Origin of the sequence: Pseudomonas sp. p50(2008), from assembly GCF_015351605.1 — a bacterium.
Taxonomy (GTDB): domain Bacteria; phylum Pseudomonadota; class Gammaproteobacteria; order Pseudomonadales; family Pseudomonadaceae; genus Aquipseudomonas.
The window spans coordinates 1-57671 of record NZ_JACMYF010000015.1; the positions used below are offsets into that span (position 1 = coordinate 1).

The following is a 57671-nucleotide window of genomic DNA, read 5'->3' on the forward strand; positions in this document are numbered from 1 at the left end:
CACCTCTTTTTCAACTCCTTTCGCGCTTCGATGACCTGAAGCAACTCACTGCCGAAAACCGCGTAACTCTTTGTTTACCAAGGAGTTTTCCGTTTCGACTGCGCCGGAAGTGGGGCGAATTATAGACCGTTACAATTCGCCGTCAACCCCTTATTTCACCTTTATTCCGATTTGAGCGTAATGCGCGCAAATGCCTTCTTTCCGGCCTGGCAGACATGAGTCGCGCCCAGCGCGTATATAAAGGTGCGATCGACAACCTCACCATCTATACGCACACCACCAGCATTCAGGAGATCACGCGCCACAGCCGAGTTTTTGACCAAGCCTGCCTTATTAAGGACGGCCGCAATCGGCATATCTTCAGCAGCAGCCAACTCAATCTCCGGCAAGTTCTCCGGCAGCTCGCCATCTTTCATGCGATTACCTGCCGCACGGTGAGCGTTGGCCGCAGCTTCTTCACCATGAAAACGCGCCACGATCTCTTCGGCCAGCTTGATCTTGATGTCACGCGGATTGGCACCCGACTCCACATCCACACGGAATGCATTTATCTCATCCATGGAGCGGAAGCTGAGCAACTCGAAATAGCGCCACATCAGCGCATCCGGAATAGACACCAGCTTGCTGTACATGACACCAGGCGCTTCCTGGATACCGACATAGTTACCCAGCGACTTGGACATCTTCTTCACGCCATCCAGACCTTCCAGCAATGGCATGGTCAGAATGCACTGAGGCTCTTGACCATAACCACGCTGCAGCTCACGCCCCATCAAGAGGTTGAACTTCTGATCCGTGCCGCCCAGCTCGACATCCGCGCGCAACGCAACAGAGTCATACCCCTGCACCAACGGATAGAGGAACTCATGAATAGCGATTGGCTGATTAGTCGTATAGCGCTTGTCGAAATCATCACGCTCGAGCATGCGTGCGACGGTGTACTGCGAAGTCAGCCGAATAAAGTCAGCCGGCCCCATCTGATCCATCCAGGTGGAGTTAAATGCCACTTCGGTCTTGGCCGGATCAAGAATCTTGAAAACCTGAGTTTTGTAGGTTTCAGCATTTTCGAGCACCTGCTCGCGAGTCAGCGGAGGACGCGTTGCGCTTTTCCCGCTCGGATCGCCGATCATTCCGGTGAAATCCCCTATAAGGAAGATCACCTGATGCCCAAGCTCCTGGAACTGGCGCAGCTTATTAATAAGCACGGTGTGACCCAGGTGCAAATCCGGCGCAGTCGGATCGAAGCCCGCTTTAATACGCAGCGGCTGGCCGCGCTTTAGCTTCTCAACAAGCTCTGACTCGACCAACAGTTCTTCCGCACCACGTTTGATCAGCGCTAGCTGCTCTTCAACCGACTTCATAACAGACCCGCAAGGCTCGAATTCAAAGGGTACCAACCATACAAGATCACGCCTCAAATACAAAGTTTGGCCGGCGCAATGACGCCAATCCGCTGGCAGAGTAACCACGGACTTGCTTCAGAGATGATTTGGTTATATTTTATACAGTTATTTCATCTTCATCATGTCATTCATCTATTCCAATTCATCTTCTTCAAAGTCAAAAATTACCTATGACCAAAGAATCGTCTAAAGCGCCGCCGCTTTACCCGAAGACCCACCTGCTCGCAGCAAGCGGTATTGCCGCCCTTCTGAGCCTGGCGCTTCTGGTATTCCCTTCCAGTGATGTTGAAGCCAAAAAGACAACCCTGAGTCTTGAACTGGAAAGCCCTGCTGAACAACTGACACAAGATCAAGACGCTGCTGAAGCCGTTCAAGCCACAAATGAGTCCGCAACCTCCCCTTTCGCGCAGATTGAAAACAGCGTTGAAGAAACCAAGGAAACCGCTCAGGCAGAACCTGCACCAGCGCCGGCTGTTGAAGAAAAGAAGGCCCCAAATCATCGGGAAGTGATCGTTTCCAAAGGCGACACGCTCTCAACCTTGTTCGAGAAAGTCGGCCTGCCGGCAGCGTCGGTACATGAAGTGCTGTCCAGCGATAAGCAAGCCAAGCAATTCAGCCAACTCAAGCATGGTCAGAAACTTGAATTCGAACTGAATCCGGAAGGTCAGCTGACCAACCTGCACAGTAAGGTCAGCGACCTTGAAAGCATTACCCTGACCAAGAACGACAAGGGTTATACGTTCAATCGCATTACCGCCAAGCCCACCGTACGCTCCGCCTACGTCCACGGCGTGATTAACAGCTCGCTGTCGCAATCCGCCGCCCGTGCAGGCCTGTCCCACAGCCTGACCATGGACATGGCCAGTGTGTTCGGCTATGACGTCGATTTTGCTCAGGACATCCGCCAGGGTGACGAGTTTGACGTGATCTACGAGCAGAAAGTCGTCAATGGCAAGGCCGTCGGTAACGGTCCGATCCTGTCGGCACGCTTCACTAATCGGGGCAAGACCTACACCGCAGTGCGCTACACCAACAAACAAGGCAATAGCAGCTACTACACCGCTGACGGCAACAGCATGCGCAAGGCGTTCATTCGTACTCCGGTAGATTTCGCCCGCATCAGCTCCAAGTTCTCCATGGGCCGCAAACACCCGATTTTGAACAAGATTCGCGCTCACAAAGGGGTTGATTATGCTGCCCCACGCGGTACGCCGATCAAGGCTGCGGGCGACGGCAAGGTGTTGCTGGCCGGGCGCCGCGGCGGCTACGGCAATACAGTGATCATCCAGCACGGCAATACCTACCGCACGCTGTACGGGCACATGCAAGGTTTCGCCAAGGGCGTAAAGACTGGCGGCTCCGTCAAGCAAGGTCAGGTAATCGGCTACATTGGCACCACCGGCCTGTCCACCGGCCCACACTTGCATTACGAGTTCCAGGTCAACGGCGTACACGTCGACCCGCTGGGCCAGAAGCTGCCAATGGCCGATCCGATCGCCAAAGCCGAGCGCGCACGCTTCCTCGCGCAGAGCCAGCCGCTGATGGCGCGCATGGATCAAGAGAAGGCCACTATGCTCGCTTCGAGCAAGCGCTAAACCATGGCCCTCTATATAGGCGTGATGTCCGGGACCAGCCTTGATGGATTGGACATTGCGCTTATAGAGCTGACCCCGGCGATCAAACTGATCGCCACGCACTACATCCCCATGCCGGACTCATTGCGCGCCGAGTTGCTTGGCTTGTGCGCCAGCGGCCCAGACGAAATCGCCCGTTCCGCCATCGCCCAGCAAAACTGGGTGAAGCTGGCCGCCCAAGGCATCCACGCTCTCCTCGAACAACAAAACCTGAAACCTGAGGACATCCGCGCCATTGGCAGCCACGGCCAGACCATTCGCCACGAACCGGCGCGCGGTTTTACCGTGCAAATTGGCAACCCTGCCCTGCTAACCGAGCTGACGGGCATCACCGTGGTGAGCGACTTCCGTAGCCGCGACGTAGCCGCCGGCGGGCAAGGTGCTCCACTGGTGCCAGCCTTCCACGAATCATTGTTTGAAGAGCAGGCCGGCAACCGCGCAGTGCTGAATGTCGGAGGTTTCAGTAACCTCAGCCTTATTGAACCCGGCAAACCCGTTGCGGGATTCGACTGCGGCCCGGGAAATGTTCTTCTGGACGCCTGGATTCATCAACAACGCGGCGACAACTTTGATCGCGACGGCCTTTGGGCTGCCACCGGCGAAGTCGAACCTGTCTTGTTGAAAGCGCTACTGAGCGATCCGTTTTTCGTCACCAAAGGCCCTAAAAGTACCGGCCGAGAAGTGTTCAACCTACCCTGGCTGACACAGCATCTTTCACTGTTGCCGACGTTCGCCATCGAAGATGTGCAGGCAACACTGCTGGAACTGACCGCCCTGACAATCACTGAGTCGTTGCAAAGCGCTCAATCAGATACGCGTGAGTTGCTGGTCTGCGGCGGCGGCGCGCACAACGCCACGCTAATGCATCGCCTGTCCCGTCTGTTACCCAACGTAAGAGTCTGCAGCACTGCCGCTTACGGCGTCGACCCGGATTGGGTAGAAGCGATGGCCTTCGCCTGGCTGGCCCACTGCTGCCTCGCAGGCATTGCCGCCAATCGCCCCAGCGTCACTGGCGCTCGAGGCTTGCGGGTGCTCGGCGCTATCTATCCCGCCTGACTGCTCCCCAGCAAACTCCAGACAGCAAAACGCCGCAAAACTCTCAGGTTATGCGGCGCTCGGTATTATCTTGAAGCGTATTCAGATCGAGAACGAAGAACCACAGCCACACGTGGTGGAGGCGTTCGGATTCTTGATCACAAAACGCGAACCCTCCAGACCTTCCTGGTAGTCCACTTCGGCACCTGCCAGGTACTGAAAGCTCATCGGATCAACGACAAGACTCACACCCTCGCGTTCGACGATCGTGTCGTCATCGGCCACTTCTTCATCGAAGGTGAAGCCGTACTGAAACCCGGAACAACCACCACCCGTAACAAATACGCGCAGCTTCAAGCGATCATTCCCCTCTTCATCGACCAGGCTCTTCACCTTGTGCGCAGCACCGTGGGTGAATTGCAAAGCCGTGGGGGTGAAGGATTCGACGCTCATGCTAACTATCTCCCGGCGTTACGCCGCCATAATGCGTGATGACGCGCATTATCCGCTTCTCCTAGAAAATCGGTCAACTATTGTTACGGTATATCAATCAAGCAAATCGTCAGACAAGAATGCAAAAAGGCCTGATATCCAGGCCTTTTTGCTGTTGGGGATAAGCCTTACGGCAACATGCCTGCATGGGAAAGACCCAGGCGCTCATCCAGACCGAACATGATATTGAGATTCTGCACCGCCTGGCCCGACGCACCCTTCACCAGATTGTCGATAACCGACAACACCACGACGAGATCCCCATCCTGTGGACGGTGCACGGCAATTCGGCACACGTTCGCGCCACGCACGCTACGGGTTTCCGGATGGCTACCGGCTGGCATCACGTCGACGAACGGCTCGTCGGCATAGCGTTTTTCGAACAGCGCCTGCAGGTCCACCGAGCGATCCACGACTGTCGCGTAGAGTGTCGAGTGAATGCCGCGGATCATCGGTGTCAGGTGCGGTACGAAGGTCAGGCCAACGTCCTTGCCCGAGGCACGGCGCAGACCCTGGCGGATTTCCGGCAAATGACGGTGACCTTTGACGGCGTAAGCCTTCATGCTTTCCGATGTCTCCGAGTACAGAGAACCTACGGCAGCGCCACGACCAGCACCGCTGACGCCGGATTTACAGTCAGCGATCAAACGCGTGGTGTCAGCCAGCCCCGCTTCGAGCAATGGCAGGAATCCCAGTTGGGTAGCAGTCGGGTAGCAACCAGGAACAGCAACCAGACGAGCCTGTTTGATTTGCTCGCGGTTGACTTCCGGCAAGCCATAAACGGCCTCTTCAAGCAATTGCGGAGCACCGTGCGGCTGTCCGTACCACTTCGCCCACTCATCAGCGTCTTGCAAGCGGAAGTCCGCCGACAGGTCGATGACCTTGGTCCCGGCCGCTAGCAGCTCACCCGCCAGGGCATGCGCGACACCGTGAGGCGTGGCGAAGAACACCACATCGCAGGCACCCAGGGTTTTGATGTCTGGAACGCTGAACGCCAGGCCGTCGTAGTGACCGCGCAGGTTTGGATACATATCAGCCACGGCCAGACCGGCCTCGGATCGGGAAGTGATGACCACCACTTCAGCTTGCGGATGCTGTGCCAACAGACGCAGCAGTTCGACACCGGTGTAACCCGTGCCGCCGACGATACCGACCTTGACCATAAACCTGCCCTCAAACGAAACCACTGGAAAGCCGTCGATAATAGGGCCCGCATCGCGCTGCGACAACCGGCAAGGTGACGCGCGGAGCCTCAAGCCTCTACTATCCAGGCTACCGTGAACCTGGGAATACCTAAAAAATGCTTTATCTATGGCTCAAAGCTTTTCATATCGTCAGTCTGGTCTGCTGGTTTGCCGGCCTGTTCTACCTGCCACGCCTGTTTGTCTATCACGCCCAAAGTGAGGACACCGTCAGCAAGGAGCGTTTCAGCATCATGGAGCGCAAGCTGTACCGCGGCATCATGGGACCGGCAATGATCGCCACGCTGATCTTCGGCATCGCACTGATCGCCATGAACCCCAGCATATTCAGCCAGGGTGCCTGGATTCACGCCAAGCTGACGCTCGTAGTGATTCTGATCGGCTACCACCACATGTGCGGCGCGCAGGTAAAACGCTTTGGCCGTGGCGAAAACACCCGCAGCCATGTCTTTTATCGCTGGTTCAATGAAGTGCCGGTTCTGATATTGCTGGCTATCGTAATTCTGGTCGTGGTTCGACCGTTCTAACTTCACTACGCGCTACTTTTCGGGGTACCTACAATGTCGCTGCCCGCTTTGCTTGAACAACGTTTGCGCCTACCGGTTGTGGCGGCGCCGATGTTCCTGATCTCCAATCCACAATTGGTACTCGCCTGCTGCCGTAATGGCGTAGTGGGGAGCTTCCCCGCGCTTAACCAACGCGAGAGCAGCGGCTTCAAGGCCTGGCTGGAAGAGATTGAAGCGGGTTTGGCGACACTGGAAAATCCGGCGCCCTATGCAGTAAACCTGATCGTCCACAACAGCAACCCAAGGCTGCAAGCGGACCTCGCGATCTGTGTCGAACACAAGGTTCCCATTGTGATCACCAGCCTTGGCGCTGTGAAAGAACTGGTGGATGAGGTTCACAGCTACGGTGGGCTGGTGTTTCACGACGTGACGACCCGTCGCCATGCCGAGAAAGCTGCAGAGGCCGGGGTAGACGGCTTGATTGCAGTGGCGGCGGGCGCCGGTGGACATGCGGGCACCTGGAGTCCATTTTCCTTGATTGCCGAGATTCGCCAGTTCTTTGATAAAACGCTGCTGCTGGCCGGCTGTTTGAACCACGGCCACGAGATTCTTGCCGCACAATTGCTCGGCGCGGATCTGGCCTACTTCGGTACGCGATTTATCGGCACCACCGAAAGTCATGCGCCCGATGCCTATAAAGAGATGCTACTGAGTTCCAGAGCAGCCGACATCGTTCATACTCCAGCAGTGTCGGGTGTTCCGGCGAGCTTCATGCGTCAAAGCCTTGAGGCTGCCGGCTTCGACATGGCGGCATTGCAAGGCAAAGGGGAAGTTGACTTCGGCTCCAAACTCAAACCTGTAAGCGATGAAGCAAAAGCCTGGAAGACCGTATGGTCCGCCGGCCAAGGCGTTGGTGAAATCGATGACTTACCAGGCGTTGATGAACTGGTCGCGCGCCTCGACAGCGAATACCGCAAGGCGCTGGAACTGGCCGCAACGCTGCCGAAGCGCTGGCCTCGCTAAATGCAGAAACCGGTCGATTGCGATCGGCGTATGCATCTCTCATTCAAACACTCGCGACAAGGATGCCTCGCAATGAGCGAAAACCGTTTCAAGATCGTATTCGACGGCGCTCTGCTGCCAGGCGTCGATGTCACTACGGCCAAGCTCAATCTCGCCGAGTTGTTCAAAAGCGATGTAACGGCCATCGAACGACTGTTCAGTGGGCGCCCGGTTGCTCTCAAGCGTGACCTGTCGCACGCCGATGCCCAGACGTATTTACAGGCACTGGTGAAAACCGGCATTGATGCGCGAATCGAAAGCGAGCCAACGATCGAGCTGGATTTGGCCGACGTGCACGAACCAGCCCCGTCCTACGCGCCCCCCTCGCCGGATCAGGATTCGCCCTATGCCTCGCCACGCGCCGCGGTCGGAGAAGCATTGCCCGACTTTGCTCCGCTCAAGCCGTTCAGCTTTCAGGGACGTATCGGACGCTTACGCTTTCTTGCCTGGACGATGGTCCTGACGCTCGTGACACTCGGCATCGGGATCGTGCTTGCGCTTTTTGGTCTGGCGCTTCTCAGTTCGGATTCAAACGCCGGGCTGATTCTTGCAGGTCTGCTGGCGTTCATCCTCGTCGTCGCACTGGGTTTTGTCAGTATCCAGTTCAGCGTCCAGCGTCTTCACGATATCGGTTGGTCCGGCTGGTTGTGGCTGCTGAACCTCGTCCCCTTTATCGGTAGCTTCTTTCCGTTCGTGATGATGGTTGTGCCGGGGAACAGCACGGCCAATCGGTACGGTGCACCGCCACCGCCCAACAGCAACGCAGTAAAAGTGCTCTCTGCGTTGTGGCTGGTGTTTATCGCGATCCTGTTCATTGGAGGGTTGGCGGGTGGCCTCACGGCAATTCAGGATGAATACGAAAACGCGACCCAGAGCAGTTACGAAAGTGACTCCGTCACCACCGAAGAGATCGAAGATCAGACCGCAGTGGAAGCAGAGCCAGCGCCAAATTCAGCTGACGAAGCAGCAGAAGAAGCCCAGCCCCCTGTAGACTCTGCGAAAGAATGAACAGCGCTCCCCGCACGTGACACCCGCGTCACTGGCGCGGAGCTGTTGCGATGGAGAACTGAATGACCCGTTACGCTCTGATCACTGGCGCTTCCAGCGGCATCGGCCTGGCGATGGCCGAAGCGCTGGCCCGCCGTGGCCGCAGCCTGCTATTAGTGGCCCGACAGCGTGATCAGCTGGAAAGTATTGCGATAGAACTGACCCAGCGTTTTGGTGTGGAGGTACTGTTCCGAGCCTGCGATCTGGGAGAGCCCCTGCGGCTGTCCGGATTTTTGCTGGAGCTCGAGGAAGGTGACCGGCAGATTGATCTGCTGGTGAACTGCGCCGGTATTGGCACCTGTGGTCCCTTCCTGGCTCAGGACTGGATGACCGAACAGGACCTGATCGAGGTCAACATTCTGGCCCTTACTCGCCTGTGTCACGCCATCGGCAACACGATGGCCTTGCAGGGTGGCGGGCAGATTCTGAACGTTGCCTCCTTGGCGGCGTTCCAGCCTGGCCCATGGATGAGCACCTACTACGCCAGCAAAGCCTATGTGCTGAATTTTTCCGAAGGCTTACGCGTAGAACTCAAGAAATGTGCGATCAAGGTGTCGGTGCTCTGCCCCGGCCCTACCCGCACAGCGTTTTTCAGCACCGCTCAGATGGACACCGCCAAGCTTGAAAACAACAAGCGGATGATGAGTGCCGAAGAGGTTGCTCTTTACACCGTGCGAGCGCTGGAAAAAAATCGCGCCATTATTATTCCAGGTCAGCGCAACCGGTGGTTCGCCTTCCTCCCGCGCCTCGGCTCACGCTGGCTGAACCGGATAATCGCAGGCATGGTCAACAAGGCCTACTGCCCTCGCTGAACGGTCTTACGGCATAACACTGGGATGGTGTAGCTTGCGTGGGTACACTCAGGACTGCCTAAACAACGGAGAAAACAGCTGTGGATACTCTGTTCACCAAGATCATCAACCGGGAAATCCCGGCAAAGATCATTTACGAGGACGACCAGGTTCTGGCCTTCCACGACATCGCCCCGCAGGCACCCGTGCACTTTCTGGTGATTCCGAAGAAACCGGTGCGCACCCTGAATGACCTCACCGAGGACGACAAGGCACTGGCCGGACATATCTTGTTCACAGCCCAGCGTCTCGCTCTGGAACTGGGTTGCGAAAAAGGCTTCCGCGTCGTGATGAACTGCAACGAAGAAGGCGGTCAAACCGTCTATCACATCCATATGCATGTGCTGGGTCAGCGTCAGATGCACTGGCCGCCGGGCTGATTGCACAAATCCCTGCGGGAGAGGGCTTGTTCCAGGAGACGCCCTCTCCCCCAAATGACCCAACGCAAACCTTCACCGGCCGATTCGGTTAAACTGGCCGCCGAGATTCTTCCCGGAGGTCAGCATGACTACCCAACGTCACTACTCGCCGATTGACCGTCTACTGCTGCAAGCCGATGCGGCGATGCGTACCCTGCTACCGTTCAGTGGCCAGCCGTACCGTCCGTCCCCGGCTATCGTGCAGCCTGATGTGCAAATGAGCGACGAAGACACCCGGCACGTTGCCGGCCTGATGCGCATCAACCACACCGGCGAAGTCTGCGCCCAGGCGCTGTACCAAGGCCAAGCCCTGACGGCGAAACTGCCGCAAGTGCGTGCCGCCATGGAACATGCCGCCGAAGAAGAAATCGACCATCTGGTCTGGTGCGAACAACGCATCCATCAATTGGGCAGCCACACCAGCATTCTCAACCCGTTGTTCTACGGCATGTCGTTCGGAATAGGTGCGGTCGCCGGCTTGATCAGCGACAAAGTCAGCCTGGGGTTCGTCGCCGCCACCGAGCATCAGGTGTGCAAACACTTGAACGAGCACCTCGAGCAACTGCCAGCGGAAGATGAAAAATCCAGAGCAATTCTTGAACAGATGCGCACGGATGAAGAGCATCACGCGCAGAGTGCACTGGATGCTGGGGGCTTTCGCTTCCCGGCTCCTGTGAAATTCGGGATGAGCTTGTTGGCCAAGGTCATGACCAAGAGTACTTATCGAATCTGACCTCAGGAGCAAGACTTGTCCCCGATGGCGATACTCAAGACGCAATCGCGGGCGATCCTTGCGCCAATCGAGTTTTGCATCAGCCAGTAAAAAGGCGACTGCCGTGAGGTAGTCGCCTTTTTTGCATCTGGGGGAATGTCGATTTCAGCCGAGCTCAATGATCTCGTAGTCGTGGGTAATTTCCACGCCTGCCGCGCCGAGCATGATCGAAGCCGAGCAATACTTCTCGGCCGACAGCTCAATGGCGCGTTTGACCTGAGCTTCTTTCAGCCCGCGGCCCTTGACCACAAAGTGCATGTGGATCTTGGTAAATACCTTTGGATCTTCGGTGGCGCGCTCGGCTTCAAGGAAAGCTTCGCAGCTCTCTACCGCCTGACGGGACTTCTTGAGGATGCTGACCACATCGAAGTTACTGCATCCGCCAACACCCAACAAGAGCATCTCCATCGGACGGACACCCAGGTTGCGACCGCCGGCATCAGGGGGACCGTCCATGACCACGACATGGCCGCTGCCGGATTCGCCGAGGAACATGGCTTCGCCAGCCCATTGGATGCGTGCCTTCATCGCCAAGACTCCACTACATAAAAAAGGGTCGCCAGCTTAGCACAGGGTCCTTGATTGACAGCGCTCACCTCCGTAGGACATAACCTTCGCCTGCGTAGGCAAAATCTCGAAAGTTGCAGAAAGTGTCTGTTATGCTGGCGCCAATTCACTGGCGCATAGCCAGCTTGAAGCGAATAAGCAGTCCGTCCGTCCGCTCGCGGTCCGGGCCTTCACAAGCGCCTAAAAAAAACCAAACACACCGTGCAGTCTTTTCGGGATACAACCATGGTTGCTATTGCTCCCGCCCCAAAAATCAAAAACCTCGACAAGCTGCTGATGCATTGCCAGCGCCGCCGGTATCAGGCCAAGAGCAACATCATTTGTGCCGGCGATCGCTCGGAAACGCTGTTCTTTATTATCAAAGGTTCGGTCACCATCCTTATAGAAGATGACGATGGCCGTGAAATGATCATCGCGTACCTTAACTCCGGAGACTTTTTCGGAGAGCTCGGCCTGTTTGAACAGGCCGGTCTGGAACAGGAACGCAGTGCCTGGGTACGGGCCAAGATCGAATGCGAAGTCGCGGAGATCAGCTACGCAAAATTCCGTGAACTGTCCCTGCAAGACCCGGACATTCTTTACGTGCTTAGCGGACAAATCGCACAGCGTCTGCGCAATACAACGCGCAAAGTCGGCGATCTGGCGTTTTTCGACGTGACCGGCCGCGTTGCCCGCTGCCTTTTAGAACTGTGCAAGCAACCCGATGCCATGACGCATCCCGACGGCATGCAGATCAAGGTGACGCGCCAGGAAATCGGGCGGATTGTTGGCTGTTCACGAGAGATGGTCGGTCGCGTGCTCAAGGATCTGGAAGAGCGCAACCTGGTGGACGTCAAAGGCAAGACCATGGTGGTCTTCGGTACACGTTGAGTTACGCGTCAAGTTCGAAAACTAAGCCGCAACCACTTCCGCCAGCAACTGACGATAAAGCGTATCGAGCCGCTCCAGCGCATCAGGTGCGGTGAACTTTTCATGTAAGGCGATGTGGCTCTCAGCGCGAACCCGTTGATCCAGACCGCACGCCTCGTTGAACCGATTGACCGCTGCAACCATCGACTCACGCTCGTTATCCAATAACAAAGCTCCGTGCACCAGGCCGACGGGACGCGTACCGCCCTTGCTTTGGCGCCAGCGCTGAGCAGTACCGACCATCTTGCGCCCGTCGAGGTTGACGTTAAAACGACCGTCGCAGAACGCGCCGTCGACTTCACCCAGAGACGACACGCCCCCCAACTCATCCAGAAGCTGACAGATCGGATCGCAAAGACGCCGGTACGCGGTTTCGATGCGATTCAAATCCCCTTCCCGAGCGGGCGGTGCGTAAACCAGGGCAATGTTGATGGTCGATGCCGACTGAGGCACTGGCTCACCGCCAGTTTCACGCAGCAACACAGGCCAGCCTGCAGCCGCCGATGCATCGCAGGCAGCCTCGAAACCAGGCAGGCGACTCAGGCGTCGAGGCATGACCAGCGCTTTATCACTGGGTTGCCAGAACAACAGGCCGAATTCCGATTCACCGGAGCAAACCGAGGCCAGCAGATCCTGTTCGGCGAGCAGTCCAGCTTCTACGATTAGCGAGGTCGGGTGCATTAGAGAGTCCGTTTGACGGGTCATTCCATGGTGCATCTGAAGCCATCTTCGCCAGCAGGTTCACACCCACATCAGCCGCGCTCAATGTGAGCGTGAACCTGCTCGCGAAGAGGTCGAGTCAGTCGAGTGTCGAACCACTGATTGCAGTGCCGCGCTCAGGGAAAAACAGACGCTGCAATTCAGTGCCCGGGCTTTCAGCGCGCATGAACGCCTCCCCGACCAGGAACGCATACACATCGCTGATTTCCATCAGTTCAACGTCGGCGCGATTAAGAATGCCACTTTCAGTGATCACCAAACGATCCCGCGGAATACGCGGCAGCAGATCCAGCGTGGTTTCCAGACTGACATCGAAAGTATGCAGGTTGCGGTTGTTGACGCCCACCAGCGGCGTTTCGAGAGTTTTCAAGGCCCGCTCCAACTCATCGCCATCGTGCACTTCCACCAGCACATCAAGGCCGACGCTTTTTGCAACGGCTGCCAACTCGGCCATCTTCACGTCATCCAGTGCGGAGACGATCAACAGCACGCAGTCCGCGCCCAGCGCCCGGGCTTCGATGATCTGGTACGGATCGATCATGAAATCCTTGCGAATCACCGGCAGTTTGCAGGCATCGCGAGCCTGTTGCAGGTACGCGTCGGCACCCTGGAAGTAATCGATATCGGTGAGTACGGACAGGCAGGTCGCGCCGCCCTTTTCGTAACTTGTGGCGATGTCGGCTGGAATGAAGTTCTCGCGAATCACGCCTTTGCTTGGCGAAGCCTTCTTGATTTCAGCAATCACCGCAGGTTGTTTCAACTTGGCCTGAGCGATCAACGCCTCGGCAAAACCACGGGGTGCATCGGCCGCCTTGGCCAGACGTTCCAGCTCGGCAAGGCTCACACGAGCACTGCGCTCGGCAACTTCTTCGACCTTGCGCGCCAGAATGTTTTCCAGAACCGTCGGTACACTCATCCCTCATTCTCCACTCTGAATACCGCGGTAAATGCACCCAGCTCCTCAAGCTTTTCTCGAGCGAGACCTGTATGCAGCGCATCGTGCGCCAGGGCAACGCCCTCTTTCAAACTGGTGGCATGGTCGGCGGCGTAAAGCGCAGCACCGGCATTGAGCACAATCATTTCCGCCGCTTTCTGACCGTTTTCAGTCTTGCGCTTGCCCAGGGCATCGCGGATCAGTTCCAGCGAAGCCGCCGGGCTTTCAACTGCCAGGCCATGCAAGCTCTGGCTCTTCATGCCCAAATCTTCTGGCTCGACCCAATACTCTGTGATCTGGTCGTTCTTCAACTCCGCTACGAAAGTCGGTGCCGCCAGACTGAACTCGTCCAGGCCGTCCTTCGAGTGCACCACCAACACGTGTTTGCTACCAAGACGTTGCAAGACCTCGGCCAATGGCCGGCACAACGCCTGGCTGAACACGCCGACCACCTGATGTTTAACGCCAGCCGGATTCGTAAGCGGGCCGAGCATGTTGAACATCGTGCGCAGGCCCAGATCGCGTCGTGGGCCGGCGGCGTGCTTCATCGCACTGTGATGAGTCTGGGCAAACATGAAGCCGATGCCGACGTTATCGATGCAGCGCGCCACCTGAATGGGCGTCAGGTTCAGATAGATACCGGCCGCCTCCAGCAGATCAGCGCTGCCACTTTTACCCGATACCGCACGGTTACCGTGCTTGGCCACGGTGCAACCCGCAGCCGCGACCACAAACGAGGACGCGGTCGAAACGTTGAAGATATTGGCACCGTCGCCGCCAGTGCCCACTACGTCAACCACACCGTCCAGCGTCTTGAGTTCTACCTTGTCCGCCAATTCGCGCATGACCGACACCGCACCGACGATCTCGTCAATGCTTTCGCTCTTCATGCGCATGGCCATCATGAACGCGCCGATCTGCGCGTCCGTGCATTGCCCGGTCATGATTTCGCGCATGACATCACGCATCTCATCAGTGCTCAGGTCGAGGTGGCCGACGATACGGCTCAGGGCTGTCTTGATATCCATGGAAAGTCCTTAGCGCGTGCCGCCGGTTTGTTTGAGGAAGTTGGCGAACAGTTCGTGACCTTGTTCGGTGAGGATCGATTCGGGGTGAAATTGCACGCCTTCGATGTTCAGCGTCTTGTGGCGCAGGCCCATGATCTCGTCGACCGAGCCGTCCTCCAGCTGAGTCCATGCCGTCAGTTCGAGGCAATCGGGCAGGGTTTCACGCTTGACGATCAGCGAGTGATAGCGGGTCACCGTCAACGGACGATTCAGACCTGCAAAAACGCCCTTGTCCTCATGGAATACCGGACTAGTCTTACCGTGCATCACTTGACGGGCGCGGACCACGTCACCACCAAAGGCCTGGCCGATGGACTGGTGACCGAGGCAAACACCCAAAATCGGCAGCTTGCCGGCAAAATGCTTGATCGCTTCAATGGAAATGCCTGCTTCGGTCGGGGTGCATGGACCCGGCGACACGACGATGCGCTCCGGGTTGAGCGCTTCGATTTCGGCAATGGTGAGTTCGTCGTTGCGCACGACTTTGACTTGGGAGCCGAGCTCACCAAGGTACTGCACAACGTTATAGGTAAAAGAGTCGTAATTATCGATCATCAGCAACATGGCGCTTGGAACCTCTTGAATTCACTGACTTTGAACATGACCTTCAAACGATTACCCGCGGAGCGCTGCGCTTTGTCAGGTGCTGGAGTGGCGCCAGCAAAGCGGCAATTGAAACGGGTAAAGAAGGTAAATCGGTACAGGACCGGCGAGGCCGGCAAAGGAATTCAGGCGCGCCAACGCCAGCGGGCGTGTGCCTTGATGACTTGATCCAGAAGTTTGCTGATGATCAACACGGGGAAGGTCTCATTCATACGTCTCGGCACAGTAACTTAGCTGGGCGGAGCGTGCAATATGGTGGGGCCGACGGCTGGGGAAACTATCGAAGGGTTCGCGACCGATGGCAAAAGGCCGGAAGATTTTGGTACTGTCGTTTCGTTCACTACAACAATAAATAAACGGACTTGCTCATGATCAAACAGACGCTGTTTGTACCGCTCGCCGGATGCTTGCTCGCAATGGCCTGCGCCCAGGCGATCGCCGCTCCAAATCCTTATTCGAATTTCGTCGTCTTCGGCGACAGCCTCAACGATGCCGGGACCTTTACCGACACGGGCGGTCCTGCCGGTGCGACCCAGCGCTACACCAACCGGACCGGACCGCTCTATCAGGATGGCAGCGGCGAATTCCGCTCGCTCAATTCCACGCAGTTGCTGGGTGGACGGCTCGGTTTCACTCCGGACGAGACGGCTGCTTCGAGCTCAGCCGTACGCGCCAATCAGGGCCTGCCGGATGGCAACAACTGGGCCGTAGGCGGGTATCGCACCGATCAGATCCTTGACTCCATTACCACCCAATCCGCCACGGGCGAACGCACCCGAGCCGGTTACCTGCCATCGAACAACTTCCGCGCCGATCCGAACGCGCTTTACTACCTCTCCGGCGGTGGTAACGACTTCCTGCAAGGGCGCATCCTCAGCCCTGCTCAGGCCAACGCGGCGGCAGATCGACTGGCGGACAGCGTGCAGGTCCTGCAAACCGCCGGTGCGAAGTACGTCATGGTCTGGCTGCTGCCTGACATCGGCCTGACGCCAGCCATCAACGGCACAGGTTTACAAACAGCAGCCACGCAGCTCAGCAACCAGTTCAACCTGCAGCTGGTGCAACGTCTGCAGGGCATCAACGCAGAAATCATTCCGTTGAACATTCCGTTGCTGTTGCAAGAGTCGTTCGCGGATCCGGGCCGGTTCGGCCTCGCCACTGACCAGAACCTCACGGCCACCTGCTTCAGCGGTAACGGCTGCACGGAAAACGCCAGATACGGCATCAACAGCGCCACCCCGGACCCGAGCAAGCTGATTTACAACGACGGGGTTCACCCCACCGAAGCCGGACAAAAGCTGATTTCCGATTACGCCTACTCCTTATTGGCAGCGCCATGGGAACTGACGCTGTTGCCGGAAATGGCCCACGCCACATTACGTGCTCACCAGGACGAATTGCGCAGCCAATGGCAATCGGATTGGGAGAGCTGGCAGGCTGTAGGACAATGGCGGGCAATCGTCGCCGGTGGCGGACAGCATCTTGATATCGACAGCCAATCAAGCGGCGCCAGCGCCGATGGCAGCGGCTACAACCTGAATATCGGTGGCAGCTATCGTCTGAATGACGCCTGGCGCGTCGGCGTAGCGGCAGGCTTTTATCGTCAAACCCTGGAAGCCGGCAGCAACGATTCGGACTACAAACTCAACAGCTACCTCGCCACCGCCTTCGCCCAGTTCCAGCAGAACCGCTGGTGGGCAGATGCCGCGCTGACGGGCGGCAAGCTGGATTACGACAACCTCAAACGCAAGTTCGACCTGGGTGCCAGCGAAGGTGCGGAGAAAGGTGATACTGACGGCCATCTCTGGGCGTTCAGTACTCGCGTGGGTTACGACATCGCGCAACCTGGCAGCCAATGGCACCTGTCGCCGTTCGTGAGCGTTGATTATGCCAAGGTAGAGGTCGACGGATATTCGGAGAACAGCAACCGCGCCACAGCGTTGAACTTCGATGACCAGACCCGTGATTCGAAGCGCCTGGGCCTGGGTCTGCAGGGCAAGTATCAGATCACTTCGCAAACTCGGGTGTTTGGTGAATACGCCTACGAGCGCGAGTACGAAGACGATGTGCAGAAAGTGAACATCGCCCTCAACAGCTTGCCGGCCAACGACTTCAAACTCGTAGGCTATACACCGCAAAGTCATTCGAATCGGGTGAATCTGGGCGTCAGTCACAACCTCACCCAAGACCTGGCGCTGCGGGCCAGCTACCTCATTCGCAAGGATGATGACTTTACCCAGCAAGGCGTCAACGTCGGCGTTGCGCTGGATTTCTGATCCGGCAAACAGCACGCATAAAAAAACGCGACGCCCTCACAGGCGCCGCGTTTTTTTGAATTGAGCAACATCCTGGCGGAAGCGAACTCAGCTTTCTGGAGTCTGCTCAGCCAGCGCCACCGCGCGAAACATCGCACGACGCTTGTTCAAGGTTTCTTCCCATTCCAGCGCCGGCACGGAGTCGGCAACGATGCCGCCACCGGCCTGCACATGCAGCTCGCCGTTCTTGATCACGGCGGTGCGAATCGCAATCGCGGTGTCCATGTTGCCGTTCCATGCAAAGTAGCCCACCGCGCCACCGTAGACGCCACGCTTGACCGGTTCCAGCTCGTCGATGATTTCCATCGCGCGGATTTTCGGCGCGCCGGACAACGTGCCGGCCGGCAGAATTGCCCGCAACGCGTCCATCGCCGTCAACCCGGCTTTCAACTGCCCGGTGACGTTGGAGACGATGTGCATCACGTTGGAATAACGCTCGATCACCATCTTCTCGGTGAGTTTCACCGAGCCGATTTCCGAAACACGGCCGGTGTCGTTGCGACCCAGGTCAATCAGCATCAAATGCTCGGCGATCTCCTTGTCGTCGGACAGCAGGTCTTTCTCCAGCGCCAGATCAGCCTCTTCGTTGGCACCACGTGGGCGGGTGCCGGCAATCGGTCGGACGGTGATCAGATTGTCTTCAACCCGCACCAGCACTTCCGGCGAACTCCCCACGACATGGAAGTCGCCGAAGTTGAAGAAGTACATGTAAGGCGTCGGGTTGAAGCAGCGCAGCGCCCGGTACAGATCAATCGGCGCTGCCTTGAAGTCGATCGACATGCGCTGGGACGGCACGACTTGCATGCAGTCACCGGCGAGGATGTATTCCTTGATGGTGTCGACGGCTTTCTCGTAATCGTTCTGGGTGAAACTGGAACGGAAGATCGGGTCAGCAGACTGCTGTTTGCTGAAATCCAGCCCACGTCGCGGGGTAATCGGTTGGCGGAGTTTTTCCAGCAGTTCCTGCAACCGCGCCTGACCTTGTTCAAACGCATCCTCTTGGGATGGATCGGCCAGAACAATGGCGTGCATCTTGCCGGCGAGGTTGTCGAACACCACCACCGCGTCGGACACCATCAGCAGAATGTCCGGCACGCCCAGCGGATCCGGGTTCGGGCATTTGCCTAGACGCTTTTCCACATAACGCACGCAGTCGTAACCGAAGTAACCCACCAGGCCGCCATTGAAGCGCGGCAGGCCGGCGATGGTCGGCACGTTGTACCGAGCCTTGAATGCTTCGACGAAGGCCAGTGGATCTTCGGCTTCGTGGCTTTCGATCTCGATGCCGTCATGGGTCACGCTGACGTGATGGTCATGGACCCGCAACACGGTGCGGCATGGCAAACCGATGATCGAGTAACGGCCCCACTTTTCTCCGCCCTGAACCGATTCCAGCAGATAGGAATTAGGTTCGTCAGCCAGTTTCAGGTAGATCGACAGCGGCGTGTCGAAGTCGGCAAGAGTTTCGCAGGCAAGCGGGATACGGTTATAGCCGGCAGCGGCCAAACGCAGGAATTCTTCGCGGATCATGGGGTAGCCTCGTGGCTTGAGGGTCTAACAGTCAGGTATGCAAACGCGCCGGATAACCGGCCAGAATCGAGTCAGGCGCGCCAACGCCAGCGGGCCAGGGCCTTGATGACTTTCATCCAGAGTTTGCGAGTGACCACCACGATGGCGTTTCCAGAAGGGGGTTGAACAGCGTCGGGCAACGTTATCCCAGAGGCAGAATCCAGGCAACCGGGAATTAGCTTGCGCAGATCGTCGATGACCAGCGCCGGCAACTCTTCGGCAATCGGCCGGCCATGGTTATAGCCATAGCTCAGCGCTACACACTTGACCCCTGCCGCTTTCGCCGCCAGCACATCGCTGCGCGAATCGCCGACGAACAAGGACTGTGAAGCCGGAATGTTGGCCATCTTCATCACAAAGAACAGTGCTGCCGGATCGGGTTTCTTCTGCGGCAGGGTATCGCCGCCAATGATCCATTTGAAGTAGCGACCGATCTTCATCTGATCCAGCAATGGCGCGACGAAACGCTCCGGCTTGTTGGTGATCAGCGCCATCTCCACACCCTGCTTGTGCAGCCATTTCAGAGTGTCGCGCACGCCGGGGTAAACAACGGTCAGCTCATGGCTCTCGCTGTAAGCCTCCATGAAAATCTCCAGCGCGCCTTCCGCTTCACCGTCATCGACCGTCGAATGGTCAATGCCACCCGCCAGCGCTCGACGAACCAGCACCGGAGCACCGTTACCGACCCATTCGCGGACAGCGTTCAGGCCGGCAGGCTGTCGACCGAGCTTGAACAGCATGTTATCCACAGCCACTGCGAGGTCCGGGACCGAATCGATCAGCGTGCCATCCAGATCGAACATCACCAGCCGCGGCAGAGACCCCGGGAACAGCTGTTCAAAGCCACTCATGGGCGAGCCAGCGCCAGTTCGGAACGCATCTTCTCGATCACTTCCTGGTAGTTCGGCGCATTGAAGATGGCCGAGCCCGCAACGAAGGTATCGGCGCCAGCAGCGGCGATTTCACGGATGTTGTTCACGTTTACGCCGCCGTCGATTTCCAGGCGAATGTCACGTCCGGAAGCGTCGATCAGGGCGCGCGCTTCACGCAGCTTGTCGAGGGTGCCTGGAATGAACTTCTGGCCGCCAAAACCTGGGTTGACGCTCATCAGCAGGATCATGTCGACCTTGTCCATCACGTACTTGAGTACGTCCAGCGGTGTTGCCGGATTGAACACCAGGCCCGACTTGCAGCCGCCTTCACGGATCAGTTGCAAGGAGCGGTCAACGTGCTGAGTGGCTTCCGGGTGGAAGGTAATGTACGTCGCCCCCGCCTCGATGAAGTCACCGACGATGCGGTCTACCGGGCTGACCATCAGGTGCGCATCGATCGGCGCGGTCACGCCGTACTTGCGCAGTGCCGCGCAGACCATCGGGCCGATGGTCAGGTTGGGTACGTAATGGTTGTCCATGACATCGAAGTGCACGAAGTCGGCGCCAGCGGCCAGGACGTTGTCCACTTCTTCACCCAGTCGGGCGAAGTCAGCGGAGAGAATCGACGGAGCAATTACGAAGGGCTGCATGACGCACCTTTTCTGAGCAAAATCACGATGGCGCGCATTGTATACCTCATGCTTTGACGCGCGCACCGTGAGCGCGATGATCAGTAAGCCGCTCGGTAGATCTTCTCGATATCGACGGCACTCAACTTACGTGGATTATTGCGCATCAGGCGTTCGATCCCGGCGGCTTCCACGGCCATGGCCGGGATCGCGTCTTCGGGCACGCCGAAACTGCGCAGTCCCTGAGGGATTTCTACCGCACCGCACAAGTCGGTCATCGCCTCGACCGCTTTATCCGCCGCTTCGTTGGCGCTCAAATGAGCAGTCTTCACCCCCATGGCCTCGGCAATATCCTGCATGCGCTCGACGCAGGCCATCTTGTTCCAGGTCATCACATAGGGCAGCAGCAGTGCATTGCTGACACCGTGGGCAATATTGAATCGCCCGCCCAGGGGATACGCCAGCGCATGCACCGCGCCGACCCCCGCATTACCAAACGCCATGCCGGCCATCAGACTGGCGGTGGCCATGTCCTCGCGGGCCTGCAGGTGGGTCGGGTTGGCGTAGGCCTTGGGCAATGCCTTGGCGATCAGTTTGATCGCACCAATGGCCAGGGCGTCGGTGATCGGCGAGGCATTGACCGACAGATAGGATTCGATGGCATGGACCAGCGCGTCGACACCACTGGCAGCAGTGACACTGCGGGGGCAGGTCAGGGTCATCTGTGGGCTGACCAGCGCCACGTCCGGTAATAGATAGTCGCTGACGATGCCTTTCTTGAGCTGCGCAACCTTGTCGGAGAGGATCGCTACATTGGTCACCTCCGAGCCGGTACCCGCCGTCGTCGGGATGGCGATCAGCGGCGGACCTTTGCGCGGCACCTGATCGATACCGAACAAGTCCTCCAGCGCGCCGTGATAACCCGCATAGGCCGCAACGCTCTTGGCGATGTCGATCGCACTCCCGCCGCCCAATCCGATCAAGCCGTCATGCCCGCCTTCACGGTAAACCCGCATGCAGTCTTCGACGATGGCGATTTCCGGGTCCGGCAGCACCCGGTCGAATATCTCGTAGGTACGACCGCCCAGCTGCGTCAGCGCCAGCTCTACGGTTCCGGATTTGACCAGGGCCGCATCGGTGACGATCAGCGGGTGGTCGACATCCAGGCGTGTCAGTTCGGCGGCCAACTGCTCGATGGCACCTGCGCCGGTGATCAGTTTGTGAGCGATTTTGAAAGAGGAAAGACTCATGTGCGCAGCCTCTTATAGACAGGGGAGCTGGGCACAATAGTAGCTGGGGATTTGGGGTTGTCTGATATTCAGGTCATGAATGACCTGCGATCCGGAGAAACTACATAATCCCCTGTAGGAGCTGGCGAGTGAAACGAGGCTGCGATCTTTTGACTTTGGATTTTAAAAACAAGATCAAAAGATCGCAGCCTCGTTTCACTCGCCAGCTCCTACAGAAATTGGCGTTACACCTGCGCCGTACGCAGTTTCTCGCTGCGTCCGCGCAGCCATTCCAGGGTCAGCAGCAGGATCACCGAGAAAGCAATCAAGAGCGTTGCCGCAGCAGCAATGGTCGGGCTGAGGTTTTCGCGGATGCCGCTGAACATCTGCCGAGGCAAGGTCGCTTGTTCAGGACCGGCAAGAAACAAGGTCACCACCACTTCATCGAACGACGTCGCGAAGGCAAACAGCGCACCGGAAATCACGCCGGGGGCGATCAACGGCAACGTCACTCGACGAAACGCGGTGAGTGGCGAAGCGCCCAGGCTGGCCGCCGCACGCACCAGGTTGTGATTAAACCCCTGCAATGTCGCCGACACCGTAATGATCACAAACGGCACACCCAGTACCGCGTGCACCACGATCAGCGAAAAGAAGCTGTTGCCCAGCCCCAGCGGCGCAAAAAACAGGTAGCTGGCCACACCGATGATCACCACCGGCACCACCATCGGCGAAATCACCAGTGCCATCACCAAGGCTTTGCCCGGGAAATCGCCACGGGTCAGTCCAATCGCCGCCAGCGTGCCGAAGATCATTGCCAATACGGTGGCTGCCGGTGCGACGATGATGCTGTTCTTCAACGCTCGCATCCATTCCGCCGAGGCGAAGAAGTCCTGGTACCAGTGCAGTGAAAAACCTTGCAGCGGATACACCAGGAAACTCCCGGAGTTGAACGACAACGGAATGATCACCAGCACCGGCAGAATCAGGAACAACAGGATCAGTCCGCAGAGGATGCGCAAACTGTAGAACCACACCCGTTCGATGGGCGACATATAAGGATTCAGCATTTCGTTCTCCCTTAGCTCAGGCGCAGGCGACTGGCGCCCACCAGCCAGCTGTAAATCAGATAAAGCACCACAGTCGCCAACAGCAGCAACCCACCGAGTGCGGTGGCCATGCCCCAGTTGATGCTGGTGTTGGTGTAGAAGGCGACGAAGTAACTGACCATCTGATCGTTCGGGCTCCCGAGCAAGGCCGGGGTGATGTAGTAGCCGATGGCAAGGATGAATACCAACAGGCAACCGGCACCGACACCGGCATACGTCTGCGGGAAGTACACCCGCCAGAAACTGGCAAACGGGTGGCAGCCCAGTGAAATCGCGGCGCGCATGTAAGTCGGCGAGATGCCTTTCATGACGCTGTAGATCGGCAGGATCATGAACGGCAGCAGGATGTGCACCATCGAGATGTAGACCCCGGCACGGTTGAACACCAGTTCGAGAGGCTTATCGATAATGCCCATGGCCATCAGGCCGCTGTTGATCAAACCACCCGACTGCAGGAGCACGATCCAGGCCGCAACCCTGACCAGAATCGAGGTCCAGAACGGCAGCAGCACCAAAATCATCAGCAGGTTGCTTTGACGGGACGGCAGGTTGGCCAGCAGGTAGGCCAACGGATACGCCAGCACCAGGCAGATCGCCGTGATGACCAGACCCATCCAGAAAGTCCGGGCGAAGATGTCGAGGTAGATCGCCTGGTCGGGTGTGGCTGGGGCAATTTCGCCGAGGTCGTCGATGCGGTGATCGACAGCCGCCAGCAGGTAGTACGGCGTGATGTTGCTGGTGTTACGGCGCACCGCTTGCCAATAGGCCGGATCACCCCAACGCTCATCGAGACTTTCCAGCGCTTCCTTATAAGAGGCGGGCTCAGTGGCGAACGGCAAGGCTCGGGCGGTTTTGGTCAGCAGGCTGCGGTAGCCGGCCAACTCCATGTTCAAACGCTTGGACAGATCGCCCAAGGTCTGGTTTTTGCGGGCTTCGGCGAGGTCTTCGCTGGCAGCTTTGTAAACCGGTTCAGCGGGCAAGCCGCGGCCGTCCCAACTGGCAATGGCAGCCACGGTGCGCGGCATGCCGCCGACAACTTCCGGGTTACCCACACTTTTGTAGAGCAGCGCCACGATCGGCACCAGGAACACCAGCAACAGAAACAGCACCAGTGGCGCGATCAAGGCCTGGGCCTTCCAGCGGTTGATCCGCTCGGCATGCTTGAGCCGCTGCTTCAAGGTGGGGTCAGTGCCCGCGTTCAGGGGAATGGCGGTAGCCATGGCGTACTCCGGAAATCTTTGATCAGTCGTTGAAGTGGGAGCGAACTGGTGTGGCGAGAAAGCTTGTGTGGCGAGGGGATTTATCCCCGTTGGGTCGCGAAGCGGCCCCAAAACCTGCGACTAAGGAGTTTCAGGTACTCGCACTCACCGAATTCGCGACTGCTACGCAGCCGAACGGGGATAAATCCCCCCGCCACATAAATCTCTTCACCACGCGAATCCTCGCCACAAAAACTCGCCCTCACAGGAGGGCGAGCCCTTTGCTTACTTCGCAGCCCAGGAATTAAAGCGCTGCTCCAGTTGCTCACCGTTGTCAGCCCAGAAGCTGACGTCGATCTGCACCTGGTTGGCGATGTTTTCCGGAGTGGTCGGCATGTCTTTCAGGACATCCTTGGCGAGCAACGGCACCGCTTGCGTGTTGGCCGGGCCGTAAGCGATGTTTTCCGAATAGGTCTTCTGCTGCTGCGGCATGACCGAGAACGCGATGAATTTTTTCGCCGCTTCAGCCCGCGCCTTGTCCAGGCCCTTTGGAATGGCCCATGCGTCGAAGTCGTAGATACCGCCGTTCCAGACGACTTTCAGATTGCTTTCTTTTTGCACGGCAGCAATTCGGCCGTTATAGGCCGAGCTCATGACCACGTCACCGGAGGCGAGATATTGCGGCGGTTGCGCACCGGCTTCCCACCACTGAATGCTTGGCTTGAGCTCATCGAGCTTCTTGAATGCGCGATCCTGACCGTCTTTACCGGCCAGTACTTTGTAGACGTCCTTCGGCGCAACGCCATCGGCCATCAAGGCGAATTCCAGGGTGTACTTGGCGCCTTTACGCAGGCCCCGCTTGCCCGGGAATTTCTTGGTATCCCAGAAATCCACCCAACTGGTCGGTGCGGTTTTCAGCTTGTCGGCGTTGTAGGCCAACACTGTCGACCAGACGAAAAAGCCCACGCCGCAAGGCTGGATAGCGCCTTTGACGTAGTCTTCGGACTTGCCGAACAGCGCAGGGTCGAGCTGCTCGAACATGTCTTCATCGCAACCACGGGACAGTTCCGGCGATTCGACTTCCACCAGGTCCCAGGACACGCTCTTGGTGTCGACCATGGCTTTGACCTTGGCCATCTCACCGTTGTATTCGCCGGCTACGATCTTGCCGTTACCCGCCGCTTCCCACGGCGCGTAGAAGGCTTTGACCTGCGCGGCCTTGTTCGCCCCGCCAAAGGACACCACGGTCAGATCCGGCCCCGCTGCCATCGCGTGTGCCGCACCGATCATGCCCATTACCAGGGCTGTGAATTTCAGGGATTTCAACATTTATATTGTTCTCCACGTGCAGGGTTGGTGTAGCAGGGGGCGATCAATTCGCCTCTAGAAGCGGGTCGAGCGCACGAACGTGTTCGACCTGCCAGCCAAGCGGTACCACGTCGCCGACAGCCAGCGCGGGATCGAGCTCTGCAATCGGTTGTTTCACAAAGAAGTCGGTCTTGCCGCAGACTTCCAGACGAACCCGGACGTGGTCGCCCAGATAGATGAATTCCGCCACCCGCCCCGAGAAACGGTTGACGCAGGACTCGCTCGAACCATTGAGGCTCACGCGTTCCGGTCGAATCGACAGCGTGACGGGCTCACCGGTTTTGCCGACATTGACCGCCAAGGCTTCAACCTTCTCACCACGCGCCAGCTCGACCACGCAGCGATCACCCGTCTGGCTGTGCAGACGCCCATTAAGGCGGTTGTTCTCGCCGATGAAATTGGCAACGAAGGTGTTCTTCGGTTCTTCATAAAGGGAGCGCGGCGGCGCGATCTGCTGGATCTCGCCCTGATGGAACACCGCGACACGGTCAGACATGGTCAGGGCTTCACCCTGGTCGTGGGTCACGTACACCACGGTCACGCCGAGACGCTGGTGCAGATGTTTGATCTCCATCTGCATGTGCTCACGCAGTTGCTTGTCGAGTGCGCCAAGAGGTTCGTCCATCAGCACCAGTTGCGGTTCGAACACCAGTGCGCGGGCCAGTGCCACACGCTGCTGCTGGCCGCCGGACAGTTGTGCGGGATAACGCTGGGCGAAGGCGTCGAGCTGAACCATGCTCAGGACACGTTTGACCCGGTCGCTGACATCGCTTTTGTTCAAACCGCGCACGGTCAGCGGGAACGCGAGGTTCTCGGCCACCGTCATGTGCGGGAACAACGCGTAGTTCTGGAACACCATGCCGATGTCACGTTTGTGTGGCGGCACGTTGTTGATCGAACGACCCGCCAGCAGGATCTCGCCTGCGGTCGGTGTTTCGAAACCGGCGAGCATCATCAGGCTGGTGGTCTTGCCGGAACCGGACGGGCCGAGCAAGGTAAGGAATTCACCTTTGCGAATGTCCAGGTTGAGGTCTTTGACGATCAGGTTCTCGCCGTCGTAGCTCTTTTGCACTCCACGAAAGCTGACCAGAACATCGCTGGCCCCTGCGCTTGAATCGACCTGGCTCATACCCACACCTTTGTTAGTGATGACTGCTGTGGACTAAGCCTAGTGGACGCCGGGAGCCACGCAAATCGGGGGGCAGGAGAGATTGGCCTCAGCCGGATGGAAGGTTGGGGGTAGGGATTGCCCTACAAGGATGGCGGGAATAGATAGAGACAGCTGCAATCTTGAAGCTGCAAGCCGCAAGAACGGGCAAAAGCGGTTTTGCAGGATGTCGTAAATGGGCATGCGACCACAATCCCTGTGGGAGCGAGGCTGCTCGCGATTGCGGTATGACATTCAAAATGATGTCGACTGATAGTCCGCTATCGCGAGCAAGCTCGCTCCCACAGGGGACAGCGGTGTTCTCTAGAGGAGTTTGTGTTCCATCGCGTACTTCACCAGTTCCGCCAGGGAGGTGATGTTGAGCTTCTGCATCAGCCGCGCCTTGTGGGTGCTGATGGTCTTGCTGCTCAAGGCCAATTGCTGGGCGATGTCGTTGACGTTGGCGCCTTGGGCGAGGCGTTCGAACACCGAAAATTCTCGCTCCGACAGCAATGAATGCAAGGGGCGGGAATCGGTCAGACCTACCTCGAACACCATTCGGTCTGCCAGGTCCGGATCGATGTAACGCCCACCGGCCGCGACTTTGCGGATCGCCGTCAGCAGCAGTGCCGGATCGCTGTCCTTGGTCGCGTAGCCCGCTGCGCCGACCTTTAAAGCACGGGCGGCCATTTGCGCCTCATCGTGCATCGACAACACCAGAATCGCGGGCGGATTGTTCAGCGCCCGAATCCGTGGAATGGCTTCCAGGCCGTTGACACCAGGCATGGAGATATCCAACAGCACCACCTCGCAGGGCACATGTCGCAGGATCTCGAGCAACTGCTCGCCATTGCTCGCCTCCCCCACCACCAACAAATCCTTGGCCAGGCCAATCAACTGCTTGATGCCTTCACGAACGATGGTGTGGTCTTCGGCTACCAGTACACGGATCACAGACTTCTCCATTCTTCTTAATGTCAGAGCCAGGAACATTCGTGAGCAGGTGCTCCAACAAATACCTCAGGCCGCCTCCAAAGGAACACGCACGATCAACGTCGTGCCCTCCCCCGGCTCACTGTCGAGCGACAACTGCCCGCCCATGATCAACACCCGTTCACGCATGCCGACCACGCCAAAGGATGTTGGCCGACCGGTCGTGGCGACAAATCCTACGCCATCGTCGCTGACGGTCAGACACAGTTCGTCGCCTTCACGCACCAATGTCAGTTCGACAGTATGCGCTTGGGCATGCCGCATGACATTGGTTAGCGCCTCCTGAAGAATCCTGAACAATCCAATGGCCATCGCATCACTCAGCACGGGCAGATTGTCCGGTACCTGCACCAGACACGGAATCTGCGTACGCGCCTCGAAACGCCGGGCCTGCCATTCAATGGCAGAAGAGATCCCTGCGTCGAGAATCGGCGGACGGAGCGCCGTCGCCACATCGCGCACGAGCTGAAACAACTGGGCGATCAAACGCTTCATGCTATTCAGGCGCTCATTCAGACCAGGGTCCAATTGGGCGTAGGCCAATTCGCACATGGACGTTTCCAGCTTCAATACCGTGAGCATCTGACCCAACTCGTCGTGAACCTCCCGCGCGATACGAGCTTTTTCCTCCTCCCGCACGCTTTCCAGGTGTGCAGACAATTCACGCAGTTGCTCGCGGGAGCCGGCCAGCTCCAGTTCGATGCGTTTGCTCTCGCTGATGTCCCAAACGATCCCGTCCCAGACGTAGGCACCATCCTCGAGCCGTCGGGTAATCGCCTTGATTTCAGCCCAGCGTTGCTCGCCCTGGCGGGTCAGGATTCGACCTTGCCATGACCAGTCACTGTCGGTATCCAGGGCACGGTCCTGAGTCTGGTGATAGCTCGCCTTGTCATCCGGATGCACCAGACTGCGCAGGCCTTTGTCGCGATGGGCCAGGGTCGCTGGCGAATAGCCAACCAGACTCTCGCTGCCTTCACTGATGTAGGCAAAATCAATCTGCCCTGTTACCGGCGCTCGCTCCAGTCGAAAGACCAAGCCCGGTACGTTGGCGGCAATTCCTTGCAGCCGCGCTTCACTTTCCTGCAACGCAGCCAGTGCGCGACGACGCTCGGTGACATCATTGAGGTAGACCACCAGGTATTCGCCGTCGCGAAAACGCAGGAAACTCAGCGACACATCCGTCGGCAGAATGCTGCCATCGGCACGCACGCAGTTGGTTTCAAAGGATTGCGGCCCCTCTTCGCTGGCCCTGGCGCGTTTCCACAGGTTCAACCAGCGATCCATGTGCAAACCTGGCTCGAAGTCGATCAATGGCCGATCAATGATCCCGTCCGCCGTATAGCCGAGCATGGTTTCGGCGGCACGGTTGGCATAGCGCACATGACTGTCCCAATTCACCCACAAGATACCGACCGTACTTTGGTCGATGGAAAACTGGGTGAGTCGCAAGGCCTCTTCGCTGGCCTTGCGCAACGCGATGTCTTCACGTGCGGCCAAAAGGCGCTGCTCCAGACTGTGCTGCTGCCGACGCTGCCAAAACACAATGGCCATGCTGCTCAGCATGATCACGGCCAACAGAAGACAGAGGTTTTGCCAGAACCCCGGAGACTCGGTCAGGCGCGGGTATTTGGGTTGCAGCCATTGGTTGTGCAGTTGCTCCAGGTCCTTGGCAGGGATCGCTCGCAGGGCGCTTTCGACGATCCCCGCCAGTTCAGGCCAGTCACGACGCGTGGCCACCCGCAGCAACTGCGGTAAGCCGATGTCGCCGACGACCACCAGCCCCGCGAACTCGGGCTCGGCGGACAGCCGCCCCAACTGCGCTTCGTCGACCACGGCGTAGCTGGCTTGTTGACTCAACAGGAGTTGCAACGCCTGGCGCTCGATGGGCACGCCCTGCAGATTCAAATGCGGAAAATTGCTACGCAGGTAATCAGCCGTGGCACCCGGCATGCGCACTGCCACCCGGGTCTGGCTGTCGAGTTTTTCCAGCTCCACTGCACCGTTGCTTTTCTGGTCGCTGACGACCAATTGCGGCACCCGCATGTAGGGGTCTGAAAACTGCCATAGACGCAGACCACCGGGGGTTTGAGTCAATCCCGGCGCGAGGTCGATCTCCCCTTCGCGGGCAGCCGTTTCCAATTGAGCGAGGTCGGGATAGTTTCGCCAGCTCAGCTCGATCTTAAGCGCTTTGGCCAACCACTTCATCAGCTCGACGTTGACACCCGACAGGCGCTGCAAGCGACGATCGTATTGGGCATAGGGCGCCTGCAAAACCAATCCGACCCGCAACTCACGGTGGTCTTCCAACCATTGCTGTTGCCCCGATGACAACTGGGCAACGTGGGCCGGTGGCGCCGACGCCGCCCAGCTCATCAAGGGAAACAACAAGCAGCCGATCAACCACAGGCAGCGAAAACGCATCATTGAAGCTCCGCACACTGACAAACACTGACCAACCCATTAGGCTGCCGGAATCACTTCTGGCCTGGAATATCCGATGCCCCCTGTCTACCGCCTGGCACTGCCAGCATTGTGCCTGTCGCTGATCCTGCCTTGCGCCTTTTCAGTTGAGGCGGCTGATCCTGTTCCGGCGCAAACACCCACCGAAGCAAAACCGGTCGAACGCCAGCCGCTGCCTGAACGCAGCCAGGAAGAGGCCGCAGCGCTGGCGCGAACGATCCCCGCCGAGGAACAGCAACAACTGCAAGCCGGCGACGACACCTTTCTGTCGCTATGGAAACCGGCCAATGTTGCCGAACCCAAAGGCGTAGTCATTATCATCCCGGGCGCCGGCGAAACAGCTGACTGGCCTCAAGCAATCGGTCCATTGCGACGCCAATTACCGAACGCCGGCTGGAGCAGCCTGAGTATCACCTTGCCGGACTTGCAAAGCGATGTCATTGCGCCTCGAGTCCTCGACGTACCGCCCACCATCAAGGCGCCGGATGTCGGGAGCAAGGATTCCACGACCGCCGCGCCTATCGAACAAGCGGCGGGCGGGGAAGCGGACGTAGCAGACAAGGTCGTGGTCGACAGTAGCGAAGAACACGCCAAGGTCGACGCCGAACGGATTTTTGCGCGTCTGGATGCCGCTATTGCCTACGCCGAACAGCAAAGCGCCCCCAGTATCGTGGTATTGGGGCACGGCACTGGTGGTTACTGGGCTGCTCGATATATGAGCGAAAAGCAACCGTCGCAAGTCGAGAAACTTGTGATGGTCGCGGTCCAGACACCCGCCAAGGCGAAACCCGAACTGACCGAACTCACGCCAACCCTGAAGCTACCCACAGCGGACATCTTCTACATGGACAAGCCGCTCGATCGCAACGCAGCGCTGGAGCGATTGCAGGCGAGCAAGCGATTGAAGACGTCGGCGTTCAGTCAGGTGTCGCTGAAATCACTGCCGGGTAACGCCAAGGATCAACAGGAACAACTGGTGCGCCGGGTGCGTGGCTGGTTGAGCCCTAGCGCTGCTGATTGAGCAAAAAGCAGAAGATCGTCCGAAGGCTCGAACCGCGCTCGGACGATCTTTTGATCTTGTGGATGGCTAACGGAAATCCCGCCGCTGACGAATCAACGTGTAGGCGTTATGCAACTCCCGCGTTTTGTCCGTCGCCTCCCGAACCTGCATCGCCGTCGCGCCACTGCCGGCAATTTTGTCCGGATGATGACGACTGAGCAGGCGCCGATAGGCGTGCTTGATCTGCGCCGGATCGCTGGTGGCGGACACTCCCAGCAACCGCATTGCGTCCTGATAGGTCAGGGTATTGCTGACCAACGGACGTTTCTGTGGCTCGTAATCGGTCGCCAGTGCCTGTACCTGCCGCGAACTCCAGCCCAGCCACTTGCCCCACTGCGCAATGAGCTCACGCTCACTGCGCCCCGCCTGGCCGTCGGCCCAGATCATTCGCCAGCAGGCGCGCAACACCCCTTCCGCCGCGAAAGGCTGGGCGCTCAAGCGCCTCAAATGACCACGTAAACGGTCATGCCCGGATTTGCCTCGATTGAACGCGGCAATCGCTCGGCGCTGGGCTGACTCGGTCATTTCCAGCGCACGCATTTCCTGGCGCGCTTGCTGGATGTGCCCATCCACGACGCGTCCGTCACACTTCGCCAGCCGTCCAAGCAGCACAAACAATAGTTCGTCATTGCGCAGTACAGGACGGCCACCGAGCTTTTCCCGCAAATGCCCCCAGCTCTGCAGCTGCAAACGCCGGTCCAACGCCTGCCCTAACAAGGCGCCAAGCATGGCCCCCGGAATGCTGGCTATGGCAAAGCCGGCTCCGGCTCCAATCAGAGTCCCTGGCCACAACATGTCAGCGGCTCGCTTCTAATAGAGTTTCCACTTCAGCGAGACGCTCGTGAGTACCCACATCGACCCAGCGTCCGCTAAGGCGCTCGCCGGTGACCTGCCCTGCCGCCATCGCTGTGCGCAGCAACGGCGCGAGTTTGAACGCGCCCGCAGAACACCCATCGAACAGCTGCGGATGCAGCACGGCAATGCCGCTGTAGGTCAATGTTTCAGCACCCGGCTCATTGTCGCGAACGTGACCGTCGCTCAGACTGAAATCGCCGGTCGGGTGATGAGGCGGGTTGTCCGCCAGCACCAGATGCGCCAACCCGGAGATAGGCTGGTGCAACACGCTGAAGTCATAGTCGGTCCAGATATCACCGTTGACCACCAGGAACGCGTCGTCGCCCAATAGCGGCAATGCACGGAAAATGCCGCCGCCAGTTTCCAGTGGCTCACCCTCCGGCGAGTACTGGATTCGAACGCCGTACTGCGATCCGTCACCCAGATAGTTTTCAATCTGCTGACCGAGCCAGGCGTGGTTGATCACAATTTCGGTAAAGCCAGCGATTGCCAGGGCCTTCAAGTGATACTCGATCAGCGGCACACCACCGGCACGAACCAGCGGCTTGGGCGTGGTCAGGGTCAGCGGGCGCAAGCGTTCGCCTTTGCCTGCCGCCAGAATCATCGCCTTCATGCTGTTCCTCCGCCGCGCAGGCTGTCCAGCAATGCCCCTAGTTCAGCCAGCTCAGGTCGGCGCGCCACAACGTCCTCTATATAAGCAAAGAATCGCGGTACGTCCGCCAGATAGCGCGGCTTGCCGTCGCGGTGACAGATGCGGGCAAAGATCCCGATGACTTTCAGGTGACGTTGCACGCCCATCAGGTCACTGGCACGCAGGAAATCTTCCAGATCCGGCTGAACCGGGATGCCGAGAGCGGCCGCTTGCTGCCAATAATCTTCCAGCCACCCGCGTACACGCTCTTCAGGCCAGCTGAGAAAAGCATCCTTGAACAGGCAGGTCACGTCGTAGGTCACGGGGCCATAGACCGCGTCCTGAAAATCCAGCACGCCGGGGTTGGGCTGGCTGAGCATCAGGTTGCGCGGCATGTAATCACGATGGACCAGCACTTTCGGCTGTGCCAGTGCGCTGTCGATCAACAGATCGCTGGCTTTCTGCCAGAGTGCTTGCTGAGCGGAATCGAACTCGATGCCCAATTCATGCTTGACGTACCACTCTGGGAACAATTCCAGCTCACGCCGCAGCAAGGCCACGTCATAACTTGGCAACGGCGCCACCATTGGCAGTTGCTGAAAAGCCAGCAGTGCCTGCAGCGCGTCCTTGAACAGATCATCGGCGTTTTCGCTGGTGATCACGTCCAGGTACGTCTTGTTTCCAAGGTCATTGAGCAGAAGAAAGCCGCGTTCAAGGTCTTCGGCATAAATTTTCGGCACGTTAATTCCGGATTTCTCCAGCAAAAAAGCAATATCCACGAAGGGTTTGCAGTTTTCCTGAGGCGGAGGTGCGTCCATCACGACGAAACTTCTGCCCTCGCCCTCCCAGCGAAAATACCGCCGAAAACTCGCGTCACTGCTGGCAGCAGTCAACGTGGCCGGGGGTACGACACCCCAGCCCTGATCTGCGTAGAGAATCGCCAATTGCTCATCGAGCCAAACTTTCAGGTGTTGCAAACGTACATCTTGGTCAGGCATTGCAAGGGTCTCCGACGGCGCTAGCCGTCAAGCGGGTCATGCTTTATTATCCAGCATCTTTTTCAGACCATCGAGAGGCGTGCGGCCCACACCGCGGGCAGATGGCACGCAGGAAGCCCGGACTAATAAGATGGCATTGAAATCCCCCGCGTTTCGTAAAAAATTTCCGTTGTTGGTTACCGGCAGTCTGCTGGCCCTGCAACCCCTAGCCACTTCGTTCGTGGTCGCCGCGGAACAGTATGACTGCTCAGTCTCTGCTTCGGGTGCCTGGGACTGTGCGCCAAAATCGCCAGCGGCTGCCCTGCCTCCACGCCCCGTCCATGACGGCAGTGCGGTAGGCGCGAGCGGCGAGACACCGGCCGACAGCGGTTCCAGCGAAGACACCGGCGCCAAAACGGCACTGGTGACCGAGGCCAAGGGACGCGGATTGAAGTCGCGCAGTGCAGACTACAGTCACCTCGACTGGGTTCCACGCGAAAACCTCACAGCAGCGCAATTGGCCGAAACAGGTCCTTACTGCTCTGGTTCCTATATCGAACCGATTCGTCCTGGCATGAATGACAAGACGAGTAAAAGTGACGCCCCGACCTTCCTCGGCGCCAAAGCCTCCCGCTACAAGCAGGATGAGCAGGTCGCTACCCTGGCCGGTGACGTCGTCATGCGCCAGGGCAGCATGCAGGTCGAAGCCGACGAAGCAAATCTTTATCAGGCAGAAAGCCGTGGCGAACTGAGCGGTAATGTCCGGGTTCGTGACAACGGTGCCCTGATCGTCGGCGACCACGCCGATGTCCAGCTCGACACCGGCGAAGCCAAGGTCGACAACGCCGAGTACATTCTGCACAAGTCCCGTATTCGCGGCAGCGCGCTGTACGCCAAACGTGCCGAGAACGCGATCATCCGCCTCAAGGATGGTACGTACACCACGTGCGAACCGAACAGCAACGCCTGGCAGCTCAAGGGTAATAACATCACCCTTAACCCGGCCACCGGCTTCGGCACCGCGACCAACGTGACACTGCGGGTCAAGGACATTCCGGTTCTTTACACGCCATACATCTACTTCCCGATCGATGACCGTCGCCAGTCCGGCTTCCTGCCGCCGACTATCGGCACCGGCACCGATACCGGCTTCATGCTGGTCACGCCGTACTACTTCAACCTGGCGCCGAACTACGACGCCACGTTGTACCCGCGCTACATGAGCAAGCGTGGCTTGTTGATGGAAGGCGAGTTCCGCTACCTGACCCCGTCCAGCGAAGGTCAGTTCGGCGCCGCATACCTCAACGATGACGACACCGAGCGCAGCAAGCAGTCCGATTACGAAAAAACCCGCTATATGTACAACTGGCAGCACAAGGGTGGCCTCGACTCGCGCGTCTTCACGCAGGTCGATTACACCAAGATCAGCGATCCGTATTACTTCCAGGATCTGCAGACTGACCAGATTGGTGTGAAAAGTGCTGATTATGTGAACCAGCAGGGCTCGGTGAGCTATCGCGGCGACAGCTATACCGCCCGACTGAATGCCCAGGCTTATCAGCTGGCGACTGTTTCGAACATCACGCCGTATGACCGTTTGCCGCAGATCACCTTTGATGGTGCGCTGCCGACTCACCCGGGCGGTCTGGATTTCACTTACAACACCGAACTGGTGCGGTTTGATCGCGACCTGAAAAATGGCAACTTCACCGATGAAGACGGCATTTCTACTCCGCGACTAGACACCAACGTACAAGGTCTGGCACGCGCCAATGGCGATCGCCTGAACCTTGCACCGGCTGTCAGCCTGCCGCTGGATTGGTCATACGGGTTCCTGAAACCACAGCTCAAATACCAGTACACTCAGTACCAACTGGATCTGGATGGCATCGGTAAATCCCAAATTGCCGCGCAAAATGCTGAGCAGGACAAGCTCAACGGCACGTTCGACAGCAACCAGAACCGTGGCGTACCGATTGCAAGCATCGACAGTGGCCTGTACTTCGATCGCAAAACCAACTGGTTTGGCAAGAATTACAACCAGACGCTCGAACCACGCTTGTACTACCTCTACGTCCCAGAGACGGATCAGGAAGATATTCCAGTCTTTGACACCAGCGAGTACACCTTCAATTACGGGTCATTGTTCCGCGACAACCGTTTCTCGGGTTCCGACCGTGTCGGCGACGAGAACAAACTGTCCCTGGGCGTGACCAGCCGCTGGATTGAAGACAACGGTTTCGAGCGTCAACGCATCAGCGTCGGCCAGGCGTACTACTTCAAGAACCGTGAAGTCCAGCTGCCAGGTATCGACGCTAAAACCCGCGAAGACGCGAAGTCCAAGGTTTCGCCTTACGCGCTGGAATATGAATATCGCTGGAACCGCGATTGGCGCACCACCGCCGATTACAACTGGGACCCGGATACCCGCAGCCCTCGCTCGGGTAGTGCGATGTTCCACTACCAGCCTGAAGACAACCCGAACAAGGTTATCAACGCCGGTTATCGCTATCGCAACGACCAGGTTCGCTACGACCAGAACACCGGTAAGTGGGCTGTGGGCGGCGGTGACTACGGCACTCCGGGCCAACCTGGCTACGTGAAGGACTACTACAAGATTCAACAGCACGACTTCTCGGTGATCTGGCCGATCGTGCCGCAATGGAACCTCATCAGCCGCTGGCAGTATGACTACAACCGTAACCGTACCCTGGATGCCTTCGGTGGCTTCGAGTACGACAACTGCTGCTGGAAACTGCGCGTGATCAACCGCTACTTCGTCGACTACGACGAAACCAGCCAAGACGCTCCGCAAAACGAAAAAGGCGACCATGGCGTCTTCCTCCAAATTGTTCTGAAGGGACTCGGCGGCCTCACCGGCGCCAAAGTAGAGAGCTTCCTCGACAAAGGCATCCAAGGTTATCGTGAACGTGAAGACCAAGCTTTCTGATTGTCTGCGCCCGCTTGTGCTGGGCGCGCTGTTCCTGGGTACCGCGGCCAACGCCGCGGTACAGTCCATCGATAAAGTGGTGGCCATCGTCGACAACGACGTGGTCATGCAGAGCCAACTGGACCAACGGGTTCATGAAGTTCAGCAAACCATCGCCAAGCGTGGTGCCGCTGCACCGCCGCCTGGCGTGCTGGATCAGCAGGTGCTGGAGCGTTTGATCGTCGAAAACCTGCAACTGCAGATCGGCGAACGCTCCGGCATCCGTATTACCGATGAAGAACTGAACCAGGCTGTCGGCACCATTGCACAACGCAACAACATGACCGTGGATCAATTCCGCGCGGCCCTGACTCGCGATGGCTTGTCTTACGACGACGCCCGTGACCAGATCCGTCGCGAAATGATCATCAGCCGTGTACGTCAGCGTCGCGTGGCCGAGCGCATCCAGGTATCAGAGCAGGAAGTGAAAAACTTTCTTGCTTCCGACCTTGGCAAGATGCAGCTGTCCGAAGAGTTCCGCCTGGCCAACATCCTGATTCCTACGCCGGAAAGCGCCAACTCCGACGCGATTCAGAATGCTGCCAAACAAGCGGACGCGGTTTACCAGCAGCTCAAGCAAGGCGCTGACTTCGGTCAGCTGGCAATCGCCAAATCCGCCAGCGAGACAGCACTGGAAGGCGGCGACATGGGCTGGCGTAAAGCAGCTCAATTGCCACCACCGTTCGACCGGATGCTGAGCACCATGGCGGTTGGGGACATCACCCAGCCAATGCGCACGCCAGGTGGCTTCATCATCCTGAAGATTCTCGACAAGCGTGGCGGCGAGGCCCAGGTACGTGACGAAGTGCACGTGCGTCATATCCTGGTCAAACCTAGCCCGATCCGTGATGAAGCAAAAACCAAGGCTTTGGCTGAGTCGCTCTACACACGCATCGAATCAGGCGAAGACTTCGGCGAGCTGGCCAAGAGCTATTCGGAAGACCCGGGCTCCGCCCTCAACGGTGGCGACCTGAACTGGATCGACCCGAATGCACTGGTGCCTGAATTCCGTGAAGTGATGGCTAACACCCCGCAAGGCAAACTGTCCAAGCCGTTCCAGACTCAATACGGCTGGCACGTCCTGGAAGTCCTTGGTCGCCGCGCTACCGACAGCACCAACCAGGCACGCGAGCAGCAAGCAATGACCGTCCTGCGTAACCGCAAGTACGACGAAGAGCTGCAAACCTGGCTGCGTCAGATCCGTGACGAAGCGTACGTAGAAATCAAACTCCCTGGTGCAGACCAGGCAGCGCAGTGAAACCCCAACGTTTCGCGCTGACACCCGGCGAACCAGCCGGCATAGGTCCTGACCTGTGCCTGCTGCTTGCCTCGCAAGCCCAGCCGCACCCCCTGATTGCCATTACCAGCCGTGACCTGCTCCTTGAGCGCGCCGTGCAGCTGGGCGTGGCTGTCGATCTGCTTGCGGTGACACCTGACCATTGGCCAGATACCCCGGCGCCAGCCAACAGCCTGTACGTGTGGGACACTCCGCTCAACGCCAAGGTCATCGCCGGGCAACTGGACAAAGCCAATGCTGCGTTCGTGCTCGAAACCTTGACCCGTGCGGGCCAAGGCTGCCTGGATGGACATTTCGCAGGCATGATCACCGCGCCAGTTCATAAAGGCGTGATCAACGAGTCGGGGATCCCCTTCTCCGGGCACACGGAATTTCTCGCCGACCTGACCCAGACCGCGCAAGTGGTGATGATGCTGGCGACTCGCGGATTGCGCGTGGCGCTGGTCACCACTCACCTGCCCCTTCGGGACATTGCCGACGCAATCACACCGGAGCGTCTGGAGCGGGTCACTCGAATCCTGCACGCCGATCTGCAGGAAAAATTCGGCATCGCCCAGCCTCGCATCCTGGTCTGCGGGCTTAACCCGCACGCCGGTGAAGGCGGTCACCTGGGCCATGAAGAAATCGACATCATTGAACCTACATTAGAGCGCCTGCGTGGCGAGGGTATGGACCTTCGGGGCCCCCTTCCCGCCGACACTCTGTTTACCCCCAAATATCTGGAGCACTGCGACGCGGTGCTGGCGATGTACCACGACCAGGGCCTGCCGGTACTGAAGTACAAAGGCTTCGGCGCGGCAGTGAACGTGACTCTGGGCTTGCCAATCATCCGCACCTCGGTCGACCACGGCACAGCCCTGGACCTGGCCGGCAGCGGAAAAATCGACACCGGCAGCCTGCAAGTCGCCCTGGAAACCGCTTACCAGATGGCCGAGACCCGTTTATGACCGAGCATTATCAACACAAGGCGCGCAAACGCTTTGGCCAGAACTTCCTGCACGATGCCGGGGTTATCGACCGCATCCTGCGCTCCATCCATGCCAAGGCCGAAGATCGCCTGCTGGAAATCGGCCCAGGCCAGGGCGCATTGACCCAAGGCCTGTTGAGCAGCGGCGGTCAGCTCGACGTAGTGGAACTGGACAAGGACCTGATCCCGATCCTGAACCAGCAGTTCGCCAGCAAGAGCAACTTCAACCTGCACCAGGGCGATGCACTGAAGTTTGACTTCAACAGCCTGAATGCAGCACCCGGCAGTCTTCGGGTCGTCGGCAACCTGCCGTACAACATTTCCACCCCGCTGATCTTTCACCTCCTGCACAACGCCAGCCTGATCCGTGACATGCACTTCATGTTGCAAAAGGAAGTGGTCGAGCGCATGGCTGCAGGCCCCGGTGGCGGTGACTGGGGTCGTCTGTCGATCATGGTTCAGTACCACTGCCGCGTGGAGCATTTGTTCAACGTAGGCCCTGGCGCGTTCAATCCGCCGCCTAAAGTCGATTCGGCCATCGTGCGCCTGGTGCCTCACGCGGTGCTTCCGCACCCGGCCAAGGATCACAAACTGCTGGAACGCGTCGTGCGCGAAGCCTTCAACCAGCGCCGTAAAACCTTGCGTAACACTCTCAAGCTGCTGCTCAGCAATGACGAGATCGAAGCGGCCGGAGTCGATGGCAGCCTGCGCCCGGAGCAACTCGATCTGGCCGCGTTCGTACGCCTGGCCGACAAGCTCAGCGAACAAGTCCTGCAGAAACCCGACGCAGACTGAGACAAACGAGCGTTATCGGGTAAGACACCAGCCGTCAGGTCTGGTTTACTACCCGATACTTGGCCTAGACTGAGTTCTATCAGCTACGCCCCGCGTCCCGCTTCGTTTTTAAGGCCTCTTGCATGTCCGATCCTCGCTATCAGGTCGACGTCAGCGTCGTCACCCGCTATCTGGCAGAACAATCGCAACCCGAGCACGAACGCTTTGCCTTCGCTTACACCATCACCGTGCAAAATAATGGCGAGCTACCCGCCAAGCTGCTGTCGCGGCATTGGGTAATCACCGATGGTGACGGGCATGTCGAGGAGGTTCGTGGTGCGGGCGTCGTTGGCCAGCAACCGTTGATCGATCCGGGCAAAAGCCACACCTATAGCAGTGGCACGGTGATGACTTCCAAAGTCGGCACGATGCAGGGCACCTATGAAATGATCGCCGACGATGGCAAGCATTTTGATGCTGTCATCGCACCATTCCGTCTGGCGGTGCCCGGAGCCCTGCACTGATGGCAACGTACGCCGTCGGTGACTTGCAGGGCTGTCTTGAGGCATTGCAATGCCTGCTCAAGAAAGTCGCCTACGACCCGACTAAAGACCGTTTGTGGCTGGTAGGCGACCTGGTCAACCGCGGCCCCCAATCCCTGGAAACCCTGCGCTTCCTCTATAGCATCCGTGAATCGCTGGTGTGCGTGCTCGGCAACCATGACCTGCATTTGCTGGCTGCGGGAAAGAACATCGAACGCCTGAAAAAAAGCGACACCCTTCGTGACATTATCGAGGCTCCCGATGGCGCAGAGTTGCTGGACTGGTTGCGCCAGCAGAAGCTCATGCACTACGACGAACAACGCAACGTCGCGTTGGTGCATGCCGGCATTCCGCCGCAATGGTCGCTGCGTAAAGCCCTCAAGTGTGCCGCCGAGGTCGAAGCGGCCCTGCAAGACGACAACATGCTTCCGCTTTACCTCGACGGCATGTACGGCAACGATCCGGCGAAATGGGACAGCGACCTCAAAGGCGTCACGCGCCTGAGGGTGATTACCAACTATTTCACCCGCATGCGTTTCTGCACCGCCGAAGGCAAGCTCGATCTCAAGAGCAAGGAAGGCGTCGATTCAGCACCGCCAGGTTACAAGCCCTGGTTTCAGCACAAGGAACGCAAAACCAAGGACGTTAAAATCATCTTTGGTCACTGGGCCGCGCTGGAAGGCAAAGTGCTTGAACCGGGCATTTCGGCGCTCGACACCGGCTGTGTCTGGGGCGGTGCCCTGACCCTGATGGATGTCGACAGCGGCGAGCGCCTGTCCTGCAAATGCGATGAGCATGGCCATGTAGCCAAACCGCCAGTCGCCCAGACTATTTCCGAATCATCGTCAGCCAGCGCCCAGCGCTAGACTGCGCTTTCAGCCGAGCCACAGGAGCCCGCCATGAGCGAATTCAAACGTATCCCCCCAGAACAGGCCCAGGCCCTGCGTGAACAAGGCGCAGTGGTAGTCGATGTTCGCGATCCACAAACCTATGCTGCGCTACACATCGCTGGTTCCAAACATCTGGACAACGTTTCCATCTCGGATTTCATCCGGGCAGCCGACCTCGATGCACCGACCGTCGTGGTCTGCTACCACGGCAATTCCAGCCAGGGCGCTGCGGCATATCTGGTTAGTCAGGGCTTCTCCGACGTCTACAGCATGGACGGCGGTTTTGAGTTGTGGCGTACGACCTATCCTTCAGATACCGCGCAAAGCACTTCTGAATAATATTTTTGTAACGCGCAAGCCCCCGTCTCCCGTGGGCTTGCACCGAGGCAGACGAACGGTCAGCCACAACTAATTACGTATCTCGCCTTTACCTCCCGAATTCCCAACTATCCTTAAGCCCAGGCCATCCAAAACAGGGGAGAGCCGGTACACCGGCGCGCGGGTCATCGGGAGTAGCTTTCGCAGTCGTCAGCTGTGAAAGAGTTCTGGGGGGTAAACAGCGACTGCCTGTTCGGTTGCTGCCAGCATCGACTGAGTGATCCGGCGTCGGCTCCACGTATCGAGCGAGGTGACGTCATGAGTATCTTTAGCCACTTCCAACAACGCTTCGAATCCACACGCCAGGAAGAACTCTCGCTGCAAGAGTATCTTGAGCTGTGCAAAAAGGACCGCAGCGCCTATGTATCCGCCGCCGAACGCTTGTTGCTGGCTATCGGTGAACCGGAGCTGCTCGACACCTCAACCAACTCGAGGCTGTCGCGAATCTTCTCCAACAAGGTTATTCGACGCTATCCGGCCTTTGAAGACTTCCACGGGATGGAAGAATGCATCGACCAGATCGTGTCGTATTTCCGTCATGCCGCTCAGGGCCTCGAAGAGAAGAAACAAATCCTCTATCTGCTCGGCCCCGTGGGTGGCGGTAAATCGTCCCTCGCCGAGAAGCTCAAACAGTTGATCGAAAAGGTGCCCTTCTACGCGATCAAGGGCTCACCGGTATTCGAATCGCCCCTGGGTCTGTTCAACGCCACTGAAGATGGCGCGATCCTTGAAGAAGATTTTGGCATTCCGCGTCGCTACCTCAACACCATCATGTCGCCATGGGCGACCAAGCGCCTGGCCGAGTTCGGCGGGGACATCAGCCAGTTCCGCGTGGTGAAGCTTTATCCATCCATTCTCAACCAGATCGCGGTGGCCAAAACCGAGCCGGGAGACGAGAACAACCAGGACATCTCCGCGCTGGTGGGCAAGGTCGATATCCGCAAACTGGAGGAATACCCACAGAACGACGCCGATGCTTACAGCTACTCGGGCGCACTGTGCCGGGCCAACCAGGGCCTGATGGAATTCGTCGAAATGTTCAAGGCGCCGATCAAGGTGCTACACCCGTTGCTGACCGCCACTCAGGAAGGTAACTACAACAGTACCGAAGGGTTGGGGGCCATTCCGTTTACCGGGATCCTGCTCGCTCACTCCAACGAATCAGAATGGCACACCTTCCGTAACAACAAGAACAACGAAGCCTTCATCGACCGGATCTACATCGTCAAAGTGCCGTACTGCCTGCGGGTCAGCGACGAGGTGAAGATTTACGACAAGCTGCTGTTCAACAGTTCGCTGGCCAAAGCTCATTGCGCGCCAGACACTTTGAAGATGCTCGCCCAGTTCACCGTGCTCTCGCGCCTCAAAGAACCGGAGAACTCCAACATCTATTCCAAGATGCGGGTGTATGACGGCGAGAACCTCAAGGACACTGATCCGAAAGCCAAATCGATACAGGAATACCGCGATAACGCTGGTGTCGACGAAGGCATGAACGGGCTATCGACGCGTTTTGCATTCAAGATTCTGTCGAAAGTCTTCAACTTCGATCCGCACGAAATCGCCGCCAACCCGGTCCACCTGCTTTATGTACTTGAGCAGCAGATCGAACAGGAGCAATTCCAGGCCGAGACGCGCGAACGCTACCTGCGCTTCCTCAAGGAATACCTTGCACCGCGTTATATCGAATTCATCGGCAAGGAGATCCAGACCGCCTACCTCGAGTCTTACAGCGAGTACGGCCAGAACATCTTCGATCGCTACGTGCTGTACGCAGACTTCTGGATTCAGGATCAGGAATATCGCGATCCGGAAACCGGCGAGATCCTCAATCGGGTGGCGTTGAACGAAGAGCTGGAAAAAATCGAAAAACCGGCAGGCATCAGCAATCCGAAGGATTTCCGCAACGAAATCGTCAACTTCGTACTGCGCGCCCGCGCCAACAACAATGGCAAGAACCCGACCTGGCTCAGCTACGAAAAACTTCGCGTGGTCATCGAGAAGAAAATGTTCTCCAACACCGAAGACTTGCTGCCAGTTATCAGCTTCAACGCCAAGGCGAGCAAAGAGGATCAACAGAAGCACAACGACTTCGTTACACGAATGGTCGAGCGCGGGTATACCGACAAACAGGTACGACTGCTGTCCGAGTGGTATCTGAGGGTTAGAAAGTCCCAATAAGGGAGCGGCAAGCGGCAAGCGGCACATCACCAACGAACACGCGCTGTTTGCGTAATTGTGGCCATATGTCGCGCGCCGCTTGTTTCTGAAGCTTCTGTCTTGCAGCTTGAAGCTTATGACTCGAAGCTCCCCGGAGGGCCTATGAGCTATGTGATCGACCGACGTCTCAATGGCAAGAACAAGAGCACGGTGAACCGTCAACGGTTTCTGCGGCGCTACCGTGATCACATCAAGAAAGCCGTCGAAGAGGCGGTCAGCCGGCGTTCCATTACGGACATGGAACATGGCGAACAGATCAGCATTCCCGGTCGTGACATCGACGAGCCGGTGCTTCATCACGGCCGTGGTGGCAAGCAGACTGTCGTGCATCCCGGCAACAAGGAATTCACCAGCGGCGAGCATATTGCACGTCCGCCGGGTGGGGGTGGCGGTAGAGGTCCAGGCAAGGCCGGCAATTCGGGTGAAGGGATGGACGAGTTCGTCTTCCAGATCACCCAGGAGGAATTCCTTGAATTCATGTTCGAGGATCTCGAGTTGCCGAACCTGGTCAAGCGCAACCTGACTGGCACGGACACCTTCAAGACCGTTCGAGCCGGGATCAGTAACGAAGGCAATCCATCGCGGATCAACATCATCCGTACCCTTCGCTCAGCCCATGCCCGACGCATTGCATTGTCCGGCAGCAGCCGGGCAAAGTTGCGTGAAGCGAAAGAGGAACTGCTGCGACTGAGACGGGATGAACCGGATAACTTCGGCGATATTCAAGAAATTGAAGCTGAAATCGAAAAACTCAGCGCGCGAATCCATCGCGTGCCATTTCTCGACACATTCGACCTCAAGTACAACCTGCTCATCAAGCAACCCAACCCCAGCTCGAAAGCAGTGATGTTCTGCCTGATGGACGTTTCCGGCTCCATGACCCAGGCAACCAAGGACATCGCCAAGCGCTTCTTCATCTTGCTGTACCTGTTTCTCAAGCGTAACTACGACAAGATCGACGTCGTGTTCATCCGCCACCACACCAGCGCCCGGGAAGTGGACGAGGAGGAATTCTTCTACTCGCGGGAAACCGGCGGCACCATCGTCTCCAGCGCCTTGAAACTGATGCAGGAGATCATGGCCGAGCGCTATCCAAGCAATGAGTGGAACATCTACGCCGCTCAGGCTTCGGACGGTGACAACTGGAATGACGACTCACCGATCTGCCGCGACATTCTGATCAACCAGATCATGCCGTTCGTGCAGTACTACACTTACGTCGAGATCACCCCACGCGAACATCAGGCTCTGTGGTTCGAATACGAACGGATAGCCGAAGCCTTTTCTGAAACGTTTGCCCAGCAACAACTGGTCTCGGCCGGCGATATCTATCCGGTCTTCCGTGAACTCTTCCAGCGCAGGTTAGTGACATGACCGCCAAAGAGCAGAAGCGCCAACCCATTTCCACCGGCTCCGAATGGACGTTCGAGCTGATTCAGGCCTACGACCGTGAAATCAGTCGTATTGCGGCTCGCTACGCACTCGATACGTACCCTAACCAGATCGAAGTGATCACTGCTGAGCAGATGATGGATGCCTATGCCTCGGTAGGTATGCCACTGGGTTACCACCACTGGTCCTATGGCAAACACTTCCTGAGCACCGAGAAATCCTACAGTCGAGGCCAGATGGGGCTCGCGTATGAAATCGTAATCAACTCAGACCCGTGCATCGCTTATCTGATGGAAGAAAACACAATCTGCATGCAGGCGTTGGTGGTTGCGCATGCCTGCTACGGGCACAACAGCTTTTTCAAAGGCAACTACCTGTTCCGCACCTGGACGGACGCCAGCTCGATCATTGATTACCTCGTGTTTGCCAAGCAATACATCATGCAGTGCGAAGAGCGCCATGGCATCGATGCTGTCGAGGACCTGCTGGACTCTTGCCATGCATTGATGAACTACGGCGTGGACCGCTACAAGCGCCCCTATCCGATATCAGCGGAAGAGGAACGCCGCCGGCAAAAGGACCGTGAGGAACATTTGCAGAAGCAGATCAACGATCTGTGGCGCACGATTCCAAAAGGCGCGGACAAATACAGCGACAAGGATAACGCACGCTTCCCCGCCGAACCTCAGGAAAATATCCTGTATTTCATCGAAAAACACGCTCCACTGCTTGAGCCATGGCAGCGGGAAATCGTGCGAATCGTGCGCAAGATCGCCCAGTATTTTTATCCGCAACGCCAGACTCAGGTCATGAACGAAGGCTGGGCCACGTTCTGGCACTACACGTTGATGAATGACCTGTATGACGAAGGTCTTGTCACCGACGGTTTCATGATGGAGTTTCTGACTTCACACACAAGTGTGGTCATGCAACCGGGATTCGACAGCCCTTACTACAGCGGCATCAACCCTTACGCATTGGGTTTTGCCATGTACAGGGACATTCGGCGCATGTGCGAAAGCCCAACGGAGGAGGACTATCGCTGGTTCCCGGAGATTGCCGGTACGGACTGGCTGTCGAGCATCAAATTCGCCATGAGCAGCTTCAAGGACGAGAGCTTCATCCTGCAGTACCTGTCGCCGAAAGTGATTCGCGACCTGAAGCTCTTCAGCATTCTTGACGATGACCAGAAAGACGATCTTCTGGTTCCCGCCATTCATGACGAAGGAGGCTATCGCACTATTCGCGAAACCCTGGCAGCGCAGTACAACCTGGGTAATCGGGAGCCCAATGTGCAGATCTACAGCATCGATCGGCGCGGTGATCGCTCCTTGACGCTGCGTCATCAGCAGCACGACCGCAAGCCTTTGGGAGAATCGACCGAGGAAGTGCTCAAGCATCTGCATCGGCTCTGGGGCTTCGATATACACCTGGAAACCCTGCAAGGGGATCAAGTGACGAAAACCCACCACGTGCCGCCAAAAGGTGAGCATTCCGAAAGTGATTATGGCCGTCTGGACTTGGCTGTCATTCATCTTTGAACCGGTTTCGGCCTCCGTTAGCTCGACGCAAAGGTTATCCTGTCGAGCTAACGGAGGTTTTTTATGCAGATTTATAAAGTCGGTGGTGCAGTACGTGACCGCCTGCTGGGCAAACCTGTCACCGACATCGATTGGGTTGTCGTCGGGGCCACCACCGAGGAAATGCTCGCCAAGGGTTTTCGGCCGGTGGGATCTGATTTTCCGGTTTTTCTTCATCCAAAAACCGGCGAGGAATATGCGCTTGCTCGCACAGAACGCAAGAGCGGACGCGGCTATGGCGGCTTCACCTTCCATGCCAGCCCCGAAGTTACCCTTGAAGAAGATCTGATTCGCCGCGACCTGACAATTAACGCGATGGCCGAAGACGACCAGCAAAATCTGACGGATCCTTACCAAGGTCAAAAAGACTTAAAAGAGCGCCTGCTACGCCACGTTTCCCCGGCGTTTGCCGAAGATCCCCTTCGTGTGTTGCGCGTTGCCCGCTTTGCCGCCCGTTACGCGGCGCTGGGCTTTACCGTCGCGCCTGAGACTTTGGAGTTGATGCGTCAGCTCAGCGAGTCCGGCGAGCTGGAAGCCTTGACCGCCGAACGCAGCTGGAAGGAAATTTCCCGCGCCCTGATGGAAGACCAGCCGCAAGTATTCATCGAAGTACTGCGCGAATGCGGCGCGCTCAAGGTCCTGATGCCTGAGGTCGATGCATTGTTTGGTGTACCGCAGCCTGAAGTTCATCACCCGGAAATCGACACGGGCGCACATACGCTCAGCGTCCTTGAGCAATCGGCCCTCCACAAGCAACCGCTTACGGTGCGTTGGGCTTGCCTGCTGCATGATCTGGGCAAAGGTCTGACGCCAGAGGAAGAATGGCCGCGCCACATCGCCCACGAGCACACGGGCCTGAAGCTGATAAAAGCGGTTAACCAACGCTTCAAAGCGCCGCGAGACTGCCAGGAGCTGGCGCTGTTGGTGGGCCAATATCACACCCATGGTCATCGCGCTTTGGAACTGAAGCCTTCGACCTTGCTGGAGTTACTGCAAAGCTTTGACGTCTATCGGCGACCACAGCGGTTCGAAGAGTTTATAGCGGCGTGCGAGATGGACGCTCGAGGACGCAAAGGTCTGGAGCAGAGAAGTTATCCACAAGCGGATTATTTGCGTGGCGCGGCAACTGCCGCCAGAAGTGTGGCCGTTCAACCGTTGCTGGAGAAAGGATTCAAGGGACCAGAGCTGGGGGAAGCGATCAAGCGCGAGCGTTTGAAAGCGCTCAAGGCTTACAAGGAAGCCGCCTCGGCTTGAAAAGCATCGCGGGCTTGCCCGCTCCCGCAGGTACGGTGTCGACCTTGTGGAAGCGGGCTTGCCTGCGATAGCGTCACAGCAATTCTAAGGGGGTCAGCTGCTCACCGCGCCACTCGAATGCCACTGGCGCCAACACTTGATCGATCTGCGCCTCGCGCCACAACGTCGCAAAGCTTTTGCCTACGCCCGGATGCACGCGATCCGCGGCAATGAGCGACAAGGGCCACAGCACGAAGGCATTTTTCAGGATTTCTGCTCGCGGCAGGATCAAGCCATCGAAGTTGCCTACCAGGTCGCCGAACAGCAACACATCGATGTCCAGGGGCAAACCCTTGCGGTCCGGTGCGTAGCGACCATTGTCCGCCTCGATGAATTTCAGCCGTCGATCAAGCTCCATCAACGGCAGGTCGGTAAACGCCGAAACTACGAAGTTGAAAAATGGCCCGCTCTTGATCCCCACCGGCTGGCTTTCGAAGACTGCCGAGCAGCGGATATCCACCAGAAAACCAGCGAGCGCATCCAGACCCGCCCGTAGATGGGTTTCGCGCTCGATATTGCTACCGAGCCCGAGATACACCTGAGTCAGCGACATCCGCGCTCGATCTCCACGCCCACACCACCTTTGGCAGCGGGAACCGCACCAGGCTTGGTCAGCTTGAGGCGCACCCAAGTGATCTTGAATTCACTCATCAATACTTCAACCAGGCGCTCGGCGAAGGTTTCGACCAACTGAAACTGAGCCTGCTCGGCAAACGCCTGAATGCGCGACGAGACGCTGGCGTAATCAAGTGCCAAGGTCAGGTCGTCACCGGCGGCAGCAGGGCGGTTGTCCCAGGCAAAACTCAGATCAAGACGCAAGCACTGTCGGATGCCTCGTTCCCAGTCGTAGGCACCAATCACGGTGTCGACTTCCAGGCCCTCGATAAACACTCTGTCCAAGCACTTCTCTCCGCTGCACGACAAGGGCGCAATGCGCCGTTAGAATCAGGGCGTCCTCGCCCGGAATAGTTAGCATGTTTTGGTTACTGGCGACTTTCGCCTACCTGCTCGGCTCGCTGTCCTTCGCCATTTTGCTCAGCCGCCTGACCGGTAACCCCGATCCGCGAATGAGTGGCTCAGGCAATGCCGGCGCCACCAATATGTTGCGCCTGGCGGGCAAAAAACTCGCCGTGCTGACCTTGCTGGGCGACCTCTGCAAAGGCTTGCTGCCAGTACTGATCGCAAGTCTTGCAGGCCTTTCACTGCAAGAACAGGCCTGGATCGGCATCTGCGCCGTCATCGGTCATCTGTTCCCGATGTATTTCCGCTTTCGTGGCGGCAAAGGCGTCGCCACCGCTGCCGGCATGCTGTTGGGCCTCTACCCGCCCGCCGCGTTGCTGGCGGTTTGTGCGTGGCTCCTGACGTTCTACCTGACCCGTACCAGCTCACTGGCGGCACTGATCGCCACACCGCTAACCCTGCCCCTGCTCGCCTGGCAAGAGCCGGCGGCATTGCTGCCCATGAGCGTGCTCACCGGGCTGATTGTCTGGCGTCACCGCGGCAATCTACGCGACCTGTTTGCCGGGCGCGAACGGCATTTTTAAATGCCGCGCATGAGTACCGCTCATCAGAGTGGCGACAACTGCTCCATCGGCCACCGCGCCTGCACGCTGATCGCCAGACTTTCGTGCTGGCCGGCTTGCAGTCGCTGGCAACCGGCAAACGCGATCATCGCCCCGTTGTCGGTACAAAACTCCGGACGCGCGTAAAACACATCGCCTTTCAAGTCGCCGAGCATCTTTTCCAGCGAAGTGCGCAGGGCCTTGTTGGCGCTGACGCCTCCAGCGATCACCAGACGCTTCATACCCGCCTGTTTCAGGGCACGCTTGCACTTGATGGTCAAAGTCTCCACCACGGCCTGCTGGAACGCCAGCGAGATGTCGCAACGGGCTTGATCACTGTCGTCCCCGGCACTGACACACTGCTGCCACGTGTTCAGGGCGAAGGTTTTCAGACCACTGAAACTGAAAGCCAGACCCGGTCGGTCGCACATCGGACGCGGGAAAGTGAAACGTCCTGCTACTCCCTGCTCCGCCAGGCGCGCAATTTCCGGCCCACCCGGATAATTGAGGCCCATCATCTTCGCGGTTTTGTCGAAGGCTTCACCAGCGGCGTCGTCAAGAGTCTCGCCCAACAGGGTGTATTGACCGATTCCGTCGACCTGAACCAACTGCGTATGACCGCCCGACACCAACAAAGCGACGAACGGAAATTGGGGGGGCTGCGCCTCCAGCATGGGCGCCAGCAAGTGACCTTCCATGTGGTGCACGCCCAACGCTGGAATGCCCCAGGCAAAGGCCAACGCCTGGGCGCACGAAGCACCCACGAGCAAGGCACCCACCAGGCCAGGACCCGCGGTATAAGCGATGGCGTCGATCTCGGTAGGCACACAGCCCGCCTCTGCCAACACCTGGCGAATCAAGGGCAGCATGCGCTTGACGTGATCACGCGAGGCCAGCTCCGGCACCACACCGCCATAGGCACGATGCAGGTCAATCTGGCTAAACAGCGCGTCGGCCAACAAACCGCGCTCACTGTCGTAAAGTGCGACACCAGTTTCGTCGCAAGAGGTCTCTAATCCCAGTACTAGCATGGGTTTGCGCCTTGTTTAGGCTGAATTCGAAGGCGCGCATAATAGTCCCCACGCGATGCCCCGACCAGCGGTTTTCGATCAGAGGCTTTGCATTCCGAGCGATGAGGGGTTAACATCCGCAACCCTTAAAAACCGACGTCTTCAAGTGCTCTTTTGCCGCGAGGATGTTGACCCCGGTAATGAATGAAGGTAGCTCTGGATGCCAGCCGTCAAAGTAAAAGAGAACGAACCCTTCGACGTAGCTCTGCGTCGTTTCAAGCGCTCCTGCGAAAAAGCCGGTGTACTGGCTGAAGTTCGTAGCCGCGAATTTTATGAGAAGCCAACTTCTGAGCGTAAGCGCAAAGCAGCAGCCGCTGTTAAGCGTCACGCGAAGAAAGTTCAGCGCGAACAGCGCCGCGCCGTTCGCCTGTACTAATACACAGACGTTCGTAGCAAGCTTCTGCCAAGCCCGGCCCTCAGCCGGGCTTATGGCATTTGCGGAAAACGCTTGATGCTTCACCGTCAAAGTCGCAGACGCGACCTAGACAAATCTGCTTCACAGCGTCAGACCTGGCTCTTTTGCCAGCGGTGCACGTCTTTTCTGACGAGCCTTCCAAGGCTACTGACGAGCACACCCACTGATTCCTCTCACGACGATCAGCCCAAGGCACCTTCTTGCGTGCCCGCTTATGAGCTATCCGAGGCCATTGACTGGCCGTTGCGGAGTTCAGCGCAATACTTTCAAAAAGTCGAATACTGATTGGTACTAACGTCAGTGGATTTTCGGCAGATACACTTCCCGACAGCGATTACGCAAACGACACCGTTTGAGCCGCCAACCTTGCGCGTCTCAAGCAACGAACCACGCTCGTTCGTCGTAAGTTTTGGATCCACTTCATCGCAGATGACGAGAACGCCATGGCCGGGCTAATTCCCCAGAGCTTCATTGACGACCTTCTGAACCGCACCGACATCGTCGATGTAGTCAGCTCGCGCCTGCAAATGAAAAAAGCCGGCAAGAACTACACCGCCTGCTGCCCGTTCCACAAAGAGAAAACCCCCTCCTTCAGCGTCAGTCCCGACAAGCAGTTCTATTATTGCTTCGGCTGCGGCGCTGGCGGCAATGCACTCGGCTTCATGATGGACCACGACAACCTGGACTTCATCCAGGCTGTCGAAGAACTGGCCAAAGCCGCGGGCATGGAAATACCCCGAGAAGAAAGTGGCCGACCGCATAAACCGCGACAGCCAACCGACTCCCCCCTGTACCCACTGCTCACCGCCGCTGCCGACTTTTATCGTCAGGCACTCAAAAGCCATCCATCGCGCAAAGCCGCTGTGGATTACTTGAAGGGACGTGGATTGACGGGCGAGATCGCACGGGACTTCGGTCTCGGCTTCGCGCCACCCGGCTGGGACAATCTGTTCAAACACTTGAGCAGCGATACCCTGCAACAGAAAGCCATGGTCGACGCCGGCCTATTGATCGAGAACGCCGAAACCGGCAAACGCTATGACCGCTTTCGCGATCGCGTCATGTTCCCGATTCGCGATAGCCGGGGGCGCATCATCGCGTTCGGCGGCCGGGTATTGGGCGACGACAAACCGAAGTACCTGAACTCTCCAGAGACCCCGGTCTTCCATAAAGGCCAGGAGCTCTACGGCCTTTATGAAGCGCGCAAGAACAACCGCAACCTGGACGAAATCATTGTTGTCGAAGGCTACATGGACGTTATTGCCCTCGCCCAACAAGGCCTGCGCAACGCCGTCGCCACCCTGGGCACCGCCACCAGCGAAGAGCACTTGAAGCGACTGTTTCGCGTCGTACCCAACGTGCTGTTTTGCTTCGATGGCGACCAGGCTGGCCGCAATGCTGCCTGGCGTGCACTGGAAGCGACGCTGCCGTGCCTGCAGGACGGACGTCGCGCTCGCTTTCTTTTCCTGCCCGAGGGCGAAGACCCGGACACCCTGGTTCGCTCCGAAGGCACTGACGCGTTCCGGGCTCGCATCAATCAGCACGCTCAACCGCTGGCCGATTACTTTTTTCAGCAGTTGACCGAAGAGTCGGACCCACGCTCGCTTGAAGGCAAGGCCCACATGGCCACCCTCGCTGCACCGCTGATCGACAAGGTGCCGGGTGCAAACCTGCGCATCCTGATGCGTCAGCGCCTGACCGAAATTACCGGTCTCAGTGGCGAAGCGGTCAGCCAGCTGGTGCAAAGCGCACCGCAAGATGCGCCGCCGGCCTACGATCCGGGCATCGATTACGATGTCATGCCTGACTACAGCGACTACCATCAGCCGCAAGCGCAAGACATGTACGCGCCGCAGCAGGAATGGACGCCGAAAAAACCCGGCGCTGGCGGCAAAAAGTGGGACAAGAAGCCTTGGGACAAGAATGGCAAACGCGGCGGCGATCGTGATCAACCCCGCGCGCCACGCACGCCAATTGCGGTGGAAGCCCCGACGCTGATCGCGCTGCGCACCCTTATTCATCATCCCGATCTGGCTGGCAGGGTAGAAACCGCCGACCACTTCGCCAATGAAAGCAACACATACGCACAGTTGCTGGTCGCCCTTATCGGGGCCGTGCAAAAAAATCCTAAGCTAAACTCAATTCAGTTGATGGCCCGCTGGCACGGGACCGAACAGGGGCGATTGCTCAAGGCATTAGCGGAAAAGGAATGGCTGATTGATGGCGACAACCTTGAACAACAGTTTTTAGACACCATTACTAGGTTATCGGCAGCTCAACACACGGATAGCCTGGAAGCACTCATCAGAAAAGCCAGGCAGCCAGGATTGAGTGCAGAGGAAGCAAATCAGATCGCAAATCAGATGCGCGACCTATTAAAACGCAATATGGCTGTATCAAACCCGACCTCAACTGGCGCGTGAGGTCATAGCTCAGGTATAATCCTCGGCTTGTTTTTTGCCCGCCAAGACCTTCAGTGGATAGGGTGTTATGTCCGGAAAAGCGCAACAGCAGTCTCGTATCAAAGAGTTGATCACACTTGGTCGTGAGCAGGGCTACCTGACTTACGCGGAGGTCAACGACCACCTGCCGGAGGATATTTCAGATCCGGAACAGGTGGAAGACATCATCCGCATGATCAACGACATGGGGATCAACGTATTCGAGGTTGCGCCAGATAAGGATTCCCTTATGCTGGCCGACGCCGATACCGACGAAGCCGCGGCCGAAGAGGCAGCAGCAGCGTTGGCAGCGGTCGAGACCGACATTGGTCGCACCACCGACCCAGTGCGCATGTACATGCGTGAAATGGGTACGGTAGAGCTCCTCACACGTGAAGGCGAAATCGAAATCGCCAAACGTATTGAAGAGGGCATCCGCGAAGTGATGGGCGCAATTGCGCACTTCCCTGGCACGGTTGACCATATTCTCTCCGAATACACTCGCGTCACCACCGAAGGTGGCCGCCTGTCCGACGTCCTGAGCGGTTATATCGACCCGGACGACGGCATTGCGCCGCCTGCTGCAGAAGTGCCACCGCCTGTCGATCCGAAAGCCGTGAAAGCGGACGACGACACCGAAGACGATGACGCCGAAGCAACGACTGATGACGAAGAAGAAGCCGAAAGCGGTCCGGATCCGGTCATCGCAGCACAGCGTTTTGGCGCTGTCTCCGATCAGATGGAAATCACCCGCAAGGCGCTGAAAAAGCACGGTCGTGGTAACAAGCTGGCAATCGCCGAGCTGGTGCTTCTGGCTGAGCTGTTCATGCCGATCAAACTGGTTCCGAAGCAATTCGAAGGCCTGGTCGAGCGTGTTCGCAGTGCCCTGGATCGTCTGCGTCAGCAAGAGCGCGCGATCATGCAGCTTTGTGTTCGTGATGCTCGCATGCCACGTGCCGACTTCCTGCGCCAGTTCCCGGGCAACGAAGTTGACGAAAGCTGGACCGATGCGCTGGCCAAAGGCAAAAGCAAATACGCTGAAGCCATTGGTCGCCTGCAGCCGGACATCATTCGTTGCCAGCAAAAGCTGACCGCGCTGCAAACCGAAACCGGTTTGACGATCGCCGAGATCAAGGACATCAACCGTCGCATGTCGATCGGTGAGGCCAAGGCCCGCCGCGCGAAGAAAGAGATGGTAGAAGCGAACTTGCGTCTGGTGATCTCCATCGCCAAGAAGTACACCAACCGTGGCCTGCAATTCCTCGATCTGATTCAGGAAGGCAACATCGGTTTGATGAAAGCGGTAGACAAGTTCGAATACCGTCGCGGCTACAAGTTCTCGACTTATGCCACCTGGTGGATCCGTCAGGCGATCACTCGCTCGATCGCCGACCAGGCCCGCACCATCCGTATTCCGGTGCACATGATCGAGACGATCAACAAGCTCAACCGCATTTCCCGGCAGATGTTGCAGGAAATGGGTCGCGAACCGACCCCGGAAGAGCTGGGCGAACGCATGGAAATGCCTGAGGACAAGATCCGCAAGGTATTGAAGATCGCTAAAGAGCCGATCTCCATGGAAACCCCGATCGGTGATGACGAAGACTCCCATCTGGGTGACTTCATCGAAGACTCGACCATGCAGTCGCCAATCGATGTCGCCACCGTTGAGAGCCTTAAAGAAGCGACTCGCGAAGTACTGTCCGGCCTCACTGCCCGTGAAGCCAAGGTCCTGCGCATGCGCTTCGGTATCGACATGAATACCGACCACACCCTCGAGGAGGTTGGTAAGCAGTTCGACGTGACCCGTGAACGGATTCGTCAGATCGAAGCCAAGGCGCTGCGCAAGCTGCGCCACCCGACGAGAAGCGAGCATTTGCGCTCCTTCCTCGACGAGTGACAACAAAACCCCCGGCCCAGGCCGGGGGTTTTGCTTTATGCAGATTAAATCCCCCGCGCCTCCCTCCCGCCGAATTGCCCGTCTACACTCGAAACATTCCCCCGAGCCATAACGAGACCGTTATGCCCAGACTGCCGACCGTGCTTTTTTTGCTGTCGCTGATGACCTGGACCGCAACGGCTGGCGCGCTGACTCTGACCGACGAAGAACGTAGCTGGCTGACGGCCCACCCAGACCTGCGTCTGGGTGTAGATGCGTCATGGCCACCCTTTGAGTACCGCGACGACCAGGGCCGTTACCAGGGCCTTGCAGCGGACTATATCGACATGATCCGCCAACGCCTGTCCATCAAGCTCACCCCCATCGAGCCCGTTAACTGGACAGTCGTTCTGGAGCAGGTCAAACAAGGCAAAATCGATCTGTTGCCAGGCATCATGTCGACTCCGGAACGCCAGACCTATCTGTCGTTCACCCGCCCTTACCTGGACTTCCCGATCGTCATCCTTGCCCACGTCGGCGGCGCCCAACCACGCAAAATCGAGGACCTGTACGGACTGAAAATTGCCGTCGTCGAGAACTATGCCCCTCACGAACTGCTGCGCAATCATCATCCCGACCTGAATCTGGTGGCGATGCCCAACGTCAGCTCGGCATTGCAGGCACTGGCGACCGACGAAGTAGACGCGGTGGTCGGCGATCTCGCCTCCAGCGTCTGGAGCCTGCGTCAGCTCAAGCTTGAAGGCCTCTATGTCAGTGGCGAGACCCCCTACCGCTACCAACTGGCAATGGCCGTACCCAAGGACAACAAGGTACTGGTCGGCATTCTGGACAAAGTCCTGGCAGACATGTCCCCGTCTGAAATCAGTGCCATTCAGGAACACTGGGTAGGCAACGTCCTCGATCACCGGACTTTCTGGTCAGATCTGCTGGTGTATGGCCTGCCGGGACTGCTGTTGCTAATCACCGTGCTGGCCATGGTGATCCGTATCAACCGCCGACTCAGCTCGGAAATCGCCAGGCGCGTCGATCTGGAACAGGAACTGCGTAGCAGCGAGTACCACTACCGCGGGCTGGTGGAGAGCCTTTCCGCGATTGCCTGGGAAGCGCGCATCAGCGACTTCACCTACAGCTACGTGTCGCCCCATGCCGAAGACTTGCTCGGTTACCCACTGTCCCACTGGCTGATTCCGGGCTTCTGGCGCAGCATCATTCACCCCGCCGACCTTACCCGCACTCAAACCTTCTGCGATCACGAAGTATTGGCCGGTCGCGATCACACGGTGGATTACCGGGTAATCACCGCTGACGGCAGGTGCCTGTGGGTGCGCGATATTGTCAGCTTGATCGAACATGGCCATGAACCGGTCCTGCGCGGCTTGATGATCGACATCAGTGACGCCAAGCGCACCGAAGAAGCCTTGCGCCTCTCGGAGCAGAAATTTGCTTCGGTGTTCCAGCAATGCCCCGACATCCTGGTGATTGCGCGACTCTCCGACGGCTGCCTGATGGAGGTCAACGAGGCGTTCGAAGAACAGATCGGCCTCACCGCTCAAGAAGTCATCGGCCAGACGGCCACCGACCTGAACATCTGGGGCATTCCCGGCGTCGGCCCGGGACTGCTGCAGCGGTTGCAGGCCGGTAGCATTCGCAACCTGGAAATGCCCTTTCGCCGCAACAATGGCCAGGTGTTTACCGGCCTGATCTCGGCCGAACCGTTCGATCTGGTTACAACCCCGGCACTGGTCGTGGTCGTGCGTGACATCAGCCAACTCAAGGAAACGCAGCAGCAACTGCAAATCTCCGAAGAGAAATTTGCCAAGGCCTTCCATGCGTCCCCGGACGGATTACTACTGTCGCGTCAAAGCGACGGCTTGCTTCTGGAAGTCAACGACGGCTTCAGCCGCATTACCGGTTTCAACAGCGCGATGTCGGTAGACAGGTCGTCTCTGGAGCTCGGGATCTGGGTCAACCTCAACGAGCGCAAGCAGATGCTCGATTTGCTCAAGCGAGACGGCTTCGTCCGTGACTTCAGTTGCCACATCCGCCGCAGCGATGGGCAAATCCGTCTCTGCGAAGTGTCCAGTCGCCCGCTGCCGATCGGCAATGAAGACTGCATGCTTACCATCGCCCGGGACATCACCGAGCGCCACCTCATGCAGGAAAAACTGCAACAGGCCGCCACCGTATTCGAAAGCACCGCCGAAGGTGTGTTGATCACCGACACCCAGCAGCACATCAGCGCGGTCAATCGCGCGTTTACCGAAATAACGGGCTACAGCGAAAGCGAAGCATTGGGCCACACCCCTCGCCTGCTCGCCTCAGGCC

At 58.0% G+C, this 57671-nt stretch carries 51 protein-coding genes (1 of these 51 running past the window's edge); 27 read left to right on the forward strand and 24 right to left on the reverse strand.

Annotated features, from left to right (window positions below):
- Positions 1 to 161: 161 nt before the first annotated feature.
- Positions 162 to 1361, reverse strand: a complete 1200-nt coding sequence (gene tyrS, locus H7698_RS29615) for a tyrosine--tRNA ligase (protein WP_194693774.1) — start codon at positions 1359 to 1361, stop codon at positions 162 to 164.
- Positions 1362 to 1573: 212 nt separating this feature from the next.
- On the opposite strand from tyrS, the gene H7698_RS29620 reads away from it, so the two are divergent.
- Positions 1574 to 2998, forward strand: a complete 1425-nt coding sequence (locus tag H7698_RS29620; protein WP_194693775.1) for a peptidoglycan DD-metalloendopeptidase family protein — start codon at positions 1574 to 1576, stop codon at positions 2996 to 2998.
- Positions 2999 to 3001: 3 nt separating this feature from the next.
- A complete protein-coding gene (locus H7698_RS29625) occupies positions 3002 to 4093 on the forward strand; it encodes an anhydro-N-acetylmuramic acid kinase (RefSeq protein WP_194693776.1) in 1092 nt (363 codons plus the stop codon).
- 81 nt (positions 4094 to 4174) lie between these two features.
- Here the strand turns inward: H7698_RS29625 and erpA are convergent, their stop codons facing one another.
- Together erpA and argC are read right to left on the reverse strand one after the other, a co-directional pair.
- Complete coding sequence (erpA, locus tag H7698_RS29630) at positions 4175 to 4525, reverse strand: iron-sulfur cluster insertion protein ErpA (RefSeq protein WP_007947969.1); 351 nt, start codon at positions 4523 to 4525, stop codon at positions 4175 to 4177.
- A gap of 167 nt (positions 4526 to 4692) precedes the next feature.
- Positions 4693 to 5727, reverse strand: coding sequence for an N-acetyl-gamma-glutamyl-phosphate reductase (argC, locus tag H7698_RS29635; protein WP_194693777.1), 1035 nt, complete (start codon positions 5725 to 5727; stop codon positions 4693 to 4695).
- Positions 5728 to 5864: 137 nt separating this feature from the next.
- On the opposite strand from argC, the gene hemJ reads away from it, so the two are divergent.
- From hemJ to coq7, 6 genes are all read left to right on the forward strand, one after another.
- Positions 5865 to 6293, forward strand: coding sequence for a protoporphyrinogen oxidase HemJ (gene hemJ / locus H7698_RS29640; protein ID WP_162436290.1), 429 nt, complete (start codon positions 5865 to 5867; stop codon positions 6291 to 6293).
- 33 nt (positions 6294 to 6326) lie between these two features.
- Entirely contained in the window at positions 6327 to 7295 is a 969-nt protein-coding gene (locus H7698_RS29645; protein WP_194693778.1) for an NAD(P)H-dependent flavin oxidoreductase, read from the forward strand.
- A gap of 72 nt (positions 7296 to 7367) precedes the next feature.
- Positions 7368 to 8342: a DUF805 domain-containing protein gene (locus H7698_RS29650; RefSeq protein WP_194693779.1), complete on the forward strand. Its 975-nt coding sequence runs from the start codon at positions 7368 to 7370 to the stop codon at positions 8340 to 8342.
- A gap of 62 nt (positions 8343 to 8404) precedes the next feature.
- On the forward strand, positions 8405 to 9193 hold the full coding sequence (locus H7698_RS29655) for an SDR family NAD(P)-dependent oxidoreductase (protein ID WP_162436288.1): 789 nt from the start codon (positions 8405 to 8407) through the stop codon (positions 9191 to 9193).
- A gap of 80 nt (positions 9194 to 9273) precedes the next feature.
- Positions 9274 to 9612, forward strand: a complete 339-nt coding sequence (locus H7698_RS29660) for a histidine triad nucleotide-binding protein (protein ID WP_008027110.1) — start codon at positions 9274 to 9276, stop codon at positions 9610 to 9612.
- A 124-nt stretch (positions 9613 to 9736) separates the two neighbouring features.
- Complete coding sequence (coq7, locus tag H7698_RS29665; protein ID WP_162436287.1) at positions 9737 to 10384, forward strand: 2-polyprenyl-3-methyl-6-methoxy-1,4-benzoquinone monooxygenase; 648 nt, start codon at positions 9737 to 9739, stop codon at positions 10382 to 10384.
- Between the two features lie 144 nt (positions 10385 to 10528).
- Here the strand turns inward: coq7 and H7698_RS29670 are convergent, their stop codons facing one another.
- A complete protein-coding gene (locus tag H7698_RS29670; RefSeq protein WP_008061600.1) occupies positions 10529 to 10951 on the reverse strand; it encodes an OsmC family protein in 423 nt (140 codons plus the stop codon).
- Positions 10952 to 11215: 264 nt separating this feature from the next.
- Between H7698_RS29670 and crp the strand changes: the two genes are divergently transcribed.
- On the forward strand, positions 11216 to 11860 hold the full coding sequence (gene crp, locus H7698_RS29675; protein WP_194693780.1) for a cAMP-activated global transcriptional regulator CRP: 645 nt from the start codon (positions 11216 to 11218) through the stop codon (positions 11858 to 11860).
- A gap of 21 nt (positions 11861 to 11881) precedes the next feature.
- Here crp and H7698_RS29680 read toward each other — a convergent pair whose 3' ends face one another.
- The 4 genes from H7698_RS29680 to H7698_RS29695 form a co-directional block, all read right to left on the reverse strand.
- Positions 11882 to 12604: a lipoate--protein ligase family protein gene (locus H7698_RS29680; protein ID WP_162436285.1), complete on the reverse strand. Its 723-nt coding sequence runs from the start codon at positions 12602 to 12604 to the stop codon at positions 11882 to 11884.
- A gap of 94 nt (positions 12605 to 12698) precedes the next feature.
- Complete coding sequence (gene trpC / locus H7698_RS29685) at positions 12699 to 13535, reverse strand: indole-3-glycerol phosphate synthase TrpC (RefSeq protein WP_194693781.1); 837 nt, start codon at positions 13533 to 13535, stop codon at positions 12699 to 12701.
- Positions 13532 to 14581 (reverse strand): anthranilate phosphoribosyltransferase, encoded by a 1050-nt coding sequence (gene trpD / locus H7698_RS29690; RefSeq protein ID WP_162436283.1) that lies wholly within the window; start codon positions 14579 to 14581, stop codon positions 13532 to 13534. The genes trpC and trpD overlap by 4 nt, the downstream gene beginning before the upstream one ends.
- 9 nt (positions 14582 to 14590) lie before the next feature.
- Positions 14591 to 15184, reverse strand: coding sequence for an aminodeoxychorismate/anthranilate synthase component II (locus H7698_RS29695; RefSeq protein WP_007980194.1), 594 nt, complete (start codon positions 15182 to 15184; stop codon positions 14591 to 14593).
- Between the two features lie 407 nt (positions 15185 to 15591).
- On the opposite strand from H7698_RS29695, the gene estP reads away from it, so the two are divergent.
- A complete protein-coding gene (gene estP / locus H7698_RS29700; protein ID WP_194693782.1) occupies positions 15592 to 17499 on the forward strand; it encodes an esterase EstP in 1908 nt (635 codons plus the stop codon).
- Positions 17500 to 17586: 87 nt separating this feature from the next.
- Here estP and trpE read toward each other — a convergent pair whose 3' ends face one another.
- From trpE to H7698_RS29750, 10 genes are all read right to left on the reverse strand, one after another.
- On the reverse strand, positions 17587 to 19068 hold the full coding sequence (trpE, locus tag H7698_RS29705; protein ID WP_194693783.1) for an anthranilate synthase component I: 1482 nt from the start codon (positions 19066 to 19068) through the stop codon (positions 17587 to 17589).
- Between the two features lie 71 nt (positions 19069 to 19139).
- Positions 19140 to 19958: a phosphoglycolate phosphatase gene (locus H7698_RS29710; protein WP_162436280.1), complete on the reverse strand. Its 819-nt coding sequence runs from the start codon at positions 19956 to 19958 to the stop codon at positions 19140 to 19142.
- A complete protein-coding gene (rpe, locus tag H7698_RS29715; protein ID WP_008035979.1) occupies positions 19955 to 20629 on the reverse strand; it encodes a ribulose-phosphate 3-epimerase in 675 nt (224 codons plus the stop codon). The genes H7698_RS29710 and rpe overlap by 4 nt, the downstream gene beginning before the upstream one ends.
- Before the next feature lie 80 nt (positions 20630 to 20709).
- A complete protein-coding gene (locus H7698_RS29720; protein WP_194693784.1) occupies positions 20710 to 21858 on the reverse strand; it encodes an iron-containing alcohol dehydrogenase in 1149 nt (382 codons plus the stop codon).
- Positions 21859 to 22082: 224 nt separating this feature from the next.
- Positions 22083 to 22907: an ABC transporter permease gene (locus tag H7698_RS29725; RefSeq protein WP_162436278.1), complete on the reverse strand. Its 825-nt coding sequence runs from the start codon at positions 22905 to 22907 to the stop codon at positions 22083 to 22085.
- Positions 22908 to 22918: 11 nt separating this feature from the next.
- Positions 22919 to 24166 carry an ABC transporter permease gene (locus tag H7698_RS29730; RefSeq protein WP_194693785.1) on the reverse strand — a complete coding sequence of 416 codons (1248 nt, stop codon included), beginning with the start codon at positions 24164 to 24166 and terminating at the stop codon, positions 22919 to 22921.
- A gap of 264 nt (positions 24167 to 24430) precedes the next feature.
- The gene (locus H7698_RS29735) at positions 24431 to 25474 is read right to left on the reverse strand and encodes an ABC transporter substrate-binding protein (protein WP_162436276.1); all 1044 of its coding nucleotides are present in this window, start codon (positions 25472 to 25474) and stop codon (positions 24431 to 24433) included.
- A gap of 43 nt (positions 25475 to 25517) precedes the next feature.
- Entirely contained in the window at positions 25518 to 26642 is a 1125-nt protein-coding gene (locus H7698_RS29740) for an ABC transporter ATP-binding protein (protein ID WP_194693786.1), read from the reverse strand.
- Positions 26643 to 26984: 342 nt separating this feature from the next.
- Positions 26985 to 27614 (reverse strand): response regulator transcription factor, encoded by a 630-nt coding sequence (locus tag H7698_RS29745; RefSeq protein ID WP_162436274.1) that lies wholly within the window; start codon positions 27612 to 27614, stop codon positions 26985 to 26987.
- Positions 27615 to 27680: 66 nt separating this feature from the next.
- On the reverse strand, positions 27681 to 30077 hold the full coding sequence (locus H7698_RS29750; protein ID WP_194693787.1) for a PAS domain-containing sensor histidine kinase: 2397 nt from the start codon (positions 30075 to 30077) through the stop codon (positions 27681 to 27683).
- A gap of 73 nt (positions 30078 to 30150) precedes the next feature.
- On the opposite strand from H7698_RS29750, the gene H7698_RS29755 reads away from it, so the two are divergent.
- Positions 30151 to 31134: an alpha/beta hydrolase family protein gene (locus H7698_RS29755; protein ID WP_194693788.1), complete on the forward strand. Its 984-nt coding sequence runs from the start codon at positions 30151 to 30153 to the stop codon at positions 31132 to 31134.
- 66 nt (positions 31135 to 31200) lie between these two features.
- Here H7698_RS29755 and H7698_RS29760 read toward each other — a convergent pair whose 3' ends face one another.
- The 3 genes from H7698_RS29760 to H7698_RS29770 are packed head-to-tail and all read right to left on the reverse strand — an operon-like array spanning position 31201 to position 33657.
- A complete protein-coding gene (locus H7698_RS29760; protein WP_162436271.1) occupies positions 31201 to 31968 on the reverse strand; it encodes a DnaJ domain-containing protein in 768 nt (255 codons plus the stop codon).
- Between the two features lies 1 nt (position 31969).
- Positions 31970 to 32641: an N-acetylmuramate alpha-1-phosphate uridylyltransferase MurU gene (gene murU, locus H7698_RS29765; RefSeq protein WP_194693789.1), complete on the reverse strand. Its 672-nt coding sequence runs from the start codon at positions 32639 to 32641 to the stop codon at positions 31970 to 31972.
- Complete coding sequence (locus H7698_RS29770; protein ID WP_194693790.1) at positions 32638 to 33657, reverse strand: aminoglycoside phosphotransferase family protein; 1020 nt, start codon at positions 33655 to 33657, stop codon at positions 32638 to 32640. Before H7698_RS29770 ends, murU begins: the two co-directional genes overlap by 4 nt.
- A 130-nt stretch (positions 33658 to 33787) precedes the next feature.
- On the opposite strand from H7698_RS29770, the gene H7698_RS29775 reads away from it, so the two are divergent.
- From H7698_RS29775 to H7698_RS29825, 11 genes are all read left to right on the forward strand, one after another.
- Positions 33788 to 36586, forward strand: a complete 2799-nt coding sequence (locus H7698_RS29775) for an LPS-assembly protein LptD (RefSeq protein ID WP_194693791.1) — start codon at positions 33788 to 33790, stop codon at positions 36584 to 36586.
- Positions 36567 to 37883: a peptidylprolyl isomerase SurA gene (gene surA / locus H7698_RS29780; protein WP_194693792.1), complete on the forward strand. Its 1317-nt coding sequence runs from the start codon at positions 36567 to 36569 to the stop codon at positions 37881 to 37883. The genes H7698_RS29775 and surA overlap by 20 nt, the downstream gene beginning before the upstream one ends.
- Positions 37880 to 38869, forward strand: coding sequence for a 4-hydroxythreonine-4-phosphate dehydrogenase PdxA (gene pdxA / locus H7698_RS29785; RefSeq protein WP_194693793.1), 990 nt, complete (start codon positions 37880 to 37882; stop codon positions 38867 to 38869). The genes surA and pdxA overlap by 4 nt, the downstream gene beginning before the upstream one ends.
- Positions 38866 to 39684 carry a 16S rRNA (adenine(1518)-N(6)/adenine(1519)-N(6))-dimethyltransferase RsmA gene (gene rsmA, locus H7698_RS29790; RefSeq protein ID WP_194693794.1) on the forward strand — a complete coding sequence of 273 codons (819 nt, stop codon included), beginning with the start codon at positions 38866 to 38868 and terminating at the stop codon, positions 39682 to 39684. Before pdxA ends, rsmA begins: the two co-directional genes overlap by 4 nt.
- A gap of 122 nt (positions 39685 to 39806) precedes the next feature.
- Positions 39807 to 40187, forward strand: a complete 381-nt coding sequence (gene apaG / locus H7698_RS29795) for a Co2+/Mg2+ efflux protein ApaG (protein ID WP_162436264.1) — start codon at positions 39807 to 39809, stop codon at positions 40185 to 40187.
- Positions 40187 to 41071, forward strand: a complete 885-nt coding sequence (locus tag H7698_RS29800) for a symmetrical bis(5'-nucleosyl)-tetraphosphatase (protein ID WP_194693795.1) — start codon at positions 40187 to 40189, stop codon at positions 41069 to 41071. The genes apaG and H7698_RS29800 overlap by 1 nt, the downstream gene beginning before the upstream one ends.
- Before the next feature lie 33 nt (positions 41072 to 41104).
- A complete protein-coding gene (glpE, locus tag H7698_RS29805) occupies positions 41105 to 41434 on the forward strand; it encodes a thiosulfate sulfurtransferase GlpE (protein WP_194693796.1) in 330 nt (109 codons plus the stop codon).
- 297 nt (positions 41435 to 41731) lie between these two features.
- Positions 41732 to 43654 (forward strand): PrkA family serine protein kinase, encoded by a 1923-nt coding sequence (locus tag H7698_RS29810; protein ID WP_046029985.1) that lies wholly within the window; start codon positions 41732 to 41734, stop codon positions 43652 to 43654.
- A 141-nt stretch (positions 43655 to 43795) separates the two neighbouring features.
- Positions 43796 to 45067, forward strand: coding sequence for a YeaH/YhbH family protein (locus tag H7698_RS29815; RefSeq protein WP_162436261.1), 1272 nt, complete (start codon positions 43796 to 43798; stop codon positions 45065 to 45067).
- Positions 45064 to 46626, forward strand: a complete 1563-nt coding sequence (locus tag H7698_RS29820) for a SpoVR family protein (RefSeq protein WP_162436260.1) — start codon at positions 45064 to 45066, stop codon at positions 46624 to 46626. Before H7698_RS29815 ends, H7698_RS29820 begins: the two co-directional genes overlap by 4 nt.
- A 63-nt stretch (positions 46627 to 46689) precedes the next feature.
- A complete protein-coding gene (locus H7698_RS29825; RefSeq protein ID WP_194693797.1) occupies positions 46690 to 47919 on the forward strand; it encodes a multifunctional CCA addition/repair protein in 1230 nt (409 codons plus the stop codon).
- Between the two features lie 73 nt (positions 47920 to 47992).
- Here H7698_RS29825 and folK read toward each other — a convergent pair whose 3' ends face one another.
- Positions 47993 to 48511: a 2-amino-4-hydroxy-6-hydroxymethyldihydropteridine diphosphokinase gene (gene folK, locus H7698_RS29830; protein ID WP_194693798.1), complete on the reverse strand. Its 519-nt coding sequence runs from the start codon at positions 48509 to 48511 to the stop codon at positions 47993 to 47995.
- Complete coding sequence (gene folB / locus H7698_RS29835) at positions 48502 to 48858, reverse strand: dihydroneopterin aldolase (RefSeq protein ID WP_194693799.1); 357 nt, start codon at positions 48856 to 48858, stop codon at positions 48502 to 48504. Before folB ends, folK begins: the two co-directional genes overlap by 10 nt.
- Before the next feature lie 74 nt (positions 48859 to 48932).
- On the opposite strand from folB, the gene plsY reads away from it, so the two are divergent.
- On the forward strand, positions 48933 to 49502 hold the full coding sequence (gene plsY / locus H7698_RS29840) for a glycerol-3-phosphate 1-O-acyltransferase PlsY (protein ID WP_194693800.1): 570 nt from the start codon (positions 48933 to 48935) through the stop codon (positions 49500 to 49502).
- A gap of 23 nt (positions 49503 to 49525) precedes the next feature.
- On the opposite strand, the gene tsaD is transcribed toward plsY, so the two are convergent.
- On the reverse strand, positions 49526 to 50551 hold the full coding sequence (gene tsaD / locus H7698_RS29845; protein WP_162436255.1) for a tRNA (adenosine(37)-N6)-threonylcarbamoyltransferase complex transferase subunit TsaD: 1026 nt from the start codon (positions 50549 to 50551) through the stop codon (positions 49526 to 49528).
- A gap of 199 nt (positions 50552 to 50750) precedes the next feature.
- Between tsaD and rpsU the strand changes: the two genes are divergently transcribed.
- The 4 genes from rpsU to H7698_RS29865 all read left to right on the forward strand — a co-directional run.
- On the forward strand, positions 50751 to 50966 hold the full coding sequence (gene rpsU / locus H7698_RS29850) for a 30S ribosomal protein S21 (protein ID WP_002551877.1): 216 nt from the start codon (positions 50751 to 50753) through the stop codon (positions 50964 to 50966).
- Between the two features lie 482 nt (positions 50967 to 51448).
- A complete protein-coding gene (gene dnaG / locus H7698_RS29855) occupies positions 51449 to 53428 on the forward strand; it encodes a DNA primase (protein ID WP_194693801.1) in 1980 nt (659 codons plus the stop codon).
- 67 nt (positions 53429 to 53495) lie between these two features.
- Entirely contained in the window at positions 53496 to 55346 is a 1851-nt protein-coding gene (gene rpoD, locus H7698_RS29860) for an RNA polymerase sigma factor RpoD (RefSeq protein ID WP_162436253.1), read from the forward strand.
- A gap of 122 nt (positions 55347 to 55468) precedes the next feature.
- Positions 55469 to 57671, forward strand: partial view of an EAL domain-containing protein gene (locus tag H7698_RS29865; RefSeq protein ID WP_194693802.1) — the 5' portion only. The gene runs 1544 nt beyond the window's last position; 2203 of the gene's 3747 nt are visible here — the first part of the coding sequence; the start codon lies at positions 55469 to 55471; its stop codon lies off the right edge, out of view.

Coding starts and splice junctions, on each gene's coding strand:
- tyrS (WP_194693774.1), bottom strand. CDS start 1,361: ATGAAGTCGGTTGAAGAGCAGCTAGCGCTGATCAAACGTGGTGCGGAA.
- H7698_RS29620 (WP_194693775.1), top strand. CDS start 1,574: ATGACCAAAGAATCGTCTAAAGCGCCGCCGCTTTACCCGAAGACCCAC.
- H7698_RS29625 (WP_194693776.1), top strand. CDS start 3,002: ATGGCCCTCTATATAGGCGTGATGTCCGGGACCAGCCTTGATGGATTG.
- erpA (WP_007947969.1), bottom strand. CDS start 4,525: ATGAGCGTCGAATCCTTCACCCCCACGGCTTTGCAATTCACCCACGGT.
- argC (WP_194693777.1), bottom strand. CDS start 5,727: ATGGTCAAGGTCGGTATCGTCGGCGGCACGGGTTACACCGGTGTCGAA.
- hemJ (WP_162436290.1), top strand. CDS start 5,865: ATGCTTTATCTATGGCTCAAAGCTTTTCATATCGTCAGTCTGGTCTGC.
- H7698_RS29645 (WP_194693778.1), top strand. CDS start 6,327: ATGTCGCTGCCCGCTTTGCTTGAACAACGTTTGCGCCTACCGGTTGTG.
- H7698_RS29650 (WP_194693779.1), top strand. CDS start 7,368: ATGAGCGAAAACCGTTTCAAGATCGTATTCGACGGCGCTCTGCTGCCA.
- H7698_RS29655 (WP_162436288.1), top strand. CDS start 8,405: ATGACCCGTTACGCTCTGATCACTGGCGCTTCCAGCGGCATCGGCCTG.
- coq7 (WP_162436287.1), top strand. CDS start 9,737: ATGACTACCCAACGTCACTACTCGCCGATTGACCGTCTACTGCTGCAA.
- H7698_RS29670 (WP_008061600.1), bottom strand. CDS start 10,951: ATGAAGGCACGCATCCAATGGGCTGGCGAAGCCATGTTCCTCGGCGAA.
- crp (WP_194693780.1), top strand. CDS start 11,216: ATGGTTGCTATTGCTCCCGCCCCAAAAATCAAAAACCTCGACAAGCTG.
- H7698_RS29680 (WP_162436285.1), bottom strand. CDS start 12,604: ATGACCCGTCAAACGGACTCTCTAATGCACCCGACCTCGCTAATCGTA.
- trpC (WP_194693781.1), bottom strand. CDS start 13,535: ATGAGTGTACCGACGGTTCTGGAAAACATTCTGGCGCGCAAGGTCGAA.
- trpD (WP_162436283.1), bottom strand. CDS start 14,581: ATGGATATCAAGACAGCCCTGAGCCGTATCGTCGGCCACCTCGACCTG.
- H7698_RS29695 (WP_007980194.1), bottom strand. CDS start 15,184: ATGTTGCTGATGATCGATAATTACGACTCTTTTACCTATAACGTTGTG.
- estP (WP_194693782.1), top strand. CDS start 15,592: ATGATCAAACAGACGCTGTTTGTACCGCTCGCCGGATGCTTGCTCGCA.
- trpE (WP_194693783.1), bottom strand. CDS start 19,068: ATGATCCGCGAAGAATTCCTGCGTTTGGCCGCTGCCGGCTATAACCGT.
- H7698_RS29710 (WP_162436280.1), bottom strand. CDS start 19,958: ATGAGTGGCTTTGAACAGCTGTTCCCGGGGTCTCTGCCGCGGCTGGTG.
- rpe (WP_008035979.1), bottom strand. CDS start 20,629: ATGCAGCCCTTCGTAATTGCTCCGTCGATTCTCTCCGCTGACTTCGCC.
- H7698_RS29720 (WP_194693784.1), bottom strand. CDS start 21,858: ATGAGTCTTTCCTCTTTCAAAATCGCTCACAAACTGATCACCGGCGCA.
- H7698_RS29725 (WP_162436278.1), bottom strand. CDS start 22,907: ATGCTGAATCCTTATATGTCGCCCATCGAACGGGTGTGGTTCTACAGT.
- H7698_RS29730 (WP_194693785.1), bottom strand. CDS start 24,166: ATGGCTACCGCCATTCCCCTGAACGCGGGCACTGACCCCACCTTGAAG.
- H7698_RS29735 (WP_162436276.1), bottom strand. CDS start 25,474: ATGTTGAAATCCCTGAAATTCACAGCCCTGGTAATGGGCATGATCGGT.
- H7698_RS29740 (WP_194693786.1), bottom strand. CDS start 26,642: ATGAGCCAGGTCGATTCAAGCGCAGGGGCCAGCGATGTTCTGGTCAGC.
- H7698_RS29750 (WP_194693787.1), bottom strand. CDS start 30,077: ATGATGCGTTTTCGCTGCCTGTGGTTGATCGGCTGCTTGTTGTTTCCC.
- H7698_RS29755 (WP_194693788.1), top strand. CDS start 30,151: ATGCCCCCTGTCTACCGCCTGGCACTGCCAGCATTGTGCCTGTCGCTG.
- H7698_RS29760 (WP_162436271.1), bottom strand. CDS start 31,968: ATGTTGTGGCCAGGGACTCTGATTGGAGCCGGAGCCGGCTTTGCCATA.
- murU (WP_194693789.1), bottom strand. CDS start 32,641: ATGAAGGCGATGATTCTGGCGGCAGGCAAAGGCGAACGCTTGCGCCCG.
- H7698_RS29770 (WP_194693790.1), bottom strand. CDS start 33,657: ATGCCTGACCAAGATGTACGTTTGCAACACCTGAAAGTTTGGCTCGAT.
- H7698_RS29775 (WP_194693791.1), top strand. CDS start 33,788: ATGGCATTGAAATCCCCCGCGTTTCGTAAAAAATTTCCGTTGTTGGTT.
- rsmA (WP_194693794.1), top strand. CDS start 38,866: ATGACCGAGCATTATCAACACAAGGCGCGCAAACGCTTTGGCCAGAAC.
- apaG (WP_162436264.1), top strand. CDS start 39,807: ATGTCCGATCCTCGCTATCAGGTCGACGTCAGCGTCGTCACCCGCTAT.
- H7698_RS29800 (WP_194693795.1), top strand. CDS start 40,187: ATGGCAACGTACGCCGTCGGTGACTTGCAGGGCTGTCTTGAGGCATTG.
- glpE (WP_194693796.1), top strand. CDS start 41,105: ATGAGCGAATTCAAACGTATCCCCCCAGAACAGGCCCAGGCCCTGCGT.
- H7698_RS29810 (WP_046029985.1), top strand. CDS start 41,732: ATGAGTATCTTTAGCCACTTCCAACAACGCTTCGAATCCACACGCCAG.
- H7698_RS29815 (WP_162436261.1), top strand. CDS start 43,796: ATGAGCTATGTGATCGACCGACGTCTCAATGGCAAGAACAAGAGCACG.
- H7698_RS29820 (WP_162436260.1), top strand. CDS start 45,064: ATGACCGCCAAAGAGCAGAAGCGCCAACCCATTTCCACCGGCTCCGAA.
- H7698_RS29825 (WP_194693797.1), top strand. CDS start 46,690: ATGCAGATTTATAAAGTCGGTGGTGCAGTACGTGACCGCCTGCTGGGC.
- folK (WP_194693798.1), bottom strand. CDS start 48,511: ATGTCGCTGACTCAGGTGTATCTCGGGCTCGGTAGCAATATCGAGCGC.
- plsY (WP_194693800.1), top strand. CDS start 48,933: ATGTTTTGGTTACTGGCGACTTTCGCCTACCTGCTCGGCTCGCTGTCC.
- tsaD (WP_162436255.1), bottom strand. CDS start 50,551: ATGCTAGTACTGGGATTAGAGACCTCTTGCGACGAAACTGGTGTCGCA.
- rpsU (WP_002551877.1), top strand. CDS start 50,751: ATGCCAGCCGTCAAAGTAAAAGAGAACGAACCCTTCGACGTAGCTCTG.
- dnaG (WP_194693801.1), top strand. CDS start 51,449: ATGGCCGGGCTAATTCCCCAGAGCTTCATTGACGACCTTCTGAACCGC.
- rpoD (WP_162436253.1), top strand. CDS start 53,496: ATGTCCGGAAAAGCGCAACAGCAGTCTCGTATCAAAGAGTTGATCACA.